Source organism: Lyngbya sp. CCAP 1446/10, from assembly GCF_026130175.1.
Taxonomy (GTDB): domain Bacteria; phylum Cyanobacteriota; class Cyanobacteriia; order Cyanobacteriales; family Microcoleaceae; genus Microcoleus.
This window is the reverse complement of sequence record NZ_JAIGNI010000057.1, coordinates 1-57250: the sequence shown is the minus strand read 5'-3', so window position 1 is coordinate 57250 and position 57250 is coordinate 1. Positions and strand designations below refer to the sequence as shown.

Here is a 57250-nt window from a genome sequence, read left to right as displayed (position 1 = left end):
GTACCAAGGTTGTTTTGGACTCCGGCATAGTTGAGCGGTTCTCGATCGGGACTGTAACAGCAGAGGGCTTGAGTGTAAGCGGCGATCGCGCTTTTGAGATAGACGATCGGCTGACCATCTTGAGCTAAATTCCAGTATGCTGTCGCCAAATTATTCTGAGCCGCCGCGTACTGCTGGGGTTCGGCTGCGGGGTCTAGATCTAGTAGCGCTTGTTGGTAAGCTGCAACTGCTTGCTGCAAGTTCTCTGTCTTGTCTTGATAGCGGGCTAAATCTGCCGCAGCGATTCCCAAATTTTTGTTTAATCTCACGCGGGTTTGAGGTTCACTGTCGGCATCTGTGCGGTTCAAACCTTCAAGGTAGAGGGCGATGCTGCGTTCGAGACAGGATACCGGATCTGCGGAGTTGAGCCCATTCGTGCGATCGCGCGACAGCATCCAGTAGAAAGTGCCGAGATCGTTGATTAGATCGGAAATTGGCGGTAGGCTGTTGGACTCGTACTGAGTTAAATTTTGTGTCAATTGGGCAATTAGCCGCGCGCATTCGTCGGTTAGTGGTTGATGTTGCTGCGAGTTGTCGTCGAGTTCCAGGTATGCAATCACTTGCTCGATCGCGCGAATAGCAATTGTCAGGTTTTGCGGGGAAGCGTCTCCGCCCAAAATGCGATCGCGGTAGTAATTTCCCAAACTGTAATAAGCCAAAGCCAATGCTTCGGAACAGCACTGATGTTCTTGCAACAGTTCGATGTATTGCAGGGTTTGCAGCGGCAGTAAATTGTCCTCCGATGCGGGATTATCTGCTGCTTCCAACTCCTCGGAGGCCGATGCTAGCACCAAATCTGCCAGTTCTACGGATTTAGAATCTGTTGTGGTCGAGGGAGAATCGGGAATTGGGGATGGGGAATCGGGAATTGGGGATGGGGAATCGGGAATTGGGGATTCTTGAGACTTTGAATATTTTAAAAGTTTGTCGCCATAGTCTCCGTTGTCCCGCAAGTTTCCGAAGTTTTCCGAGTGCCCGAAGTCTTCCGAGTGCCCGAAGTCTCCCTTAGCTGGAGTTGGTTCGCCTTCAAACTCAAATACTCCGGTGCGCCATTGCCAAAATTCCGGGGCAGATTGCTCGATCGAACTTAGCCAAGGGCGCGAAACCCACAGCAACAGAGTAGACTCGCACATTTGCAGGTTTGCTTCGATGTCTCTCAAATGGCTCAGGAACGACCACTGCACGGCTGGTGAGTGCCTGGTCAGGTGTTCGGCTCCGAGAATTTGAAATCCCGGCAAACGGCCTCCGCTGCCACCGTTTCGGGGCGGTGGGTATTGGGTCAGCCACCGGGCGATCGAGTCCCAAGGATTTGGATCGCTCACGTCGAGTTCCAAACTGACAAATCGGGGATAGTCGATCGAGGAGGGACGAGAAATCGAGTCAGCACTGTCGGTGGCTAATTCTGCCTGCAAGCGGGCTGCCAGACAGTCGCGCAAACACAAGTCGTCACAGGCGGCGATAAAAATTTGACGGCGTAAGTTGAGGTCGATCGCCTGTTTCAAGCGTTGATAGATCTGCTTGTTCGAGCTAGAAACTTTTTGGGAAGGAGTAGACATCACAGTCTGGCGATTTTAGATTTTAGATTTTAGATTTTAGATTTTGGATTGTAGATTATAGAGTTGAGAGTTGAAATCGCCGATAGCTGATCGCAACACCGACCCATTCGGCAGTCAATCGCACCGTTAACCACCACAGGATTGTAGATTTTCAATTAGCAATTTTATATTTTTGACGCTGCCGTCTGATTAATTGCCGCCAAGTCCCTGAACCTCATCGCCCCAAGCAAACCACCAAATTTCTGCTGGTCTTATTTAGTTTTTCAGCTCGCTCGGCACTGTTCAGGATTATCGCAACTACCTGCTTTTCATTGAAACACAAAAACCATGTTGACCTTGGTAGGGAAACATGGTTTGTTGAATGATTATTTAAAATTCTGATTTGAAGCAGGTTGGAATGTCAGCTCAGCTTTTAGACTGAAGCCGCCACATACACCAAACCGGCCACCAACAGGAATGCTGCAACACCTAGGATGATGTAGTTCCGCTGCTGGTTTTTGTCGGGAGGTTCGGCGCCGTAGACTTTCGGCTCTTTGGCAAAGTTGTTCAAGCGTCCGTCTTCTTCGGTAGTATAAGGCATTGGCAACAATCCTCAATATTTTTGATTGCCATCACTTTACCAAAAAACGCTATCAAAGCGCCGCCCTTAAGTTCAGGAATTTATTTTGAGTTGACAGTGCCTGTTTCGGGGGAAGAGGCGATCGCATAATCTTTGACAGGCATTCTTCCTGCTAAGTACGCTAAACGCCCTGCTTCTGCTGCCATTCCCATTGCTTTTGCCATCGCCGGGGAATTTTGGGCATTGGCGATCGCCGAATTAATCAACAGTGCATCAGCGCCCATTTCCATTGCTTGGGCCGCTTCGCTGGGAGTGCCGATTCCCGCATCGACTACCACAGGAATTTTCACCGTGTCAATAATGATTTGAATATTGGCAGCATTATTGATCCCTTGCCCCGAACCGATGGGCGAACCTAAAGGCATGACAGTTGCACAACCGACTTCTTCGAGGCGTTTTGCTAGCAGCGGATCGGCATTGATGTAAGGCAAAACGGCAAAACCTTCTTTGACTAATTGCTCTGCGGCTTCCAAAGTGCCGATCGGATCTGGCAGCAAATATTTAGCATCAGGAATCACTTCTAACTTGACAAAATTATTATCTTCCTGCCCCAAAAGCTTCGCCATTTCCCGGCCCAAACGAGCAACTCTAATCGCTTCATCAGCAGTTTTACAGCCAGCAGTATTGGGCAGCATCCAAATTTTAGTCCAATCAAGAGCCTCTGCCAATCCTTCATGACCGGGAGCATTTGTCTGCACCCGCCGCACAGCCACAGTCACAATTTCGCACCTGCTAGCATTGACACTTTGCTGCATTTCTGCAATGCTGCGATATTTTCCCGTCCCCGTCATCAAGCGAGAATGAAAAGTTTTGCCAGCAATCACCAGAGGTTTATCTAAAGATGGCGTTGCTGTATCTACTGGATAGCCAAAAATGCTGTACTCAAGTGCCTCTTCCCATAGTTGTCTGCCACCCATCATTTCTTCAAGCTGCCAAGCTTCTTCAATAGTTAGATCGTCGTGGGTAACAGCAGATAAAATTTGCCCTAAAGTAATTAATTTAGCATCTCGCGGCATATTGTTCTGCAATCCCCGCCCTACAGTCTCTTTAAATTCGCTGAAATGATCTTCCATTTTTCCACTCTTCCCTTGTAATGATTTGAATCTGTTCGCTGTTAACAACAAAAAATATTTTTTGAATTTGCTTTTCGGTATCCCAAAACAGAGCTTGTTTGATGCCAGCGTTGATTTTCCAGACATCGTAATTTTCTCGGTTGATGTGAAAAATAACGGTTGCTGCACCTTGCTTTTTTGCTCTACTGATGCCTTCTTGCACTCTGTCTCTGATGTTTTGGGTCTGTTCTGTCAACTCCTTAAATTCGCAAATCTGACCGTCTATCTCAGCATCTGGCGTTCTCACACCCTCTGCTGCTTGTTCGCTCAACAATCTAACTCTCTTCCCTATTTTAGCCAAAACTTCAGCAACAAAGATTTCCGAATTATTAAGATTGTGTTGTTGGTGGATGAGGACAAATCCGCCAGCTATTTCATCAAAATAATATCGCTGATATTCGGGTTCGGCATTTTCGTAGATGGCTTTGCTTGTCTGGATATATTCTGAATTCACCGCTATTATACTCTGAATGGACTCCGATCGCCTAAAGTTAAATGTATGAAAGCAACTGTGGAGCAACTGGCCGAAATTGGGATATTTGCCAGCTTAAACCGAACTGAATTGGAGCAATTGCAAGAACATACAGCAATTCGGACTTACCAACAGGGAGAAGTTGTGATGTATGAGGGCGATCGCATCCCCGAAAAATTATACACGCTTTTGAGCGGTTCTCTGCGGGTGGCAAAAACAGCGGCGGCGGGCAAAGAAACAATTCTCCGCACCCTATTTCAGGGAGATATGTTTGCCGCGCCTGCTTTATTGGGTGACGGGATTGCGCCGGCAACGGTGACGGCAGAAACTGATGTACAAGTTCTTACCACAGAACGGGAATTTTTGCTAGCAGCAATTCGAGAAAATCCTGAGATTGCTTTGCGAATATTGGCGGTTTTTAACCAGCGGTTGCAGCAACTACATGAGACTGTACACGGTTTGGTGTCGGAAAGGGCGATCGTGCGGCTGGCCCGATTCATTCATTACTTTGGCATCGAGCAAGGCACGAAGATTGTAAATAATAGTGTATGTTTAGAAAAACGTTTGCCATACTATCAAATTGCTCGCAGTATTGGCATTACCTATGAAGAATGCGTGCGCTTATTTAAGAAACTTAAGCCGTTTGTATCCTACAGTCGAGGCGGTAAAATTACTGTGTTGGATTGGCATAAATTGGAGGATATTGCCTCTGGAGATGAAATAGATTAATCAAGCGAAGAAGTACATTGATTCGGTAGGTTTATCGCTAAGTTTTGATCCCCCTAAATCCCCCTTAAGAAGGGGGACTTTGAAGAAGATTTCGGTTCCCCGAATCCTTGCGGGGACTTTGATGCTCTTGTCCCCCCCTTTTTAAGGGGGGCTAGGGGGGATCGAGAGGTTGATTTTCAAGTAAAATACTAATGCTATTTTCTTGAAATCACTCAGAATTTACAGTATTACTTGGTTTCGGAAAATGTCAAAACAAACGCTAGATTTTCTTCAGCTTTCAAAGCGTGAGGCGCTCGTGCGGGCATGAATACAAATACTCCCGGTTCCAAAACTATATCCTTACCTTCTAGCGTCAAAATTCCTTTTCCTGCAACTACATTAATTGTGGCATTCCGCGCTGAATGGTGTTCTGAAATGTCCGAACCTGCTGCCAAACAAAGTAAAGTATGCTGACAATTATTGTCTTTGACTAAAATTTTAGTCAGCACTCCGGTGGCGGGATATTCGATTGTGTCTCTGAGTTGGATTGATGAAGATTGTAGCGGTAAAATAGTAGCAGTCATAACTTTTTACTCCGTTAAGATTGTTTTTGAGCACAGATGATGATATAGCCTAAATCCTGTTGGTACTTCTGGAAAACTCGACGCATTGCTAAGATACGATCGCGAATTGGCGATCGGCTTAAAACATTCCACACAATCCGCGCAGTACCCACAAACCCTTCATCATCAAGCATTCGCCGCAAGTTGAGAAGTCCCATCGCCCCGGTTTGACACTTTTCTACTTGCAAACCCGCGTTTTGACAAAGAGCAATCCAGCCCGACTCAGACAAAGGTGTTGAATTAACTCGAATCACTTCCGATAAAGCTTTGTGAATTTCTGCTTCTCGGTTTTTGGCTAAAAGTTCGTGAGAGAGAAACTTGCCACCCGGTTTTAGCCGATCGCCAATTCCTGATAAAATCTTTGCTTTCCCCGACGGCGACTGCATCGTCAGAATAGCTTCAGCCAACACCCAATCAAACTCTTGGGTAATCCGATCCAAGTGCAAAATATCTCCTTCGATAATTTCCACGCGATCGCTCAAACCCGCTGCTGCAACGTTAGCACGGGCGCGCGCCACACTGTCGGGATTTTTCTCAACTCCCACTACTTTTACACCAAAACGTTCTGCAAGGGCGATCGAACTATATCCAAAACTCGCCGCCAACTCCAAAACAGTATCCCCAGACTTAAAATCCGCCAATTCTAATAACATTTCTGTAGCAGCTTTTCCCCCCGGCCTCAGCATTGTCTTGCCAGCGGCTGCTAGGACTTCATGGCCCGGCGCAGTCTTAAAATTGAGAGTAGTATTGGTCATAGATTTGACCTCCTATTTAACCTTACTCTCAGTTTGCCAGATTCTCCCAAATCTGTCTATGAGCTAACTCATATTCAAATAAGATAGGACGTACGGTTGAAACCGCGTCTATATAAACGAATATGGCGGTTGAAACCGCGTCTATATAAACGAATACGGCGGTTGAAACCGCGTCTATATAAACGAAGTCGGCGGTTGAAACCGCGTCTATATAAACGAAGTCGGCGGTTGAAACCGCATCTACACAAACGAAGTCGGCGGTTGAAACCGCGTCTACACAAACGAAGTCCGCCTCCGCGGACTGAAGAGAATAACGTAATTTTAATTGCAATATCTTCAACCCGCGCAGGCGGGTTTTGCCTGTCTAGACGCGGTTTCAACCGCCAGTCTTCTTAATTTTAATTGCAATGTCTTCAACCCGCGGAGGCGGGTTTTGCCTGTCTAGACGCGGTTTCAACCGCCAGACTTCTCTCTATCGAATTTGCTCGGATTGCGCGGAACATTCCAAAGCGACAAAGCCCCGCACCAAATGCTAACCGCATTAGTAAAAGAGTCGGTACTTCTCGCAGAGACTTGATGAAACCCGATACACCAAAACGCACTAATCCGGCCGGTCTAACTATACCTTGCCAGATAGAATCTATCCATGAAGGAAGGGTTTCTTTCGTCCAATCTGCGGTAGTCACAACGCCCTCCACCAACCCCGTTGCTTCTAAAAGTTCTGAAAAGCCTTCGATGCTTGAAAAAGCCGGATGTGACCATTGATCCAGCAGTTGCTGCATTACAGGTTTCTCCCAGAAATTGAGCGGGATTTTGCGATCGTCTCTTTGATTCCAATCCGCCACAACTAGCACGCCACCGGGCTTTACGACTCTCATCAACTCTTTCGCAAACACGGATTTATCTGGCATATGGGGCCCAGCTTCGATCGACCAAACCACATCAAAACTCCCATCTGGAAACGACAGCGCCATAGCATCATCCACCCGAAACTGCAAATCAAGTTCTGGGGGAGTTAATTCTTGAGCACGTTGAACTTGCTGCGGGCTGATAGTAATCCCGGTGACAGCAAACTTATAATCCTGCGCCAGAATCCGGCTGCTACCACCAATTCCACAGCCCACATCTAAGACGGTAATACCAGCAGGTAATTGATCCAAGCCGCCCCAGCGCACCATTTCATGCACAAAATCCGATTTAGCTGCGAGGAAATCTTTCCGTTGTGGCGGCGCACCGTAATGCCCCAAGTGGATATGTTCGCCCCAATAAAATTCCAAAATGCCGTCTTCCGTCCATTCATCGTAGGAATTGGCCACAGAATCGGATGATTGATAAGGGCGAGCCGTGATTAAATAGATCGTAAGGGCGATCGCCAGTAGTGCAAACACCACTCCAACTACAACAAATAAATTCATTTTTCACCTTCTCTCAAGAGCAGAATGTATAGAAGTGGACAGTTGACAGTGGACAGTTGACAGTTCCATAGTAGGGGAATCAAACCATTTATGCTTGACGGGTATCGGCTCTATTTTACTCGTTACCAGGATCCTGCCTGGTAACGAATATCTGGAGGCTCTGCCTCCTTAATTGGCTACACTGCTGAATTTAATTTCTGCTTGTTCTTGAAATGATGCAATCGATTGCAGACTATCTGAATCAGCATCCCAAAGAATGAACTTGAAACAATCAGGAATATCGCGAAGTGTCAGTATTTTTGAATTAGTCAACAGGTGAATATTAGCATTGTGACACGCCCGAAGATTGTAGTTAGGTATTCGCTCAGAAAGATGATGAATATTGTGGTAAGCAATATCAGCCGAAAACCAATTAAGAATAGTTGGTAATTTGAGATAACTACTGCCTTCAATTGCGCCAAGAAGATAGTCCCAACCCTCTGTTTTATGAGCGTAGGAACCCTCAAAATTATGCTGAACAAAGAAGATACAGATAAATATCGCCGCTGAACAAGTCATCACAATTGAGTAAACACTCCAGAAAAACCCCACCCCAAGTAAGTTACCCAGATAAATCCAGCTACCAACAACACAAATATTATTGAATAGTAAATCCCAAAATTCAGCCGTGGTATACCAATGTTTGGATTTATAAGACGCAATGATTGCAGATAAACCCATGCCAGAATCTTGATTTAGACAAGTGAAAATATGTTGAATAAAACCAACACTCCCCAAAATCAGCGCGAGTCGGGGCTTGATTATCAGGTAGAAAAAACCACCGGGAAACAGCATCAATGGATGTCTGAGGAACTGATATATCTTTTGATTAAATGGACTTAGCGCCGCAAACTTTTCTGTAGAAATCAACGCCGAAGGGCCTCGGTACATATCCCAATTACCATTATGTTTGTGGTGATAAGCGTGTCCCCTAGACCAGGGATACTGAGGAATCGCATTGATGATACCTAGCAGAAAACCCACGGTGCGATTGACTTTTTTGGAGCTAAACAGAGAATAGTGTCCGCAGTCGTGCATCAACGAGAAACAACGGCCAGAAAAAAGTGTCATTAACACGATTATTGGTGGCAGAAGCCATACAGAAATGGCAGCAGCTTTAAATGCTAAAAACCCTAAAAATGTATAGGGAATCACTGTATTCAGAATTTGGCAAGTAGCTGTGAAATTGTTGCTCTTCATGTAAGGAGATAGCACAAAATCCGACTTTTTGATCGCGCTTTTCATTGAGTATGTTTGTAGTGTGGATAAGTGCTGAGCCGAGAATTAGAATGTTGGTATTTTGCCATTGTGAAAATAAGTTAATGGCAGTTTGCTTTTAACCCATGCTTCATAAACCTGCTGATAATATTGAGTTCATTGTCTTCTCATTTGGCTTGTATCGTAGAGTTGAAATTCACCCCAGCGCTGACGTACTTGGTCATAACAATCAACCGGAGGAATCGCCAACCGTTGCAGTAAATCGATTTCAATTTGACCGTCACCTGTTAGCAGAATAATAATTTCTTGGGTGGGATTGTATGTTGCAATAATTTGAAGCAAATTTGAAATGGCGCATGGCTCTAATTCGAGTCGTCGTAAATAATCTGTTACTGATAATTCAGTGATGAATTGCAAGTAATGCGGAATTGTATCAGTCTGCCAATTTACAGGTGCATTGACAGGTAGATCGACATCACAAACCGTCATACCTCGACCAAGGGTTAAAAATCCATTCCAAGCTGTGTATCCAATTGTCAGCATATTTTGGTGGATGAACTTATTCTGCCAATAGCTAAAGCTACCTTGCCGCTTGTTATTTTCAACTTGCATTGGCTTGATCCCCCAGCACTTTAGCATATTTCACCATATTTTTCAGCGATGGAACAGTCTGAAATAAAGCATCTGTCTCTGATTTCCCACTCGCAAATGCTTCCAGGGCTTTCTTAACTTCTAGGTTTTTACCAATCCGAGGATATCTCAATGTCTCAGCTAGAATCGTCATAACTCAACTTATTTCAATGATTAAATTTGTGAAAATTGACAGCAAAAATATACTGAGGCTGAGTTCAAACAGTTACAAAGTATGATGATTTTACTGTAGAGTAGCGACAGACTACACGGAAATAGTTAGCGATTGGTAGACATCGCCTTTTATTCACATTTACGCAGAAACTATTACCGACTAAAATCTATCAGGAATCAGTGAAGTCCAATCAATATCGTTCTAAGTCAATAGATCGATCGCCAAAACACATAAATTTTGAGAAAGCTGAATTAACCATCATCTATGCCTCGTAGACGAAAAAGAACAGGTTTGCGATATCGGCGGGCCTTCTGACTAAGAGACTGTATCATCTCATCACAGTTGCGGGACAGCGCCGGACTTACACCGGACTTTCCCCGTTTCTTCCAACGGTTGCTTTTCGTTGAAACCGATTTTTGCACATCTATGAGCTTATCACAATTTTGGCTTGTTTGCATAAAAAACTGTGAAATCTGTCACCAGCGCCACAAATCGCTGCACCGGAACGCATTAATACGACTGGTTGGTGGCAAAGGCGATCGGCGTTGGGTGAGGTATGGCACTCTTGTGGCTTGCATCGTCTGTGGCACACTTTACCCTTCCACAAGGGTTCAACTCTGAACTCGATCGCACGTTCAAAACTTGGGCGACTCCCGAAAACTTTTTATTTGCGGGCTATATGGGCGATCGACAAAATTGCAAAAGTCATCAACTATCTTGAAATACATCTGCGTCGATATGTGTTGCATCTGCCCTGAATCAGCAGTCAATTTATCGATCGAAAATTCATGCAAAAGGTCTGATAATCCAGAACTATAAATCATACTATACGGCAAGTCGCAGACACATAAAAATCTTGATAATTTGCTTGATGAGAATGTGACAAGACACAAAATAGGCGATAGTTTTGGGTTAGATCGGGTATTCCTGCATTTGCAAGTTAACGCTCAGTTATACCGCTGCTTAGTCGGTGAAGGCGCAAGCAAAAGGTTATTGGTCAGTGTTGAGTACCAAATCAGATAGAGACTGTTTTACACTTGGCAAATGGTGTTTCGTAGCAGAAAGTTGTGCAACCATCTGTGCGCGAGATGAAACCTCAAGCTTGCGGAACATTCGCTTCAGAGCTTGCTTCACAGAATTCTCAGTAATCCAAAGTTCAGTCCCAATTTCTGCGTTGGTTCGTCCCAAAGCAACCAACTCGGCAATTTGCAATTCACGAGACGTTAAGCGATCGGTTTTGAAAGGTTGGTATTGCGATCGCACTGTTGCAGTCCAAACAGACAAGTGCAAACAGATGGCACTCAAATCAGCTAGATTTTGTGCATCAAAGGCAGGCATTGACTGTTCGCGAGTGCAGCCCAATACACCCACTAATTGACCGCAGCTTACAATCGGCCCCGCCATCACGTGCCAATGATCGGGTCGAGGACAAATCATAGTCCAAACCTTGGGTGATGCTACTAATGCTTCGTGGACGGGAGCATGACGCTCTACTAAATAACGTACAACAGGATTATGTTCGATTGATAGTCCATTTTGCAGTGTTTTCTGAAGATTGCTATTTACCAAGGGCAGTCGATCGAAGAAAAAGACTCCCGATCGCTTAGCTGCAAAATACTCACCGATTTTCGGCACGACTTGCGATCGCAGATCTTGTTCATTCTTGACCTGATTAATTACTTCAAATATATGCTTTAAGGAATTTGTCATGGTCATGCTGGCAAAAAGTGTACCCGATCGGGGTCTATGATTGCTGAGTTACTCAGCTTATATTATCAAAAGTATCAAAAATAACTGCACATGACCATCAATTCCGAAATTGAGCGCCCTCCCATCCGTTCGATGCAGATCGGCTTTTATGCAACTTCAGTCGTCTTTAACCTCTGCTTGATTGCTCAATTGTTAACGGTTGGAGTAGCTTACTTTGTTAATCCTGCATGGTGGGATATTCATGTTTGGCTAGTCCGAGGATATAGTGGGCTGTCATTATTATTGCTGGGATGGTCGCTCATCACTCGATTCTCACCCCAAATACAACGTCTCACCGCAAGTCTACCGGTGATGCTGGGACTACAATTTTTGACCATTCATCTCAAGAGTCCTTTTCACTTAGAGGTACTGCATCCTCTGATTGGATTTACATTACTCTTTGTTTCTTCAAGCCTTGTACATAGCCTAGGGCGGATTTTATCGCCCGCCAATCTTCAGAACGATTTAGTTTGAGAGATATAAATGATGCAAAATGCAATTTTCAGCCCCTTCTTTGCAATGGTGTTTCTGACACTTTTAGTCTGGGTGTATATGTACATCCGCCGTATCACTTTCATCACAAATACAAAGCTCGACCCGAAGGATCTGGCTGTACCTGGTACACTGGCGCAGATATCGCCACCAAACGTATCCAATCCATCAGATAACCTCAAGAACCTGTTCGAGATTCCCGTCCTCTTTTATGCGCTGGTGTTATACCTCTTCATCACGAAACAGGTAGATGCAGTTTATGTGAATGCCGCTTGGATCTTCGTTGTCTTTCGCGCATTGCATAGCATCGTTCATTGTACATTCAATCTGATCATGCTTCGGTTCTACCTGTACCTATTTTCAACTCTCATGGTGTGGTTCATCGCAATTCGTGCAGCCCTTAGCCACTTTGCTACATAGGTAAGCTAATCAGCATTTAAATTGCATGGTAAAATAAATTTTCACTCTTGTGGGGTGGGCATCCTGCCCGCCCTCAACATACAATTTAAATGCACAACAGCTTATGCGCTTCATTTCGTTTTAATAAATGACCGTTCTACAAGGGGCCAAGCTGTAACTCGATCGCACTCTCAAACATTCGGCGACTCCAAAATCTTTTTATCCGCCGGGAGGGTGATACGGGCGATCGACTTTCCAGCCAGTATCACACCGCCTGCGTAGGTGACAAACCGCCCCGGAAAGCCAAAATTGAGACAACATCCACCAGAGAGGATTTTGCCTCAACTCCTGGAAACGGGAACACAAAGAGCGATCGCAAGTGCGATCGTTCTTTGTGTTCGGAGCTCTAACTTGCTACAATTTAATCGCACACGCAACTAAAAGAGATTATGAGCGAACTATTAGATGAGACGCTTTCTATTGAAATCGCCACTCGCATTAAAAGCAACCGGAAAAACTGCTTTGATAACGCTTCCAAAGCAGCATTAACCACCGAAGGCGCAATCTACATCCAAGGATTTTTAGCTGCACCCGGAGCACCGTACAAACCCATCGAGTATAGCTGGATTGAACTCAACGAGCGGATTGTTGACCCAACTTTCCCACATCTCGGCTTCAGCGCTCAAGACATTCATTACTTTCCCGCCCAGCGATTGAGCATCAAGAAACTCAAAGCAATTCTAGATGAGTCAAAAGAAGATTATCCAGAAGATGACCCGCTACCGGTTTACGGCAATCAACCTTATGAATATTACGGCGATGTGATGTTAGGCGGCAAAGATTACCAAAATGCTTACGATTTGGCTTCCGCTAAATGCAGGGAATTGAACCAACCCAAAAAACAGGAATCTGACGAATCATGATTTACTGAAAAATGATTTTACGCGCTACATAAACGCGGTAAGGTGCGCACTGCGCACCTACAAATAGAGCTTTAAGTAAGTTTTGAAGATGCAAACCTCGCATAATTAAAACCAGCCAATAACGGATCTATTTTTTGATTCCAAATCGAATCAGCCAACAATTTAGCCGTCACCGGAGCCAACAAAATGCCATTGCGATAATGCCCCGTCGCCAGCGTCAAATTCTCCCAAGCACTTGCACCCAAAATCGGCAACTCATCGGTCGTTGCTGGGCGAAATCCCCACCAAAACTCTAGAATCGGATAATTTTGTAATTCGGGATATAACTGCATAGCTCCTGCTAGCAAGCTGTGGATTCCCGCCGCAGTATTTCCCGGAGTGAAATCTACATTTTCGCTAGTTGCACCAATAATAATTCTCCCATCTTGACGCGGCACAATATAAATACCGGTGCCGAATAAAACTGTTTGTAGCGGCTGAGTTATTCCACAATTTTCTGGGACGAATACTGACATCATTTGCCCCTTTCTGGGAAAAATAGGAACATTCAATAACTGCTCAGACCAAGCTCCAGTCGCCAAAACATAATGGTCAGCTTGCAATTTTCCTACCGTTGTTTCAACACCCAAAACTCGGTTTTGCTGCCGAATAATTTCCGCTGCACTGCCTTGAATAATCTCAATTTGCAATTCTTTAGTTGCTGTCTGAAGTGTCCGAAATAAAGCGCGGTTGTCAACTTGAGCGTCGTCAGGATACCACCAACCACCGATTACTTCTTCACCCAATCCAAACTGGTGCTGGCGAATCGCATCTCTGTCCAACCAATGAGAATTAAGGTTTAACAAATGTGGCTGTTCTTGAGGCTGATTTTGACAGACTGGTGCGAGAATGCCCGATCGCCAATACCCCGTTTTCAACCCCGTAATCTCTTCCAGCCGTTCCACCCAGGCAGCATACAGGGAGCGACTTTGCAAGCACAAATCCAGCATCGGACTAGGAGGAATTCGTTCAGCTTGGGGGGCAAGCATTCCGGCTGCCGCCCGCGCCGTCGGTTGTTTAGAATCAGCGGTGAGAACGGCGACAGAAGCCCCTCGCAACTTCAGTTCAACTGCTAGGGAAAGGCCGATAATTCCGCCGCCAATAATCAGAATATCTTGAGATGAATTCATTGACTTTTCTATGGACTTTCTGGCTTTTTTTACCTCTGGGCATTCTTGAGAGTAAGGTGCTGGTGTTCGCACCTTACAGTTAGAATTTTTGCACAATTTTTACATACTCTCGGTGGGGCGATGCTCCTAGCCCGCCCGAAATATGCAATCTAAATGCAGTACAGCTTATCAGCCTTCATCCGCAAAAAATCTATGCTTGCGGTTTCCACACAGTCTCCGAGCCCTGGCCCCAAAAACCGTCATATTTTGTCACCTTAATATCGCCTAAAACCTTAGTTTGGCAGGACAAACGGCGGTTCGATGCCGAAGAATGGGGAGGAAGGGAAAGTCTGGCTTTTTCGCGCCACTCCGGCTCGGAAACTTCACCCTCGATGCTGACGGCGCAGGTGCCGCAAGTGCCTAGCCCGTGACAGTTGATGACTTTGGCGTTACCGTTGTAGAGATCGATGCCGTTTTTGAGTAAAACTTCACGGAGATTCGATTCGCGATCGCACTCAAATGTTTTTCCTTGCGCTTGTACCTTAACCACAGCAATTCACCCCAATTAGATTTATGTTAATTTTCCTATATATTATCGCATTTATTTCCAATAAATTCATCTAATATAATAAGTCATATATTACCAATTTTTCTCTCCCAACTCCCCATGACAAATCGGCTCTGGATCTACGATACCACGCTGCGAGACGGCGCTCAGTGCGAAGGACTGTCTCTATCTCTCGAAGACAAACTGCGAATTGCCCGTCAGTTAGACAGTTTAGGAATTCCCTTTATAGAAGGCGGCTGGCCGGGAGCTAATCCTAAAGACGTACAGTTTTTTTGGCGGCTCAAAGAACAGCCACTAACTCAAGCAGAAGTTGTAGCTTTTTGTTCCACTAGGCGGCCGGGAAAAACCGCAGCCAATGATGAAATGTTGCAGCCTATTTTGTCGGCCGGTACTCGTTGGGTAACACTGTTTGGTAAGTCGTGGGATTTGCACGTTATTGAAGGTTTGAAAACGACCCTAGATGAAAATTTGGCGATGATTCAAGATACCATTGAATATTTGCGGAGCCAGGGAAGGCGCGTTATTTACGATGCTGAACACTGGTTTGATGGCTACAAATACAATCCCGATTATGCTCTTCAAACTTTAGCAGCGGCGGCGGAGGCCGGTGCAGAATGGCTGGTGCTTTGCGATACTAACGGCGGCACTTTACCCCACGAAGTAACTCAAGTAGTTCGCGATGTTTTAGCATTTTTAGCAACAAAAAGTACAACATTTTTACACTTAGGAATTCACACTCATAACGACTCTGGAGTTGCGGTTGCTAATGCTTTGGCTGCTGTGCAAGAAGGCGTGAAAATGGTACAGGGAACTATTAACGGTTACGGCGAACGCTGCGGCAATGCTAATTTGTGTTCATTGATTCCTAATTTTCAGCTAAAGTTAGGTTATGATTGTATTCAAAATGAACAGTTAGCAAAATTAACTCAAGTCAGTCGATCTGTCAGCGAAATTGTCAATCTCGCTCCCGATGATCATGCTCCTTTTGTTGGTCTTTCGGCCTTTGCTCACAAGGGCGGAATTCACGTATCGGCGGTTGAAAAAAATCCCTTAACTTACGAACATTTGGAACCTGAAAAAATCGGCAATATCCGGCGAATTGTGATTTCGGATCAAGCTGGTTTGAGTAATGTTTTGGCGAAGGCTAAGACTTTTGGGATTGAGCTCGATCGCAAAAACCCTGCTTGCCGCCAAATTCTGGAAAAATTAAAAGCTTTGGAAAGTCAAGGATATCAATTTGAAGGCGCTGAGGCGAGTTTTGAATTGTTGATGCGGGAGGCTTTGGAACAGCGCCAGCGGTGGTTTGAAATTAAGGGATTTCAAGTACACTGCGATAAGGTTGGCGAAGATTGTACGGCTTTAGCAACTGTCAAATTGTCAGTCAACGGTACAAATATTCTGGAATGTGCGGAAGGAAACGGCCCGGTTTCCGCTTTGGATTCGGCTTTGCGGAAAGCTTTGGTGAATTTTTATCCGGCGATTGCACATTTTTATCTAACAGACTACAAAGTGCGAATTCTCGACTCTGGTGCGGGTACTTCTGCTAAAACTCGCGTTTTATTGGAATCGAGCAACCGCCAGCAGCGGTGGACAACTGTAGGGGTTTCTACTAATATTTTGGATGCTTCTTGTCAGGCGGTTGTTGAAGGTTTGGAGTATGGTTTGGTGCTGGACAATCAAGAGGCGATTCCTTTGGTTTGTCGGGTTCATTAATTAAGAATACCGGGCGGTTAGAAACCGCGTCGATACAAACAAAACCCGCCTCCGCGGGTTGAAGATGATAAAAATACCGGGCGGTTAGAAACCGCGTCGATACAAACAAAACCCGCCTCCGCGGGTTGAAGATGAAGAGTATGCGGTTAAAATTACCTTATTCTCTTCAGTCCGCGGAGGCGGACTTTGTTTGTGTAGGCGCGGTTTCAACCGCCGTCTTATCTTATTGAACCGTATTGATTGTCAACTAACTATAACTTGTTTAAGGATGCAAAAACTCTAAATGATCTCCGGGAACGGATCGCAATTTAGCCGCAGATCCTTGCAGTTTCAACCTGCCGCGTTCTAACATGATAATCCAATCGGCGCGATCGATCACTCGCGGCCTGTGACTGATAAAAATCGTGGTTTTCCCGTGCCGGTACATCAGCAAATTTTCCAAAACTTCCGCCTCGCTGGCGGGGTCTAGCCCTGCGGTAGATTCATCTAAAATCAATACTGGCGGGTTGTTGAGAATGGCGCGGGCGATCGCCAATCTCTGTCTTTGTCCCCCAGAAATATTCGCTCCAAACTCCCCTAAAACAGTTTGATACTTATCAGGTAATTGACTGATAAATTCGTCAGCCCCCGCAATTTTACACACTTTCACAATCTGTTCAAAGCTGGCATCAGGACTGCCCAAATGAAAATTATCTAGAATCGATCTGCTCCAGAAATGCGCTTCTTGGGGAACAAGAACCACCTGCTGTCTGAGACAGTCGAGAGACAAATCCTGCAAGTTGTAACCGCCAATTCTCACATTACCAGATTGCAGCGGATACAGACCAGCAATTACCTTAGCTAGCGTACTTTTTCCGCAACCAGAATAACCGATTAAAGCAATTGCTTGACCGCCGGGAAACGTCACAGAGAAATTTTCCAGTAAGTCAAGTCTGCCTGGGTAGTGAAAATTAACACTCTTGCAAACAATCTCGTCGCGGTCTTGAAGCGTTACCACAGGTTTATTAATATCGCTTTTACTTTCCGGCTCAGCGTCTATAACTTCCGAAAGCCGTTGAGTTGCTGTCTGGACGCGAGCCATTTCATCAGTACATTCGACCAAGGAAGTCACCCAAGTAGTAACGTTTTGATTCATGCTAATAAAGGCTAGCAACTGACCAATACTCAATACCTTGTCAATCACCAAACCGCTGCCCAACCACAGCAGGGTAATGCTGCCCGCTGAAGCAATAAAACCAGAAAAAATATTGTTGAGAATGCCAATTTGTGTAGTCCGAAAAGTAAGACTCGCTAAGCGACCGAAGCGGCTTTGAAATTCTTCCCAAAGTTGCTGGGCGCTGCTAGTAGTTTTGACAGTCAGCGCGCCTTTAAAGGTTTCTACTAAAACGCCTTGAGTTTCTGCTTCTAGTACAAATAAATTCCGCGTCTTTTGCTGCAATACGGGCAGAAAAACTACTGTAGAGGCAGTCATGAACACAGCGATAACTGTAGCTGCCAGCGTCAGTTCCTTGCTGTAAAATAACATGAAAACAAAAGAAACTACAGCTATAAAAAATTGACTGGGCAAGCTGATAGCAAATTGAGAAACTAATTTATTGATTTCTTGGATATCTTGTAATCTACTGACAATTTCGCCGCTGCGTCTGGTTTCGTAAAAGCTCAAAGGCAATCGCAGGAATTTACGCCCGAATTCCATCACCAATCCCAACTCTAAACGCTGGGAAAATTGAGCAATCAAGTTTGATTGTACTAATCCCAAACTGCTGCTAAATAGGTTCATAACTATAACTGCGATCGCCACACTTGCCAAAAGTTGCGTGTCGCCCCGTACCAAAATGTCGTCGGTGAGCAGTTGTACGAGAAAAGGCGAAGAAATTGACAGCAAACCCAACACCATATTCAGCAACAGTGCTTCCATTAAAAGCTGGCGGTAAATCCAAACCCGGCGCATCCATTTTTGTACTGAATTGGCGGGCGGTTGACCGTCTGCTTCGGCAAAAAATCGATCGGGATCTGGGTCTACTAGCAAGCACAGCCAATCTGTCCAACCTGCCGCTAATTCTTCTTTGGAAATATAGCGCATACCGACAGCCGGATCGCCGATCGCATATTTGTCGCCCTGCTTTCCGTACAAAACAACCCAATGATAACCGCTCCAGTGAATAATTGCCGGCAAAGGTGCTTCGTCAATTTTGTCTAAAATAGCAGCGGCTGCTCGCACCGATCGAGCATTAAAGCCCACCGCCTCAGCGCCTTGCTTCAAGCCCAGCAGAGTCGTCCCCTTTTGACCAGTGCCGGCACATTCTCGCAAACGACTAATAGTAAAATTCTGTCCGTAAAATTTGGCGATCGAAGCCAAACAAGCCGCCCCGCAGTCTTCTTCACTCTGCTGGATTACAACCTGGTATTTTTTAAATCTGTTTACTTGTCCGAATAATGGCATTTTGCCGATCAAAGGGATGTTCTTTAACATTTTGCAAATTGAATAATGAGTAGAGCATAATGAACACTACTCCTCACCAACTACCCAATCAGCAAAAAGCACCCATAAAGTTATGGGTGCTTCTCGATCGACAGTTAGAGAGCTGAATTCACAGCCCTAAACTTTAGGAGTAGCCGTAGCGGACTACTCTTCTGAAGGAACCGTCGCAATTCCGGCGGTACACTACCCAACTGCGGCGGCGCCCACGGTTACAGTTGTAGCGATTATTGGCATAATAGTAACCGCCGTTGACGCTAGCTGATTCTTCAGGGGTGAGTTCAGCAAACAGTGAATTTTCCTTATTTTCTTGCATGATTTGACTCCTTTCAAGGTTAAAAGTTTTTAACAGAAACTAGAAATTATCTAAAATTTCTACAGCCTTGCTTAAATAAAGCACCATGAAATTATGGGTGCTTTCTCGATCGACAGTTAGAGATCTGAATTCACAGCCCTAAACTTTAGGAGTAGCCGTAGCGGACTACTCTTCTGAAGGAACCGTCGCAATTCCGGCGGTACACGACCCAACTGCGGCGGCGCCCACGGTTACAGTTGTAGCGATTATTGGCATAATAGTAACCGCCGTTGACACTAGCTGATTCTTCAGGGGTGAGTTCAGCAAACAGTGAATTTTCCTTATTTTCTTGCATGATTTGACTCCTTTCAAGGTTAAAAGTTTTTAACAGAAACTAGAAATTATCTAAAATTTCTACAGCCTCGCTTAAATAAAGCACCATGAAATTATGGGTGCTTTCTCGATCAACAGTTAGAGAGCTGAATTCACAGCCCTAAACTTTAGGAGTAGCCGTAGCGGACTACTCTTCTGAAGGAACCGTCGCAATTCCGGCGGTACACTACCCAACTGCGCCGTTGATCGCAGTCGTTGTTGTAGCGATTATTGGCATAATAGTAACCGCCGTTGACGCTAGCTGATTCTTCAGGGGTGAGTTCAGCAAACAGTGAATTTTCCTTAGTTTCTTTCATGATTTGACTCCATTTAATTTGACAAGATGGAACGAGAATTAGAAATTTTATAAATCTCTATAGCCTCGTGTAATTACTAACTAATAGTTCTTGAAGGGGTGTGCGAGTTCCGGAATATTACCGAGATATTTTCTAAATTCATTTCGATCGCGCTACCTGACTCAGCTATCTAGACTATTAGGGTTTTGTAAGGGCGATCGCGAATCGGATCGTAAAGGAAAATCTGGCTGGGCTGTGGCAGGAAAAACAGCGTATTGACGCCATTGCTACTGCTGTTATTGGTGTCGCTGTTGCTGTTAGAACTGCTGAAACCCTTGGTAATGCTGCCACCGCTGACAGTACCCGATTCTCGATCCGTTAGTTCGGTGAAGAGTGAATTGTGTTGATTATCCGACATAAGGAACTCCTATTAATACATATCTACTTACTTACGTACAGATCCCAGAAAAACCGGGTAACAGCGCCAGAAATCATTGCTGAAATTCTCTAATTTCCTGACTTTTGCCCGCTGGCTCCACCATTCTTGATGTTTGGGGAGATTTCCGGGTGGAGACTGCAAAGCTGTGCGGATTTTGACCTTGACCCTATGAATTTTGATTGATATTTCTAAACCTATGCTTGGTGTCCGGAAAGCAGAAAATAAATGTGACGAAAGAAATAGGCGATCGCTCTCTCCCTTTCCCCAACTCAAAAATCAAAACTCAACATTCTTCCCCTCGAACCCTCACCCCCAGTAGCCGCCATGCCTCGCACTCCCGAACCCACACCCGCAGAAACCTTTGATAACGACCAGTTTTTGCCCCCTGTCAGCCGCTGGACAACTTTGGGGGGAATTTTGATGGTGGCCACGTTTGGCGGGGCGATCGCCCTTGCAAGCGTCACCAAATACAGTGCTACAGTCAAAGCAGACGCGATCGTCCGTCCAGCCGGAGAAGTGCGCGTTGTGCAAGCAGCAACCGAAGGAACCATCGAAAGCATTGCTGTCAGCGAGAATCAGACAGTAAAAGCCGGAGATGCGATCGCAGTTGTAGACGCTTCGCGTTTGGACACCCAAAAAAAGCAGTTCCAAGAAATCATTAATCAGTCTCAAACAGCAGCACAGCAAATCAACCAGCAACTGCGGGACTTGGAAAATCAAATTTTAGCCAGCGGCCAATTTCAAAGCATCAAAACTGCAAGTCCAGCCGCCCAGGAAGTAGTCGAGTCCGCTCTAGTGAAAATCGCCACATCGCAGCCGGATGTCGCCGAGAGACTGGGCCGAAGTCGGCGGGTTTTGCTCGTCAAGCGATCGTCCATTCAACAACAATTAATTCAAGCTAAAAAAGAACTCAATCAAATTCAGTCACAACTAGAAAATAGCGTGATCCGCGCGCCCGCTGATGGTACAATTCTGAAATTGGAAGTACAAAACACTGGTCAAACTATACAAGCCGGCAGTGCGATCGCCCAAATCGTCCCCAGCGACGTACCCCTAATAGTCAAAGCCAAAGTCACATCCCAAGACATCGCCCGCATCCAAATCGGCCAACCCGTACAGATCAGGATTTCCGCCTTACCCTTCCCCGATTACGGGACATTGAAAGGAACCGTCAGCGCGATCGCCCCAGACGCGATCGCCCCTCAAAATGCCGGTAACAATTTAGGTACAGCCTATTACGAAGTAGCAATTAAGCCCGAACAAACCTATTTAACCAAACTCCAATCCACCAGCGGTCAATTCTTCGGAACACCCCAGGCAAACGCCCCCCGCCAGTATTCAATTCAATCAGGAATGGAGGGCAGAGCCGATATTATCACCGGCCAAGAAACAGTTCTCACATTTATTTTACGAAAAGCCCGGTTGCTGACAGATTTGTAACTTTTTGCAAGATTAGACGGCGGTTTCAACCGCGTCTACACAAACGATGTCCGGATGGTGCGCGGACTGAAGAAATTAAAGGGATTTTAATGCCCATTCTTCAACCCGCGGAGGCGGGTTTTGTTTGTATAGACGCGGTTTCAACCGCCCGGTCTTCTTCTAGCCCCTTGCTGACAATGGTGCAAAATGTAAATTTCAACCAAAAGTATCTTAAATCAAAATAACGTGTCAAAATAGAAATGTGAAATAAATTCTATTCTTTCCTCATGGGTAAACAGCGCGTTCTTTCAGGAGTTCAGCCAACAGGCAATCTTCACCTCGGCAATTATCTCGGTGCCATTCGCAACTGGGTAGAAAATCAAAGCCAGTACGAAAACTACTTTTGCGTAGTCGATTTGCACGCAATTACCGCACCGCACAATCCAGCAACCCTAGCCTCCGACACTTACGCCATCGCCGCCCTCTATTTAGCTTGCGGCATCGATTTAGAACATTCTACTATTTTCGTGCAATCCCACGTCTCGGCCCATACAGAACTAGCATGGCTGCTAAACTGCATTACCCCGATTAACTGGCTCGAAGATATGATTCAGTTTAAAGAAAAAGCAATTAAACAAGGCGAAAATGTCAACGCAGGCTTGCTAAATTATCCCGTATTGATGGCAGCAGACATCTTGCTTTACGATGCCGATAAAGTGCCAGTGGGAGAAGACCAAAAACAGCATTTGGAACTCACCCGCGATATAGTCATCAGATTAAATCACCAATTCGGCACACCCGAAAAACCCGTATTAAAACTTCCTGAACCGCTAATTAGGGCAGACGGCGCGAGAGTAATGAGTTTGACAGACGGTACGCGCAAAATGTCAAAATCCGACCCTTCCGAACAAAGTCGAATTAACTTATTAGATTCGCCAGAAAACATTACTAAAAAAATCAAGCGCTGCAAAACAGATGCCGTCCGGGGCTTGACTTTCGACGACCCAGAACGCCCCGAAGCTAGAAATTTACTAACACTTTATCTCCTGCTTTCCGGCAAATCGAAGGAAGAAGTTGCAGCGGAATGTGAAAACATGGGTTGGGGAGATTTCAAACCCTTGTTGACAGAGACAACAATTAATGCCCTCAAACCAATTCAGGATAAATACAAGGACATAATGGACGAACCGGGATATTTAGAATCTGTACTGCGTCGCGGAAAAGAACAGGCAGAAACCATTGCCAACCAAACTCTGACTAAAGTTAAAACCGCCTTCGGTTATTCTCTACCTCTTTAATCATTAGTCAGTAGTCATTAGTCAGTAGTCAGTAGTCATTAGTCATTAGTCATTAGTCATTAGTAGTAACTACCAACTGTCAACTGCCAACTGTCAACTTCCAACTGCCAACTGTCAACTGTCAACTGCCAACTGTCAACTGTCAACTGTCAACTGTCAACTATCAACTAACTATGAACCGTTTTCGTACAGCCTGCACCACCCCCGGAGAATTTATAATTACCGCCGAAGTTGCTCCGCCAAAAGGGGGCGACATCACCCATACAATTCAAATGGCAGAACTTCTAAAAAATAGAGTTCACGCTATTAATATCACAGACGGCAGCCGCGCAGTGCTGCGAATGTGCCCGCTAGCAGTTTCCGTGATTCTATTGCAGCACGGCATTGAGCCGATTTGTCAAGTTGCTTGTCGCGATCGCAATCAAATAGGTTTGCAAGCCGATCTCATGGGAGCCCACGCTTTAGGCATCCATAATATCTTGGCACTCACCGGCGATCCAGTCAAAGCCGGCGACCATCCAAAAGCCAAAAGTGTATTCGATTTAGAATCAGTGCGACTGCTGCAAGTAATTCAAAAAATGAACGGCGGCAAAGACTGGAACGACAAAGCTTTAACAGACGGAGTTACCGATTTATTTGTCGGTGCCGCTGTCGATCCGCAATCCCCCAGTTGGTCTGGTTTACAAAGTCGATTTGAGAAAAAAGTAGAAGCCGGATCACAGTTTTTTCAGAGCCAATTAATTACAGATTTTGACGTTTTTGATAAGTTTATGCAGCAAATTGCTGCTGGCTGCAACAAACCAATTTTAGCAGGAATATTTTTGTTTAAATCAGCTAAAAATGCTGAATTTATTAAAAAATACGTGCCGGGAGTTCACATCCCGCAAGAGACGATCGATCGTTTGGCAAAATCCCCAGCACCTTTGCAGGAAGGCATAAAAATTGCGGCAGAACAAGTCAAGCTAGCGCGGCAATTATGTCAAGGAGTTCACATGATGGCAATCAAGCGAGAAGATTTGATTCCTCAAATTTTGGATTTGGCGGGAATCGAGCCGCTGAGTTAACATTGAGTTACTGCTACGATTTTAAATCAACAGGACAGTCATGGTTCAAACTATAGACAATCCCACAATTTCTCCCGCAGCCGAACAGCATTTTATCTTGCACGGCTTAACCTGGCATCAATTCAAAGCAATTCAAGCTAGCTTTGAGGACGTGCGGAATGTCCGTTTATTTTACTGTGAAGGAGTGTTAGAAATTGTGGCTACTGGAAAGTTGCATGAAGAAATTCGGTGTCTGATTGGCTTGCTAATAGGACAGTATTTTATACAAAGAAGAATTGTATTTTTCCCCAGCGGTGCTTACAGTCAGATAGTTGAGGGTAAAGTCGAGTATCAGTCAGATTTATCTTATTGTATAGGGAATAGAAAAGATGTTCCCGATCTGTGTATTGAGGTAGTTGTTACTAGCGGTAGTCCGATTAAACTTCAGAAGTATCGGCTGATGGGTGTAGCGGAAGTCTGGTTTTGGGAAGATGGAATGCTAGAGCTTTACCATTTGCGAGAACAGGGTTATGAGCAAATTACCAACAGCGAATTATTGCCTGAGTTAGACTTGTCTTTGCTCAAACGCTGCATTTTGTTTGCTTCGCCTTTGGATGCGCTTGAGGAGTTTGGTAGAGGAATGGGCGATCGCGAAACTTGACAAATTTTGGATTTGGCGGGAATCGAGCCGCTGAGTTAACATTGAGTTACTGCTACGATTTTAAATCAACAGGACAGTCATGGTTCAAACTATAGACAATCCCACAGTTTCTCCCACAGCCGAGCAGCATTTCACTTGCCGCGGCTTAACATGGCATCAATTCAAAGCAATTCAAGCTAGTTTTGATGATGTGCCTGGAGTGCGGTTATTTTATGGTCAAGGAGTGTTACAAATTGTGGGCATTAGTAAACCTCATGAAGTGGTTAAATCCATGATTGCAGGATTGCTTGGGATCTACTTTGAAGTTAAGGAAATTGAATTTTTTCCGAGCGGTGCTTACAGTCAGATTGTTGAAAATCAAGTCGAGTATCAGGCAGATTTGTCTTATTGTTTTGGGACAGATAAGGATGTTCCTGACTTATGCGTTGAGGTGGTGATTACTAGCGGGAGTCCGATTAAACTTCAGAAATATCGGCTAATGGGTGTGCCGGAAGTTTGGTTTTGGGAAGACGGAACGCTGCAAATTTACCGCTTGCAAGAACAGGGTTACGAGCGAATTACTAGCAGCGAATTGCTGCCTGAGTTAGACTTATCTTTGTTGAAGCGCTGCATTTTGTTTGCTTCGCCTTTGGAAGCATTAAAGGAGTTTCGTAAAGGGATTAGTGGCAATGACTGATTCAAATTTACTCGATCGCGATAATATCAAAATAGTAGAGTCGCAAATTTCCGAAGTTACCGCGTACACCGATCGCGCCCTGATCACCCGCCGCGGCACAGTAGCCCTGACGGGAAACGAGCGCGAATTGACGATCGCCTCCCTCCCCACAACCCTCGAAACAGAGTCAGTCAGGGCCACCGGCGCGGGTACAGTCGCCGTGCGATTGCTGGGAGTGCGTAGCGAAACAGTGTTTAGCAGCGAACCTACGGGCGATCGCATCGCCGAATTAACCCACCAAATCCAAGAATTAGAAACCCAAAAACGCGCCATAAAAGACCAAATCGCCGCGCGAATAATTCAACTCAACTTTGTCGAGAATTTGAGCGCAAAAAGCGTCGGTTCCTTTGCCAGTGGCATCGCCAAACAGCAAATTGGTTTGAACGAAACCGGAGAATTGCTCAATTTTTTAGGCAGCAATTATAAAAAGTACGTAAGTGCGATCGGGCAACACGAAAGACAGCAGCGCGAATTAGACAAGCAAATAGAAGCTTTGCGCCAGCAGTTGCGCCAACTACAAACTCCCCATTCCCAGAAAAGTTTTAACATCATTGTGGCGATCGAACCAAGCGGCAGCGGCAATTTTGAACTCGAAATTTCCTATGTAGTAACCCAAGCCCGTTGGACTCCCCTTTACGACTTGCGAATAGATACTACCAACAACCAAATCAATCTCAATTACCTAGCCGAAGTAAATCAAAATACAGGCGAAGATTGGACGGGAGTAGCGCTAACTTTATCAACAGCAAAACCCGGAATGGGAACTTTGCCGCCCAAACTCCAACCCTGGTTTATCGATATTGTTCGCCCAAAATCTGCTCAAAGCCAAGGCTTTCCCAGAGCGCGGATGGAACGAAGTGCGAAACCAGAAACGTCAGCAGTGTATGACAATTTCATGGAATCTGAGATGGAAGACGAGGAGCAATTAGACATGATGGCTGTTGGTGGCAGCGCTCCCGCACCCGAACCCATAGCAGCTCAAACCGCCACAGCAACAGTATCTAAAGCAGGCGGCACAGTCACCTTTCAAGTAGGAGGAAATACCAATATTCCCAGCGACGGCACGCCGCACAAAGTCACTATTTTCAGCGAAAATTATCCCTCCCAACTTCAATACATAGCCGTTCCGCGTTTAGTCAGCTTTGCTTATTTGCAAGCAATTGTCACCAATCCAATGACAGGTGCAACTCTCCTGCCCGGTCAAGCAAATATCTTTCGCGACAACACTTTCGTAGGTACTTTACAGCTAGCAAATATTTCCCCTGGCCAAGAATTCAAGCTGAATTTAGGAATAGATGAAGGACTAAAAATCGAGCGAGAATTAGTGGAAAGACAAGTAGATAAAAAACTGATCGGGAATCAGCGGCGCACGAGTTACGCTTATCGGTTAATTGTGACCAACTTGCAGCAACTGCCTGTAAACTTGACATTGAAAGAGCAACTACCAGTCAGCCGCAATGAACAAGTTAAAGTGCGGTTGACTCAAACTAATCCGAAGATAGTAGCAGGTGAAATGGGAATGTTGGAATGGATAATGTCTCTGCCCCCGCAAGCCAAACAAGAGTTAGATTACCAGTTTGTTGTCGAACATCCTCCCGACTTGACAGTCATTGGTTTAGATATTTAGTTAGGATTTACATTCTTAATGTGTAGCCCTAGCTACAGCTTATTTCTCTTTCAGCCAACCCTATTTCCATCCTGTGAGAAAGGCAGGATCTCCACCCTCTGCGGAAGCGTCAGGGGACGGAAAATATCAAACTTTCATGATCAAAAGTTTGACCATCTGACCATGAAAAAGAACAAACCAGGATTAATTACAACTGGCGAAAAGTCCTGTCTAACGGCATAATTCCCCCTTCCTCAAAAAAACGCCCCGATTTTTCAACAATTTGTACTCCAGCGATCGCGCCCCTGTTGTTTCGCATCGTACAAAGCTTTGTCTGCAAAGGCTACCAGTGTATCTGGTTGAACTTCCAAGGTGGGTATGACTGAGGAAATACCCAAACTAACTGTGACGATTTCCTTCACGTCAGACTCTGCATGAGGAATCGCCAGATTGTGAATTTCTTCTTGAATGTTTTGTGCCACCTTAATCCCTCCTTCTAAATCCGTATTCGGGAGGAGTATCACAAATTCTTCGCCACCGTAACGCGCTGCTAAATCGGTGGGACGACGGACTACTTTTTGTAATGTTTGACCTATTCTAATTAAGCAATCATCGCCAGCCAAATGACCATAGTAGTCGTTGTAGGATTTGAATTTATCAACGTCCAATAAAATTAGAGAAAGTGGCTGATTTTCTCGCGCTAGGCGTTGCCATTCACTTTGAAGGCGATTGTTGAAACAGCGACGGTTAGCCACCTGAGTCAAACCATCGATATTTACCAGTTCTTCTAATTTTTGATTGGCATCTTGGAGAGCCAATTCTATTTGTTTGCGGGCGGTAATATCACGAATAGTAACAGAAAAACCATCTCCTAACTTAACTGCTACGAAGTGAAACCAGCAAGATTTTTCCGATTCATAGTAAAAATTCTGTTCTAAAGATTCCCCCGTCTCAACAATATTAACGAAGCGATTAAATAATTCTAGATCAATATTGTTCAAAAAGTTTTTTAGTACCAATTTGCCAATCATCTCTTCACTACTGCATTTAAAAGCTCTAGCAATCACGGGGTTGACAACTAAACACCGAAAATCTTCAATCTCCCCTGTTTGGGGGTTAAGAACAGCCTGCATTGCCGCAATACCATCAAGGGAACTATTCAAAACACTAGCCAGTAAAGCCCTCGATTGATAAAGTACCTCTTCTGCTTCCCGGCGCTTAATGTTTTCTTGTTCCAGAAGCTGTTGCTGGCGTTGAATCGTTAACTGATTTTCCAGACGCGCCACTACTTCTTCGATTTGAAATGGTTTGGTGATGTAGTCTATAGCCCCTGAATCAAAGGCGGTTACTTTGTCGAAGACATCATCTAAAGCACTAATGAAAATCACTGGAATGTGGCTAAAATCTGCATCGGCTTTGAGAGTTCTACAGACTTGATAACCATCCATTTCTGGCATCTTAACATCTAAAAGTATCACATCTGGTCGCTTTACCTTCACCGTTTTCATTGCCATTCGCCCACTGGTGACGCTGCGAACAGTGTAGCCGAGTTTGAGGAGCGCATCGCTTAGTAATTGTAGATTTTCTAGAAGATCGTCTACAATTAGAATATTACCTTTCTTTTCGATTTCCGAATTAAGATTCATTGCTTATTAGGGGTTCAACTAAATCAAGAATCTGCTCAAACTTAAATTCACTGGCAAGTTTTGTTAGGGATTTTATCAAACGAGTTTCTGTTTGAGGAATTTCTCCTACGACTTGTAACACGAGGTTAGTATTTGCCTCAAGTGCAGCTTCGTATAGTTGACTAATCCATTCTTGATTCATACAGCTTAAATCTTCCGATGTCAATGGGCTTTTTTCTGTATCATCCAAGACAGGAGATATTGTTTCTGCATAGATATATTTGACTCCCAAATGCTTAGCTAGTGCATCAAAAATACTGTGTTCAACGAAGGGTTTGCGAAGGAAGTCATCACAACCGGCTGAAAGCCCGATCGCCTTTTCTTCTTCCAACACACTCGCGGTTAAAGCAATTATAGCTGTAGCATTGCCTTTGGTGATATATTTGACGTATTTTGTGGCTTCGCCGCCATCCATCACAGACATCCTGATGTTCATCCCATCTTTCGGCAGCTAAATAGATCCACTTTAAAAAATGTAAAGTATAGTCCTAGACGCAGAAACTTGGTTTTTCATCGGCAGTCAGCGCCACAGGATTTACGTCGGTTAAGTGCGACCAACTTGCAGTAAGTGCGGGTAAACTTGAGACTAAAAGAGTCATGAATTTAGATATTTAAAATCAATTTCGATTAGATATTGCTACACAATTAAATTTTTTACCAATTATTGAAATTCGCCGATCGGGATCGGGAAAGGGCAATACCGTTTGCTTACAGACGATCGCGTAAAATATATGTGTGGCACTACTTTTCAGAGTTGGTATTAGTTAATGAGCAAGCAGCTAATTTTTTCTCAGTACACAACTGCTGAAAGACTAAATCTGCGATTGATTCATAGGCTGGGGCTGTGGGGTGTACGCCATCCCGAAAATAACTTTCTACCGTGGTTTTCGGCAATTTTGACCAGGCTACGTGAATGTCTATGACTGGAATTTTCAAAGCTTTTAGCCGATCGACAAACTCAGATTTAAACCTTGGCTGATTCGGTATCGGCAGTAAATCCGCTCGATCGCAAGTATACAACACAAACAACGGAATATTCTTAGCTCGCACCAAAGCAACTATTTGCTCAAATCGCTGCATATTTTCCCTAAACCGTTGTGATTCCGACACCGGCACTCCCGCCGCAGGAGAATTCGATACAAAAATACTTGACAATTTGGGGCTAACGTGTCTTTGAAACGCTTCTTGAATTGCCAATAACGGTTTGCGATTCGGCATCAGCGGGTCATTTCCCACCCCCGCGCTGCTGCTTGGAGGTTGTAGCAAATCGTGAGTACCAATTTGCAAAATCACAGCATCGCTTTCAAAAGTGCCAAACTTGCGAATATATCCCAATTGATTGCCAATTCCCCAAGAACCTGCAGAAGCATTCAGCACCTCAACTTGGTTTTTTATGCCCAACAAACGCGCTTCAAACAATTCTGGAATAGTTTCTTGCTGATCGGTGGTATTATTACCGTTGAGAACCGAATCTCCTATCATCAAAATTCTGAGAGTACCTTCAGGCTTTGCTGAATCGATTTGTTCAGAACGCTGAGAAAATTGATTGTACTCAAGTCTATTGCCAAAGCGATATACAAGTTGATTTGGTGCAAATATATAGCCAGCATTCGCATCAGCTTGCAGCAAGGCAGGATTTCCGAATCCGAGCAAGCGCAAGGCAAGTTCTATAGCACTCAAAGATGCGATCGCACAACTGACAATCCAATACTTAGCTTTCACCAATTTACCGGTAATTGTTAAACTGCAAAGCCACGGGATAATCTTCTTGCTTCAATCGTTGAATCACCAACTGCAAATCATCCTTATCTTTAGCAGAAACCCGCACTGAATCGCCTTGAATCGAACCTTGAATTTTTTTGAACTCATCGCGGATTAACTTAGTAATCTGTTTGGCGATTTCTTGAGTTAGTCCTTTTTTTAGTTTAATTTCTTGACGGACGCGGCTGCCGCTAGCAGGATCAATTTTGCCGTAATCAAAAATTTTCAAAGATAAATTCCGCTTGGCGGCTTTAGTTTGCAAAACAGTGTGAACCGCATCGAGAGTAAATTCGCTGTCGGTATTAACAGTGATTGATTCTTCGCCCAATTCTACGGTTGTTTTGGTATCTTTTAAATCGTAGCGGCTTTGAATTTCTCGCACTGTTTGGTCAACAGCGTTAACTAATTCTTGTCGATCGAACTCGCTGACAATATCGAATGAATAATTAGCAGCCATAAATTAGTAATTGGGAATTGGGAATTGGGAATTGGGAATTGGGAATTGGGAATTGGGAATTGGGAATTGGGAATTGGGAATTGGGAATTGGGAATTGGGAATTGGGAATTGGGAATTTAAAATATTCTTCCTTCTTCCCTCTTCCCTCTTCCTTCTTCCTTCTTCCTTCTTCCTTCTTCTTTCTGACAACTGACAATTAGCCATTCACAGCCATCAAACTGATATAGAATAAAGAAACAGCGCAAGAAGAACTAATCGCAAACATGAGCGATCGCCCCAGAGGCACATTCAGAATATAGAAAACCGAAAACAACAACCGGGCTAGAGGAAAAGCGATCGCAGCCCAGCCCGCCGCCTCCGAATCTACTCCTGTCACAAAAGCCATCAAAGCCGCCGCTGAAAACAGCATAAACGTCTCAAACGAATTTTGGTGAGCCCAAGTTGCCCGCTGAGCGTAAGCAGGCAAGCTCTCAAACATAGCGCGAGGTGCTGCTTGATCGTAACCTAGCTGCAAGCGAGCGAGGGCAACCACCAAAAACGGTGCATAAACCAGCGCAGCAGCAGCAGCAATACAATCAAGCAGAATAACCGACACAGGCAATCCCAACAGCATCATCCGCCTCGCATTTCAATCAAAATAGAACAGAGTCACCACTTTGCGCTGTTCCTCCGCATCCTGGCAAGTTTTCAGCAAAGTGTGGCTTTCGTGAAAAGCAAAACAGATCAGTTGCTGACAGCGAGAAATAATCTCCTGGTTGCACATGGCGCTGGATTCCGGGAGAGACAAGCTGTCATTTTTGGGATTTTCTACCAAATGTATGACTTGTTCGAGCTGCTCGCGGGACTCCCGCGGCTGGCGGCTCATACTTTGTGGCAAAATCACTGTCAGCAGATTAGGATCTGCTCGCATTGCGCCCCGAATTGCGGCTGAATTGGTGCCTGTAGCCCCCGATGTGATGAGCTGGTTGCCTCCCAGAACTATGGCGTAGCTCAGCATCTCAATTAGCTGCTGGTGGGTAATAGGAACGTGGCGAGAACCCAAAAGAGCAATCCGCTTGGAGCTGGTTTGCTGGATTGCCGCAAGTTCTTGTAAAAAATCATCAACTCTGGGTAGCTCAATTGATTGACTCAAAGAATTTATTAAATTAAATAAAACTACGTTGTGGATTCTAGCAGACTCACTAGCCATTGCCGCCAAAAAGAAGTTAAGAATTCCTGATTTACGATATCTGACCAGAAATGGGGAGATTTGAGGAAGCCAGAAGGCAGAATGTCTGAAGGTAGAATTCAAGAAAAATTGAGAATTTAAGAACTTTTTATTTTATTTTTCCAATAAAAAACTCTCTTGGCCTTCTTCGCTCTGCCGAATAGCTTCTTCGCTCAGTTCGGGCTGCGTGCTTAATGGACTTGATCGCCCAAACCCAAGGATGCCATCATGCTCTTGAGGTCAAAGTGTTCTGCCATTAGCTGACTAACGCATTCCACCTTGATCGGTTCGTGCAGGCGCACGCTGCCAAAGGTGCTGTCGATAATTTCCACCGTGGTTAAGGTATCCAAATCAACAGACAAAACTGGAATTTCCATTTCTTCTGCCCTGCCAATCACGAGGGGAGAAGGAGGCAAGTGGCCGGTGAGAATTAAGCACTGAGTCGAGCTTTCCAAAGCTGCTAGCTGAATGTCGGTGCGATCGCCCCCGGTGACTACCGCCATATTTCTTGCTTTGCGGAAATACTTCATAGCTGAGCTAACATTCATCGCACCAATTGTCAAGGTTTCCACCATCAAGTCCAAACGGTCTCGACGGCAGAGGACATCAGCTTTCAATTGGTGCACCAATTCTTTGACGCTGACACTGCGCAGCAAAGCGCTTCTCGGTAGCATTCCCAAAACCGGAATGCCGCGACGCTCCAGAAAAGGCCGCACAGTCGCCGTGATGGATTCGAGTTTGTCCGAGGGAACGTCGTTGAGTACAACACCAGCCAAGCGGGAACCCAAACGCCGTTTAGCCGACAGCAAATCGTCTACATAAAGATCGATCGGGCGGACTACCAGAAGCACAGAGGCATCAACTACCTCAGCAATTTGAGCCAAAGACAAGTCAAACAGACTGCCTTCCTCCAAATTAGCCGGGCCTTCCAACAGCACCAAGTCTCCGCTGGGATCTTGCAAATATTGCGCCAGAGACTGGCGGTAATCTATCTTGTCTTCTCCGCGCAAACGCTTGTGAACCGTCTCTTCGTCCAAAGACAGCAGAGTTGACGGTATCTGACTTTCTGAGAGCTTCAGCGTCTCTACCGCAAACCGCACGTCTTCCTCCTCGGCTCCAGCTCCCTCCGAGCTGAAACAGGTTCCCAGAGGTTTGCCGTAGGCGATCGCCAGTCCTTGTTCCCGAAGTGCGAGGGCCATCCCCAGGGCGATCGCAGACTTGCCGCTGTAAGCTTTTGTCGAACCGATCAGCAAATATTTAGTCAATTTTGGTACGCCTTCTCTCCTCAATTTGCACCTGTCTATTTAAATAAATTTAGTTTATTCAACAGTATTTCAGCACGGCGAGTCAATTTCGCTATCCGATTATACTCGATTTTGTCGCGTTTGCGTAGATTGATTTTTTTGTGGAAACTTTTATTCACTTGTTCGCCACCCTTTTGTTCGCATTTTTTTTACATTTTTTTTCATATTTTTTTTGAGCATCGGTTTTCAATAACTATTTAAAATTGAACGAAATGCGAAGGTGCGATCGCACTTTAAAGCATCGCCCAAGGGATGCTTGATAACAATAAAATAACTCAGTTAGTCTTCCGGCTTTTGAAATACAAGGCTTACGCATGGGAGGCGAAAGACCAGGCTTATTCGTATATTTCTCATTACTAAACGCTAAATCTCGTAGAAACCAGGTTTCATCAGTCAGCGCGCGTAAATCCTAAAATAGAAATAGCGCACCAATAATATAATCTCGCCGTCCCGATGGCATTACATTATTAGTGCGCATTTTATGTAGCAATTAATTACAAACTTTGGAAAGCGCGGGTGCGGTGAAAATCACTCATCCATGCGCATGAGCTTCCGGTAAAACGTTTTAGAAAAATCGACGGTACGAGTCCGCTGAAAAGTCAAAAGTACCTCAATTAAGCAACTGACAAACTCCGAGCTTTGCAGAGTCACTTCGTAGCTGAGTTCAGCATTGCCGTCAAACAACACCCGACAGCGGGTCAAATCCATCGGCAGCGACGAGATATTCCAACTAGCTACAAAGGGTACATCTTCGCCGCCGTCAATTTTTCTTGCCCCCTCCAAGCTTTTGAGCTTGTAGAGGCCAATAGCGTGCGGCAAGAACTTGCGCTTGGGCTCTTGATAGAAAGGCGCGTAGACTTTCACTTCTTTGTCGTCGGCTGGTTTCAGTTGAGGAAGAGACATATTTCCGCATCCTGACAGTGGGTTGAGATCATCTGAAAAAACTAGCAGATATTCCTAGTCGATCGCAAGCAAAACTCAGTCGATTTGAGATTTTAGATTTTAGATCCTAGATTTACTTGCAGCGTAGTAAATCTGCGGGCTTGAATTTGGCTATAAAATTTGGATCGGATCACGATAATTATCGGGGGCTTGTATCCGTTTTTGGATGGGTAATCCCAAAGACTCTATAGCGGTTCTCAAGCGTGGTGAGGATAGCCCAATGCCCAATCCCTCCGCTTCGCTTCGCCCAATGACCTGTTTGCCCAATCCCTCCGCTTCGCTTCGCCCAATGCCCTGTTTGGCCAATGCCCAATGCCCTGTTTGGCCAATGCCCTGTTTGGCCAATGCCCTGTTTGCCCAATGCGGTTCGCGTACCTAATCTTTCTGAGAAAGACTCTATGCAATGCCAGTTTCCCTGGGCCGTACTCTTGGGCGAGTCCCCACAAACCTGCTCCCATTGGCTTTCGACAAAAGCCCAGAAACTGGTACAGTAGATACTTATCTCTAAAATCAAAAACTATTGGTGGTTAAATCAAGTAACCTATGCAGGAGAGTTCTTGGCCAGAAAACGACGATCGCAGCGAGCTTAACTTGGACATCCCTGATTTAGCGAAAGAAGAGCTCAAGAGTTTGACCTCGAACTCGAAGGTAAGCAAAATATTTGCCCTACCAGACATGGGCGACAGGGTGTTTGACGCAGAAACTTCATCAGAGCTCCCAGTTGCGGTGTCTGTGCCGGGATCTCCATCTTTTCCTCAGAATCTGTACCGGGGACGGCGGGGAAAAGCTGCCGCGGTGCTGACTGCGATTTGGGGAGGGACGATCGCCCTACACTTGATTTCTTGGGGTGCGTGGGTAGTGTGGGGGTTGACGGGACTGCTGTGGATGCAAGCATTGCGAGTTTTGTTTGCCCAGCCCAAGCCCGCACTGCCTCCTCTTGCCGATGAAAGTCGAGAGGATTGGCCATTTGTGTCGCTGCTGGTGGCGGCGAAAAATGAGGAAGCGGTGATTGCCCGATTCGTACAATCAATCTGCAATGTAGATTACCCGATCGACCGTTACGAAGTTTGGGCGATCGACGATCACAGCAGCGACAGCACAGCGCTGGTTTTGGAACAGCTAACCAAACAGTACCCGCAGCTCAAAGTATTTAGCAGAGGAGCAAATGCCAGCGGCGGTAAGTCAGGAGCCCTGAATCAAGTTTTGCCGCTGACTCGCGGTGAATTTGTGGGCATATTTGACGCCGACGCCACGGTAACACCGGATTTGCTGCGCCGGGTGCTGCCGATGTTCAATGCAGAACAGGTAGGCGCGGTGCAAGTCAGAAAAGCCATCGCCAATGCTGCGGTAAATGTGTGGACTCGCGGCCAAGAAGCAGAAATGGCTCTCGATAGTTTTTTCCAGCAGCAACGGATTGCGATCGGCGGCATAGGAGAATTGCGCGGTAACGGCCAATTCATGCGCCGTACAGCCTTAGAACGCTGCGGCGGCTGGAACGAGGAAACGATTACCGACGACCTAGATTTGACCGTGAGGCTGCACCTAGACCAGTGGGACATTGAATTTTTGGCTTCCCCAGCCGTGTCAGAAGAAGGAGTCACCAATGCTCGCGCCCTGTGGCACCAGCGCAATCGGTGGGCAGAAGGCGGCTATCAGCGTTATCTTGACTATTGGCGGCTAATTTTTCGCAACCGGATGGGAACGGGGAAAACTTGGGATTTATTTGGATTTTGGGTATCTCAATATTTCTTGCCCACAGTAGCGCTGCCTGACTTTTTGATGTCAATTGCGCTGCGCCGGATGCCTCTAGCCAGTCCGATAACTGTGATGACTCTTACCTTGTCGCTGGTCGGAATGTTTGTCGGTTTGCGTCGCACTCGCAAAGAGACGAAATTTGACATTAAAAGAGTTTTTGTCACCTTGCTGCAAACGCTGCGGGGTACTGTGTATATGTTGCACTGGCTGCTGGTAGGGATTGTGACGGCTCGGATTTCGGTGCGTCCCAAGCGACTGAAATGGGTTAAAACCGTCCATCAAGGCACTGCTAATTAGAAGGAAGAAGGAAGAAGGAAGAAGGAAGAAGGAAGAAGACATACACGGCAAGCTTGAGCGCGAGCCGTATTTGACGTTTAATTAGGTGGATTTACTTAGCATCAATTGATAATTAGCTGGCAGAAATATCTCGGATCAGTATTGCCCAAAGTACGAAGATATAGCGGTTCTCAAAAAAGTGAGGATAGCCCAATGCCCAATCCCTCCGCTTCGCTTCGCCCAATGCCCTGTTTGGCCAATGCCCAATGCCCAATGCCGTTCGCGTACCTGATCTTTCTGAGAAAGGCTATAAAACAACTACCAACCATCTCCCTACCCTGTCCCCGCGCGAGTCAACAGTAAAATTTTGCAATTAGTCGATCGCAAAACAAAAACTACAAAACAGCTTAATCGATAGGTGATCTTCTAGCAATACCGAATAAGTAATCGGCAACATAAAAATTTAAGATTAAAATTAAAAGCTCAAAGCCCTAACTTTTAAATTTTAACTTGACAAAAAGCTAATTGGTATCTATTAATTATGAATTGCCAAGAACGACGAATTGCTTGTTGCAAAATACCCATCACTCGTTATTAAAAATGGATTTGTTAGAGTACCAAGCTAAATCTTTATTTCGCCAGATGGCAATTCCGATTTTGCCGTCGCAGCGGATTGACAAACCCGCCGACCTCAAAGGGCTGAAAATTCCCTACCCAGTTGTACTTAAGTCGCAAGTGCGGGCTGGGGGACGAGGCCGGGCGGGTGGCATTAAATTTGTGGAAAATACGATCGATGCAGTCGCTGCGGCTCAAACAATTTTTAATTTGCCGATCGAGAATGAATATCCGCAAGTCCTGTTAGCAGAAGCCAAGTACAACGCTGACCAAGAATTGTACTTGGCTGTACTCCTAGACCCCATAGCCCGCCGCCCGGTACTTCTGGGTTCGAGACAAGGAGGTATGGATGTCGAACGGTCGATCGACCAAATGCAGCAAGTTGCCGTAGACCAGGAATTTTCGCCATTCTACGCGAGGCGTCTGATGCTGAAAATGGGATTGCAGGGAGATTTGATTCAATCGGTGAGTACCATTGTCGAGAAAATGTACCGGTTGTTTGTCGAAAAAGATTTAGATTTAGTAGAAATCAATCCTCTCGGCATCAGTCCAACGGGAGAGTTAATGGCTTTAGATGGTAAAGTCAGCGCCAACGACGATGCCTTGGGACGGCATCCAGACTTGGCCGCACTTTCGGGTGAAAGCCAAAGCAGCGGGTTGGTAGGGGACAGGAGAAATCCCTATGTGGGCGATGATCGCCGGAATTCTAACTCAAAGGCGCAGCAGTCGCCGTCGCAGTTTGACTCCAAATCTCAATCCCCAATCTCGAATTCCGAATCCCTGCAATTAATCGAACTAGATGGGAATATCGGGATTTTGTGCAACGGAGTCGGCTTGACAATGGCAACTCTGGATGCTGTAGCCCACCAAGGAGGAAAACCAGCTAATTTTCTGAATATGGGTTCCCTAGACCGCTACGATGCAGTAAATGCTTTGCGCGATCGCACGGATTTGGGTCTGGAGTTAGTCGCTCAGGATAAAAGCGTTAAGGTGATACTTGTAAATATTTTGGGCAGCGCTTCCAAGAGCGAGGAAATCATCGCGGCCGTAGTGGGCTATTTGGAACGGAAAGCTCGCGCCAACCGGCACATTCAAGTTGTGCTTCGCCTGGTAGCGATCGATGCTGATGCAGTGAAAAAGCGTTTGGGACAGTTGCCGGTGCAGCTAGCTAGAACTTTAGATGAAGCTGTGGCTCAAGCTGTATCATCTGCCAAGTAGCGAGAGTCGATCGGCAAAACGAGAACTCTGGACAAATCAAAGCCTTCTACTTTTTAAAGATCGAGTGTTAACTAGGAAAACATGAATTTAACTCCTGAAAGCAAAGTCCTAGTACAGGGCATTACAGAATCTCCCGCCTCAACCCGCGCCGCCCTGATGATGAAAGCATACGGCACTAATGTAGTCGCCGGTGTCAGTCCCGGTCGGGGAGGGCTGGATTTGGAGGGAATTCCGATTTTTGATTTGGTAGAAGAAGCCGTGGCGGCAGTAGGTCATATTGATACTACGGTAATTTTGGTAGACGCTTACTGGGTGCTGGATGCGGCTCTAGAAGCGATCGCGGCGGGAATTCGGCAAATCGCGATCGTCACGGAGGGAGTGCCTCCTCTGGATCTGGTGCACTTAGTCAGAAAAGCAGAGGCCACGGAAACTTTGGTGATCGGGCCCAACAGTCCAGGGATTATTGTCCCCGATCAACTGCTGCTGGGAACTCACCCCAAGGAATTTTACACTCCCGGCTCGATCGGCGTAATCAGCCGCAGCAGCACTTTGACTTACGAAGTTGCCCTAGAACTGACTGAGGCGGGTTTGGGACAGTCGATGGCGGTTTGTATTGGCTGCGACGCGATTGTTGGTTCTTCTTTTATGCAGTGGCTGCAACTTTTGGACGAAGATGACAGTACGGAGGCGATGGTTTTGATCGGGGAAGTTGGGGGTTGGAGTGAACAAGCTGCTGCTTCTTACATCGCTTCGGCGATCGACAAACCTGTGGTTGCTTATCTGGCCGGCCGCTACGCTCCCAAAGGCCCGTCTTTGGGCCACGCAGGCATCCTGATCAGTTCTCGCGCTGCTGCCCAGAAAGCCTTTGGTGTGAAGGCCCAAAACAAAATGGCTGCCTTTGAAGAGGCGGAAATACCGGTGGCTGCTAGGCCTTCGGAGGTTCCTAAGCTGCTCAAAAAGTTGCTCAAGAAAAAATGATTGCTTCGGAAGTTACAGGCGAAGGAATAAGGAAGTTCGGCAACGGATTCGCTCCACGGATGTCACGGATGTCACGGATTTCACGGATTTCAGGAATAAGGAAGAATGCCATAAAAGTAGGCCTAGGCCTAGGGCGGGGGTGGGTTTTGTATCAAAATTGGGAAGCATCTCGTTTTTCTAAAAAGCATTTTTAGGAGTGCGAGCGGGACGATCGCTTGCTCCGTGTAAATGCAAAACTGAGATGCTCCCCAAAATTGTCTGCCGGAGGCCTCAACTACTGGCTCAACCATTCCCTAGGACACATTGTTGACATCCTCCCCGGCGTGAACGCACGGGGATTCCGAAACCTCACGATTTGAATTTCTGCTTCTTCGCAACTGCCTCCACCCTCAAAGAGATTTGGTCTTATGTTCGCTCCACAGACTAACCCCGCAAGCCCTGCGGTTTTTACGTGTCGAATACCAAACGGAATTCTTCTACGTTTTGATTCTAGGGATGTTTACCATTGCCCTATCCTCTTTTCCCGGTCTACCGATTTTGCTTCGCCGTCAGCACAAGGCTGAACTTCGCTCGTATAGGCTGTTTGGTCCATCGTCTCGGGTGGGTCGTTGACCAATTATATTGTAATATAAAGCCATCCTAAAAGGACGGGGTTTCTACCCAATTTTCTGATGAATGCCGATCGCGATCGACGACGGCTCCCAGAAGAGCGGTCATCTCCTGCGTGTCTTTGGGCGGGCCATCAGAAAAGCTCATTCCCATGCAGCCAAGCCCGATCGCCGAAACTTCTAAGTTGCTGTTTCCAAGTTTGCGCGTTTGCATTGTTTTGCTTCTTGATCTGGAATGATATGGAACTGATATTTTTCGCCATCGATCGCTCCCGCCGTTGTCACTCGTCTTCGCTGCGATCGCTGTTCATAGCGGAGTCGCCGGTGTGGGATAGGGTACTCCTGTGACCCCAGCGAGGCCAGAGATAGAAGAGGTTGAGAAAGATGAAGAGCAGCACCGCCAGCCAGGGCGCGACCAGCGCAACTACAGTGGCGATCGCGTAAACGATCGGCCCGATCAGGAACTGCCGTCCGATCTGCCGTGCCTTTTTCGCCGTGAGACGGGGGTCGAGCAGCCTATGCCCGTGAGCCGCGTACCGCCACATAGCGGTGACGAAGATACCAATGACGGTCAAGATCCCACTGTAGAACGCAGCGGCAATTGGCTCGTCCGTTGCCCGGTGAAATGCTTCGGCGAGTACCGCGGTTGGAAACGGCAGAAATGCGATCAGCATCAGATGGAGGACGTTCAGCAGCAACAGCGTCCCATCCACGCGGACGATGTGTTGGAACATAGCGTGGTGGTTGATCCAGATTGCGCCGATCACCAGAAAGCTGACCACGTAGGCGAGATAGGATGGCCAGAGTTGGAGAAGTTCTGCTCCAAGTGCCGTATTGGGTGGCGGCACTTTGATTTCGAGGACCAGGAGGGTGATGGCGATCGCGAATACGCCGTCGCTAAATGCCTCCAAGCGGGTGGTATCCACACTTACCTCCTCTGCGAACACTGGTTACTGTTGTCAAGTTTGCGCTTCTGCATAATTACTCCTTCGAGATGCGATCGCACTCAATCTAACTGCCAACACAATCCTTACCAAGGCTGCGCGGTTGGGCCAATCGTAAATTCGTTCACATTTGTGTCTTCTGGCTGGTCAATCGCAAACGCCACAACATTGGCTACTCGATCTGGTGAGATGCCATATTTCTTATACAAAGCTGTCATTTTTTCAGCCGCATCTTGGTCGGTAATCTGATCTAACAACTCAGTATTAATTGCAGCAGGGTAAATTGTCGCAGTCCGAATGTTAGTCCCCTCTTGAGCAGACTCCATGCGTAGAACTTCCATGAAATCGCGTACAAACCATTTCGTTCCACCATAGATCGCACCACCTGGATAGGCTTTTAATCCAGCAACCGATGAAGTTGCGATAATATGCCCAGACTTTTGGCTAACAAATGTTGGCAACACAGCAGCGATACCATTGAGTACACCCTTGATATTGATATCAACCGTTTGATTCCATTCATCAGTTTTCAATGCAGAAAGTGGAGAAGTTGGCATGATGCCAGCGTTCAAGAAAATAACATCGAGGCTTCCAAATGTTTCCTTGGCAAGGTTGACGATCGCAGCGTTATCAGATGGGTTAACTACATCCATCACTTGATAGACTGCTTGTCCGCCAGCTTTCCGAATTTCATCAACCAGTTGTCTTAGTTTGTCCTCGCGTCGCGCGCCTAGTAAGACTTTAGCGCCTCTGCTTGCAAGCAATTTCGCACTTGCTTCACCAATCCCTGATGATGCGCCGGTAATAATCACAACTTTGTCTTTAATCATCTTAATTCCTCTTTTTGTTGAGTCACTACTGAGTTCCGCCTAACAGACTTGCCAATCAGCCGAGGTTTCACCGCAGTTATTCAGATTTAAGGGATGCCATATCGATACAGAAGCGGTACTTCACATCGGACTTGAGCAGTCGCTCGTAGGCTTCGTTGACCTTCTGGATGGGGATGACTTCGACATCCGCAGTGATGTTGTGCTTGCCACAAAAGTCGAGCATCTCCTGGGTTTCCTCGATGCCGCCGATGTTAGAGCCGGAGAGACTGCGGCGGCCCATAATGAGGCTGAATGCCGAGACATCTAGGGGGTTCTCAGGTGCGCCGACAAGGGTGATGTTGCCGTCGCGGGTGAGCAGGTTGAGATAGGCGTTGATATCGTGGTTGGCGGATACGGTATCGAGGATGAAATCGAAGCTGCCAGCGTGCTTCTGCATTTCGTCGGTGTTGCGGGAGACGACGACTTCATCGGCACCGAGGCGGAGTGCGTCTTCCTTCTTGTTGGGCGAAGTAGTGAAGACGACGACATGGGCTCCGAACGCATGAGCGAACTTCACACCCATGTGGCCCAGCCCGCCGAGACCGACCACGCCCACCTTCTTGCCCTTCGTTACGCCCCAGTGGCGCAGGGGAGAATAGGTTGTAATCCCGGCGCAGAGAAGCGGTGCAACTCCGGCGAGATCGAGGTGGTCGGGGACGCGCAGAACGAAGCTTTCATCGACGACGATGCTGTTGGAATAGCCGCCGTAGGTGACAGGAGCGGTCTTGTGCTTGTCCGGGGAGTTGTAGGTGAGGGTCAGGGAAGGGCAGAACTGCTCAAAGCCAGCTTTACACTGGGGGCAGGTTCCATCCGAATCGACCATACAGCCGACCGCTGCGAGATCGCCGGGTTTATACTTGCTAACTGCCGAGCCGACTTTGGTGACGCGACCGACCATCTCGTGACCAGGGACGATCGGATAGACCGTGGGCATGATGCTGCTCCACTCGTTGCGGACGGAATGGACATCGGAGTGGCAGACGCCGCAGAAGAGGATTTCAATCTGCACGTCGTGTTCGGTTGGATCGCGCCGCGCGATCGTGGTAGAGGACAGCGGTGATGTTGCACTGGCTGCGGAATAAGCTTTTGTGTTGTACATGAATTGATGCTCCTAATTTGTTTACTTCTGGAACTGTACTAAGGCAGGGGAATTTTACAGCACTTGGCGCGTGGGTCGGAACAGAATCTCGTTCACGTCCATCTCCTCCGGCTGGCTCATAGACGATCGCCCCGAACATCACTGCACCGTTTGGCCGCCGTCGATGACCATAGCGTGTCCAATGACGAAGGCAGCTCCATCCGAACACAGCCAGAGAACGGCCGCGGCGATCTCCTCCGGCTTGCCCATCCGTCCGATCGGCTCCTCCGCAATCACCTTCGCGCGCCCTTCGGCAGTGCCGCCGGTGAAGCGACCCATCATCGGGGTGTCTATGTAGCCAGGACAGACGGCGTTGACGCGGATGTTCTGCGCGGCGTAGTCGAGGGCCGCCGCCTTGGTCAGTCCGATCACGCCGTGCTTCGCGGCGGTGTACGCGGGGCTGCCCTTGATGCCGATGATTCCTGCGCCCGATGAGGTGTTGACGATCGCGCCACCTCCCTGCTTGAGGATCAGCGGAATCTCGTGCTTCATGCACAGGAAAACACCCCGGAGGTTGGTGTCTACGATCCGGTTCCACTCCTCCTCCTCGTACTCCGCAGTCGGAGCTGGCTTCCTCGGCTCGATGCCTGCGTTGTTGAAGGCGAAGTCCAGCCGCCCAAAAGCCTCAACGGTCTTGGCTAGGGCCGCCTTCACGTCCTCGGCCTGCGTCACGTCGCACCTAACGGCGATCGCCTGCCCGCCGAGTTCCTCAATCATGTGGGCCGTTTCTTGATTGCCTGGTTCTGCAATGTCAGCGACCACTACATGAGCGCCTTCACGAGCAAACGCCAGCGCCGTAGCTCGACCGATGCCGTTGGCTCCTCCGGTCACAAACGCAACTTTTCCTGTGTACTTTCCCTTCTCGTTCGTCGTCATTATTTTTCTCCTTCAATTCTGTTCTGAGTTTCATGACCCATCGCAATAAAGAGGGTGATCTGCCGATCGCCCTTTTTATGGCGATTGAACAAGCTCGATTGTCACTTCTACAGAGCTAGGCACATTAAATGCCTCGATGCCACCATCTATTTTTCCGAGGATAACGAGTCCGTTTGCGTATCCAGAATCGCTGTAATACATCGCCAAATTTCCCCAGGGAGCGTAATAAGCAATATCTCCAACAGCAGGATCGCTGCCTGCGGGTGCATCTTCTGTAGATAATCTTTTTGGCAAATCGCTGATTTTTTCGGTTCTCGCGTAATCTTCTAAAGTCAGCGTTAATGGCAGCAGGGAAATAAAATCATGAGTGGTTTTGCTGTCGATCAAAGTGGCTGTAACAACTTTGTCTTTGACCTTGATGTTTAGCTTCATAGGAAAACTCGGTAAGTGGGAAACTCAGCGACTTTAGTCCTGAGAGGGAAGCGGCTCGGCGATTTCAATCGCATTGAATCTAGCTTAATTTGAGTAAGCATAACCATCCTTTTTATGAATTGCTGAACAATATTTGTGACTAATACCTTGGACTAATGTTGACGCAGAAATATTGAAACTGCCAGTAGAGCGAACAGCGACTCGCCCGACATAGGTTCCGATTTTCTTTCCACTGGTTACAATCGCTTTCACGATGTCGCCAGTTTGGAAGCCTTTGACAAATTTGAACCGGCAGACATATCGGGACGGGAAACCAAATTTATCAGTTCTGCACAGTTGCCTGGAGCCATGACCAGTTGCCTTGATGAGCAAAGGTTTTTTGGTTAGGACTTTTAATGTTTCTACTTCGCCGACACAAGCAGCGTCTAGCCAATGAGTCTTAGGAAGATTGAGGCGAGTTCGATTGAATTTGGTTCTACCTCCTGAACCAGTAGTAACGGTCAGCCCAGTAGTTTTAAGAGCATTGAACAATGCCCAACGAGTAGAATTGACCGCTGCTGCGTCTTTTAATGAACGCTTTGCTTGGGCAAGTACCTTTTTCAAAACATCAGGTTTCTTAGCTAAGAAAACATTGATATCTTGAGCACCTTTCTTGAGGTTGCAATGTTCACAGGCTAGGCATAGATTGGAGATACGATTAGAGCCACCTTTTGATTGAGGATGAATATGTTCTATCTGCAAGGAAATATTTTCCACCGGGCAGTAAGCGCACTTCCTGTCCCATTTCTCAAGTAAATACTCACGCACTTCGTAGCCAGAAAGAGTGCCTTGCTGGTACTCAATGCCTGATATTTCAGGATTCTCTATTTGCTGCAAGTCAAATCTCACAAGCTCCTGAGAAATCGAACTGACTGGAGCTAGCCGAATAAACTTATTTACCCAAGTCAGTGTCGTCAGTACCCGATGTGTTAGTGATGGAGCCAACCAACCCTTTGGTTTAGTCCGATTTAGGAACCTAGCCCTGCGGTAGCGAGTATGGCGATTTCTTCTGCCTCGACGCAACGCTCTACGAGACTCAAGACTTGCTTTAATAGCTTGACCACGATGAGTTAGTTCAGCACCAAAGATAACTTTGTTCCCTTGAACTAAGGCTATCCCAGTTGTTTTAGAGCCTGGGTCTATTTTGATTTCAATGGGTTGGGGTGTGGTGATTATCTCCTTTTTTAGAATGATCGTAAATGGATACCTGCGGAATACCGCAGCAAGACCCGACGCTAGTAATTTCCTTGCTACCGAGGGATGGCATGGACTTAACGGCTGTTTGCTTGAATCAATGACGAATGTGTAATTTGACATTTCTGCCTTCTCTAATTGCTTAGGTTATGTGAGCTTCGCCAATGTTTTAAGAGCTTTTTAGACCTGCAACACTGTTTCAGTGACTTTAAAACTGTTTAATTGCAGATGACAGAGCAAGGAACTAGCTTCGCATTCCGGGGTGTCGTGACTCGAAAAACGTAGTCAGTGAAGACTTAGGCTGGTCAGCATAGCTTGCTGGATTACTCTTGCAAGCTCAGTGTCTTTAGACCTGAGTTACTGACACTGTATGCCTGCTTGATTGATATTTCAGTCGGCATCTTCGACGAGGCACTGCTCGGCACACTTTTGTCGGCACGGCAGGCTGAGTAACTCAGGGACATCGCTAGGGCGAAAACCAAAATCAGCATTCTCTTCTGACAGTTTTTCCCCTTGATAGGAAACCATCTCAAAAGCCTCAAGATTTTCCTTGATACTGCTCGTCGCTGACCTGTTCCATCCAGTCCACAGGCTTGCCGTCGAGCCATTCCTGAATAGCAATGTGCGTCATAGCTGTGGTTGCTGTGGCACCGTGCCAATGTTTCTCACCGGGCAAAATCTGGACAACATCACCGGGTCTGATGTCCTGAATTGGCTCACCCCAGAGCTGTACGAAACCGCAGCCAGCCGTCACAATTAGCGTCTGGCCCAACGGGTGGGTGTGCCATGCTGTTCGAGCGCCGGGTTCGAAGGTGACACTGGCGCCAGACGTGCGTGCCGGATCGTGTGCCTCGAATAGGGGGTCAATGCGGACAGTGCCGGTAAAATAATCGGCCGGCCCTTTGGCAGAAGGCTGTGAGCCACTTCTTTGGATGTTCATTTGGTTAATTCCTTCAATTGATGCCATTTTGGTTGCAGCCCAATCTTAGAGATTGAGCACTTAACACCTGCTCTATCGGTAGGGATGGATTTTTTAAGCAGCAGGGTTAGCCTTGATGTCCTTTTGGTTGTCAGTAGGCGAATCTCTGGCCCAATCAAGACTGAGTTTTCTCTTGTATAAAAGTCCAGACGCTTGCAAGAAGCCGGAATCGTTTTTTATTGCTTTAGCTTCATTCTAGGAACTCTCAGGGGCAAGCCATAGAACGATCGTCTAAGATTGTTGTACAATCCTGCAAACTTAGAAATGAACCCTGCTAAAATACTTGAAACGTCCGATCGGGATTTAAGGAACGACCCGCAGGCAAAGCGTGAGGCAGACAGAGCGCAAGCCAATAGAGACGAACTGACTGAGCGGATTGCACAAGCAATTCGTCAGGATGGGACGATTGAGCCGCTGAAAGGATTGCACTTCAATCGCTCCTCTTCGCCTTCGGAGTGCATTTATAGTGTCTCTATTCCTGCCTTTTGTGCGATCGCTCAGGGCAGCAAAGAAGTGCTTCTGGGTAACGATCGCTATCAGTACGACCCGATGCACTATCTGCTGGCGACGGTTGAACTGCCGATTGTGAGTCAAATTCTTGAAGCGTCCAAGGCGCAACCGTACCTTAGCCTTCGCCTCGATCTCGACCCTACCTTTGTCGGTTCAGTCATGGTCGAGGCAGGGCATCCCTCAGCACAAAGAGGTGCCAATGTCAAAGCGATCGATGTCAGTCCGTTGGATGCAAATCTGTTGGACTCTGTAGTGCGGCTCGTCAGGCTTCTCGATTCCCCTGCTGAAGCTCATGTTCTCGCACCATTGATTAAGCGGGAAATCATTTATCGACTGCTGATGGGAGAGCAAGGTGGTCGGCTTCGTCAGATTGCAGTTCTGGGAGGCTCAACCCATCACATCGCTCTTGCAGTCGATCGACTTCGTAAAGATTTTAAGGAGCCGCTTCGGATTGAAAGCATCGCACGAGAGCTTGGAATGAGTGTCTCGGGCTTTCACCATCACTTCAAGTCTGTCACTGCAATGAGTCCCTTGCAGTTCCAGAAACAACTGCGGCTCCAGGAGGCTCGCCGTCTGATGCTGGGGGAAAACCTCGATGCTAGCAGTGCTGCCTACCGTGTGGGTTATGACGATGCCTCCCACTTCAACCGGGAGTACAAGCGGCTCTTTGGTGCACCGCCGATGCGCGATGTGGAGAGGCTGCGAGAAGCTGTTAGGGAGACGGTTAGTTTAATATAATCTCCTTACCAGAGTCCTCTGACAGGGCTCGCAGGCTGCGGTGCTGGTGCTGGTAGGGGTGCGGGTGCGGGGCGACGCGCTGGAGGGGGGGTTGTTGGCGCAACGCTGCGGCGAGGTGCGATCGGACTTTCGGTGCGATTAGTTTCAGTTGTCCTCGTTGTCTCGCGCATCGAATCTTGAAGCAGGCTGCTCAGATTGCCGGCTAAACCCTGAATTTTTCCAACCGTGGCGGCAATGCTGGCAACATCTACGTAAACCTCCGGCAGAGGATACTTTTTCAGGATTTCTAGCAGCGACAGTTTACCGTCGTCGCCGGATGCCAGAATCACCGCAGCCCGCAGGGCTTTGCCGCTTTCTGTGCGGCGGTGAGTCCGAATTGCTTGACCGATTTCGTCTGTAATTTTTTCGCCTGGGGTGCTGTAAATTACCCGGGCCAGAATAGCTGGCTTTAAACCGATTTCTAGACTCATCAATCCCTGCAGCACTTGTGGGTCCATTTTGGAGAACCCGATAATTTGTTTGATGGTTGGTGTCGTCGTGCCGTTTTTTGCAAAGTCTTCTAAGTCGCTGATATTGATGGTTTGTGCGATCGGGCCAAATGTCAGGACAACTTTTTCTGCCCCGAATGCTCTACTGCTGCTGCTAGATAATATGCTCGCGCTTGCTCCTACAACTAGGGCAATGCCGATCGATACCAATTTTGTTAACTTCATATTCACTTTCAGCGATCGATTAAAATTATTTTTTCGAGATTTGTACATTATAGATGCAGCAGTTATATTCTACAAGGTCGCGAGTATAAGTTATGCCCGCCTCGCACCCACAATCTTGACCCAGATTTTTTCGAGTTCTGGACTTGAAGAATAAGTAACCACATCTACCGCAATATTTTTTCTTCTATTCATTCTACATTCTACCTCCTACATCAGATAGTCTGGTACACAAAAGTGCCTTCAGCCTTCTACATAAGTGCCTTCTAGAAGTTATGTTGAAAAACAAGCGCAAATCCAAGAAATCCCAACAAAAGCTCAGCGAAAAAACAACATCGCTCAGCAAAAAAGAAGTAACCGCACAAAAACGTAAAACTTCACAAAAGTGCAATGAATTAGCGCAGGCGATCGTCATAAGCTGCTTAATCAGTGCTATTGTCAGCATCCCCCTATTGTTCGTTACCCGCCCTAAGATTGCTATTGCTGGAGGCGCAGCCGTAGCCATTTTGCTGCTTTCCTACAAATACCCCCGTCAAGCTTTGTGGGCTTTTCTAATTTACCTGCCTTTCAGCGGTACAATTACTTACGCAATTGGCGGCGGGAATGCTGCATTTCAAGTAGCCAAAGATGCTTTCTACATACCAGCTCTCATCGCCCTAATTCAAAGCTGCAAAAAGAAACAGTTGCCCCTGTTCATTCCCAAACAAATGCTTTCTACCTTCAGCATCCTGTTGATGATGGCAATGCTGACTTTAATTTTTGTCAACGGGGAGATGCAGCTCCACCCTATGAAAGGCGACAAACCCATTCTGCAAGGAATTCTCGGCTTAAAAGTATTGATAGGTTACATACCGCTGATTGCTTGTACCTATTATCTGATCCGCACTAAGAAGGATTTGGTGTTTTTTGGTCGAATGCACGTAGTTTTGGCGATCGTTTGCTGCGTTCTTGGTTTGATTCAGTACCTGTTGTTGCAAAGTGGAAAATGCGCGGGAACCCGAGGCATGAGCGGAGAAGAATTATATAAAGCAACGCTGCAAGCTAGATGTTTTGTCGGCGGTTCTCTGGTATTCAGTCCAGAAGTCAAATTTATCCGCTTGCCAGGAACATTTGTGGCGCCTTGGCAGTGGGCGTGGTTTTTAATTGCTAATGCTTTTTTGACCTTTGCCTCTGCATTTTGTGACCCTTCATTCTGGTGGCGAGTTATTGGTTTATTTGGCATGGCATTAGTATTTGCCAATGCAGTTATTTCCGGTCAAAGAGCTGCTTTAGTTTTAGTTCCAGTTGCCACTGGCATCCTGCTAATTCTCACAGGTCAATTAGTTAATTTCAAACGATTTATTCCCATCGGTGCAGGACTGGCAATTCTGCTGTTTGTCGGTGCAGCAATTAACCCAGGAATTATCGAGCAGCGGTGGGAGAGTTTTGTTAACCGCTGGAATGCTGCACCACCCCAGCAGTTTTTCTTAAATCAGTTGGAGCAGAGCAACAATTTTATCATTGACAGACCTCTCGGTAGAGGTGTGGGACGAGCGACTAATTCCACGCGAATCTTTGGTTTCACGCAGCTAATTGAAACTTTCCATCCTAAGTTGATCTACGAACTCGGTTATCCGGGAATGATTGCTTTTCAAATCATGCTTTTACACTTAGCTTTTCTAACTTTTCGAGCTTACCGCACTGTGAAGGACAAAAATTTGCGGAGTTACGGAGCTAGTTTTTGGGTGTTTGTGGGATTTATTACGATCAATCCTCAATACTATCCGCTGGATGTAGATCCAGTATCGGTGTATTACTGGGTTTTGGCTGGGGCGATTTTAAAGTTGCCCAAAATTGACAAACAGGTGCAGGATGAAAAACACTTAGAACTTGAGGGACATGAATTGGAAGTTCACCAGCAATTTAAGGAGAAAAAGATTATTGCATCTGCTCCAATTTGAGTAAAGTTCTATCGAAAACGCTCTAATATCATCTCCAGTCGAACAAATACAATAATTAAGCCAGGTTGGTAGTGCGGGCTGTAGCCCGCAGCATAAAAGCGGACACCAAGACGCACTACGAGCCGTTTTTATTGTGTATGCGATTCCAGATCCCAGCTAGAAATGCAAATTAAAACCCATTTTTTCGATTCAGATACTAATTTTTAAAGCGTTTGTCGATCGATATGTCGCGACAGCATCAAACTCTGCTTAATTCTACCAATAATTAGCTCAAACATTTTTTTGCGGGACGGATTCTTGCTGCTCGGAGGCATCCCTAACTCGCAACACATCAAATTCAAGTCAGTTGCACTCATAGCCGACAATTTTTGCCTCACCTCTAGTTCATGACCCTTCTTAGCTTGCAAACGCAGTTCTTCATAAACTTCTAAAACATTTTCTGCCGATAAATTAGCAGGCTTATTCACATCAGCAACCGTAGATAATTGCGAATTTTTAGACCCAGCAGAAAGCACTCCCCGCTTAACTTGAGCCTCAATCCTGGTTAATTTTTTAGAAACCTCGCGCAAGATTTCCTTAAGTTCGCCAATTTCATCAACTAACCCCCCACTTTCTGAATCGCCAGCAGGCAAAATATCTTTTTTAATCATTTCAGATACTCCTCACACTCGCGCCACAGTTGCTCAAACTCTCTAACTAATTCTCGTGGCAGTTCTCCCTCATTAATCGCCCGCTTCAACCCAACACTTTCCCGAATCGTCGATTCTAAAAATCTCACTTCTATGTTATTGTCTTTTGAGATTTCAGCGCAAAGTCTCTTGACTTCTCTCATATAAAACTGAACTTCATTTGTCAGCAATCCTCCATAAATTTTAGCTTTATTCATAAACACGGCAATCTTGGGAAACGGGTAAGGCTCAATCCGTTTCTGGAGCGAGTTTAAAACTAAACTCAATCCCCTAGAACCAAAATAATCTGGATTGACGGGAATTAATATTAAGTCGCAACAAGAGAGTACGCTGTAGGTGAGGAGACTGAAGGAAGGCGAACAGTCAAAAAGCATCAAGTCGTATTTGGGGAGATTGGGAGAGTTGGCGATTTTGCCACTGAACTGGCGGATAAAGTCTTTAACACTTTTCCCCTCAAATCCATCCAAATCTAACCAATACAATTCTTCAACTGAAGGGATAAAATGCAACTGTTCGTCAATCTGATAAATCGTGTCGAAACCCACGGGAAATTTAAAGTTTTGTCCGGCTTTTTTAAAGACTTCGAGGGCGTCGTAAATTGTGAGTCTGTGCTTCAGAGATTTTTCGTACCACTTACCAAATTTATCCTCTAAATGACCTGTATTTTCGTTAAGCCCGATCGCTTCTGTGAGGGACATTTGCGGGTCTAGGTCTAACATCAAGACTTCTAAGTCTGTTCCTTGGGATATAATATTTCCCAGACTCCAAGTTACGGTGGTCTTTCCGACTCCGCCTTTGAAGTTGATTACGGCTATGGATTTAGGACTCATGGCTGGGCTTGCTTTAATTTTGCTCAAATATAAATTAAAACATATTGTGGCTGTTAGTCGATCGCGCGATCGAGATCCTAAATTTGCTAAACTACAGTACAAGCATATTGAATTTAAGATCAATAACGTTCATGAATTGATTTACATTCCCAAAAAAATCTAGGCCCAACCGTCAAAACTTGTTCTGTTGGCATGAACAATTCCCAATAGGGAAGTCCAGAATCATCTTGGAAATCTGGCTGTAAAATTAGTTGGTAATCACCCTCAAAAACTAGAGTGATACTAATATTATGAGTATCAATCACAAAATCAATCAATTCTTTATTTTCCAATTGCTGCAAAACTTTTTTGACAGCATCTATTTCTACCTCATCTATTTCTGCATCTATATCTACTGGCAAGGAAGAAGTTAAGATTCGATCGCCTTGCTTGAAAACCCAAGGTGTTGCCCTTGCGCCAAATTGCCAACTACCTTTGCATAGATGTGCTAGTTTTGGGTGAGTATAGGCAGACATCTCACCGAAATCTAGCCGTAATTCATCCCCATAACTAAATATAACCTGATGACAAATTTCTCCGATAATTGGTTTAGTAATGACTGAAATAATTTGCTCGATATTTGGCTTCTGATTAGCAATAGATGTTTGAATAGCCATTTAAATATCCTCTAAAAATTCTTTTGCTTTCTGGCGGAGTTCGACCTAAGTAAAATCGCCTCTACGGTTTAAAGTTCCACCATAACCATTTTTCTTTTCTTCCTCAATGAATAAACCAAAAGCAATCCTTAATTCACCTCCCATCTTAAACTCCCTAGCGATCGCATCAATCTGTTTAATATCGCGTTTTCTACCCATCATTATTATCTGCTAAAAGCTCTTGTAAAATTTCTGGCGTTAAGCCTCGCTGCGTTGCCCTGTCAGAAATTTCTGCCCTAACCTGGGTTAAAGTTTTGTTGTGTAAATTTTGTATAAAAAACAATTGAATAATCGAACTTAACTCTTGCTAAGTCTTAAGACTAGCTTCTTCAAATGCTGTCTTAATATTGTCATCAACTTGAATCGTAATTATTGGTATAGACCTTAAAAATAGTTGATAGTTGACAGTTGATAGTTGACGGTGAGATTTTTAGGATGGGGATTTATACCCCACCCTAAAAATCTTTTTTTTAGCGTTTGACCAACTTCTTGGACAACTTCCGCAAGCGAATTGATTTCGGTGTTACTTCCACCAATTCATCCTGACCGATGTATTCCAAAGCGCGCTCCAAACTCATATCGACTGGTGCTTGCAATTGCGCCAATTCTTCACCGCCAGAGGCGCGGTGGTTTGTTAACTGCTTCGACTTGCAGATATTGAGTTCCATGTCTTCATCTCGGTTGTTTTCTCCGATAATCATCCCTCGGTAAACCTTGGTTCCAGGGGTAATGAAAAATACGCCACGGTCTTCAGCATTTTTCAGTGAATAAGTAGTTGCAGTTCCTTCTTCAAAGGAAATTAATACTCCGTTGCGACGGGCGATAATTTCTCCACCGAGGGGGCGATAGTCGAGGAAGCTGTGGTTCATAATTCCTGCGCCGCGAGTCAAGCGCATAAACTCGCCTCGGAATCCAATCAAACCGCGAGCGGGGACTGAAAATTCGATTTGGGTGCGACCGGTGCTGCTGACGTGCATATCTTGCATTTCTGCTTTCCGCTGACCGAGGCGTTCGATGCAGCCGCCGACTGCTTCTTCGGGTACGTCTAATACCAAACATTCAAAGGGTTCGCAGGGACGACCGCCGACTTCGCGGAAGATTACTTGCGGTTGAGATACTTGGAATTCGTATCCTTCGCGACGCATATTTTCGATCAAAATGCCGAGGTGGAGTTCGCCACGGCCGGATACGAGGAATTTGTCGGGAGATTCGGTTTCTTCGACGCGCAGGGCGACGTTGGTTTGGAGTTCTCGCATTAGTCGATCGCGAATTTGACGCGATGTGACCAAACTACCTTCTTGACCGCAGAACGGCGAATCGTTCACCGAGAAAGTCATCTGCAAAGTCGGTTCGTCTACCTTGATTAAAGGTAGCGCTTGTGGGTCGTTGGGACAGGTAATTGTCTCGCCAATATACGCATCAGCAAAACCGGCAACGGCGACAAGATTACCAGCAGAAGATTCTGGGATATCAATCCGCTTCAGGCCTTCAAAGCCCATCAATTTGGTAATTTTTGACTTGACAATGGCGCCGCTTTCGGTGATTAAGACTGCTTGTTGACCGATTCTAATCGTGCCGTTGTGGATGCGGCCGATGACGATGCGACCGACGTATTCTGAGTAATCTAAGGTGGTTACTTGCAGTTGTAGTGGCTTGTTGGGGTCGCCGATCGGGGGCGGTACGTGGTCTAGGATTTCTTCAAACAGCGGTTTCATGTCCACTGCTTCGTCTTCCAATGTTTTTTTGGCAGTGCCGTTGAGCCCGGAACCGAACAGATAGGGGAAGTCGCACTGATCGTCGTCAGCGCCGAGTTCTAGGAACAGATCCAAAACTTTATCGACTGCTTTGTGGGGATCGGCTCGATCGCGATCGATCTTGTTGACAAAGACGATCGGGCGCAGTCCCTTTTCGAGGGCTTTTTTGAGTACGAACCGGGTTTGCGGCATCGGGCCTTCGTTGGCGTCTACGATCAGCAAACAACCGTCAACCATGCCGAGCACTCGCTCGACTTCGCCGCCGAAGTCCGCGTGTCCGGGGGTATCGACGATGTTGATCAGGGTTTCTTTGTATCGGACAGCGGTGTTTTTGGAAAGGATGGTGATGCCACGTTCGCGCTCGATGTCGTTGGAGTCCATGACGCAATCTGGGACTTCTTCCCCTTCGCGGAAGACCCCGGACTGTCTGAGGAGAGCGTCCACAAGGGTGGTTTTGCCGTGATCGACGTGAGCAATGATGGCGACGTTGCGAATGGGAAGACTCATAATGCGTCCGAGACGTTAAACGGATTTAACTAAAGATTTCTTAATAATTGTAGCGCATGGAGTCAAGGGGCGATCGGGCTCTGCCGAATTGACATTTTGCCTGAGCTACATACGCCAGCATTATTACCGAGCTTAGCTACCATAAACACCACTGTTCGCGATCGCCCATTTGATCGAGCATTTAGGAATTTGCCTAGAAATAAAATCCCAGCCGTGCAGTGTCCGAGGAGTGTGGCTTTGACAGGCTTAATCCAGCGTCTGCACGCCACCGCCATTGACGAATAGCACCTGTCCGCTGACCCACTGAGATACGGGAGCAGCAAAGTAGAGAACCGCTCCGGCGATGTCTTCAGGCTCGCCCAAGCGTTGGAGCGGAGTATGGGCCAGCATTCGCTCTTCGACCTCTGGAGTCAGAACCGAAGCCAAGGCCGCCGTTCTGACAGCTCCCGGCCCCACGGCATTGACCCGAATTTCCGGGCCGTAGTCGAAGGCCAGGTTTGCCGTCATGTGATTGATGGCGGCCTTGGAAGCAGCGTAGGCGCTGATGGCGGGGCTTTTGTTGATGGAACTCATCGAGGACATATTGACGATCGAACCGTAGCCCGCCGCCTTCATGTGCGGCGCGCAGAGTTGCGACAGTCGCCACGCGCTGAAAACATTGATTTGAAAGGGGCGCTCGAATTGCTGCTGCGAAATCTCGAACGGACTTTCTTTGCCGGCGCCGCCGCCGCCAGCGTTATTGACCAGAACGTGAATTGCTCCACACTCAGCGATGGTGCGTTCCACCAGACTAATTAAATCTTCATCACGGAGCACGTTGCACTCCATAGCCAAAGCTTTGCCGCCGCTGGCACCAATCTCATCGGCAACCTTTTGGGCGTCCGCTACTTTCAAATCGGCAATAACAACGGTGGCGCCGAAATCAGCCAGCATCCGGCAACAGGCTGCACCGATGCCGTTACCGCCGCCGGTCACGATGGCGACTTTGCCCCTCAAATCGAAAAGAGTTGTAGGCTGCATAAACTTATTTTCCTTTTATCAAATACTGGGCGACAGCTTCGTAAGCTGGTAATGAAGTCGCATCGTTAGCGCTGTTTCCAGCGATGGGATGGGAGGCGAAACGCACGATGACCATTTCGGCTGCGGGGTCAATATAGATCGTTTGTCCGTGCACACCACGCGCCGCAAAAGCGCCGTGGGCGTTTCCGGTATTCCACCACATATCCCGATAAGACCAGCCTGGTAATTCGGGATGGCCCGATTTGGCGAAAGCCGCTTTGCTGCCGCCGCCGGCGATATCTTCGATCGCGCGGGCGGGCAAAACCTGCGTACCTTTCCAGCGGCCCTGGTTGCGAATCAACTCGCCAAAGCGTGCCATGTCGCGCAAACCGGCGTTGTAGCCGCCGCCTGCGAAGGGAGTACCCAGTTCGTCCACCGAATAGTAGCCATCCTGTTCCATGCCGATTTTGCTCCACACGCGATCGGCCAGAAGTTTGTCTACAGACTTGCCGCTGGCGCGGGCCACCAGCCAGCCCGCCACGTCAGCGTTAGGGGTTTTATAGCCGAAGGATTCGCCGTGGGTGCCGGCCTTTTTCACCGTTTTTAGCGCGGCGTAGTAGCCCACTGGCCCGCTGTAATCTTTGGGTTTGGGCAAGGGGTTGCCGGCGCCGGAATACTCCCAGATTTCGGCTTTGGGGTTAGCGTATTCTTCGCTGAATTGCAGCGCAGTTGTCATGTCCAGCACTTGGCGCACGGTAGCGTCGCCAAAGGCGGAATCTTTGAGTTCGGGAAGGTATTCGGCTACCCGCTTGTTTTCGTCCAGTTTGCCTTCGGCGACCAAAATTGCGCCCAGGGTGCCGGTGAGAGATTTTGTCACCGACATCGCGGCGTGTTTGTTGTCGGCTGCAAGCGCACCAAAGTATTTTTCATACACGATCGAGCCCTGGTGCAGAACCAGAATGCCGTCTGTGTAGTTTTGCCACAGCGATTCTTCCCATGTCATGTCTTGAGTGGCATTCAGGGGGCGGAATGCGATCGAGTCAATTTGTGGATCGAGACGGTAAGGCAGCGGATCGGGGGCGCCTAGTCCGCGTGAAACGTTGACGGCTGGCATAAACTCGTTCATGTGCGCCACGCTCCAGCGCAGGGCGGGAAACTCGAAAAACGAGCCGTCGGCGAATTTCAACTGCTTATTTTTTGGCGGCGGGAAACCTTGCATCCAGCCCATTGCGATCGGATCGCTTTCCCGCGCGGAGAGAAATTTGCTTTCGGTTTGAGCCGAACTCGCGACAGAAAAGACACTCATGCCTAAAAAAACAAATAAACAAACAAATGCAGAAAGAGTAATTCCGTAATAAAAAAGCTTATTTTTACTTCGCATCAGTGAAACCATAAAAAATAATGAGTCGAAGCGAGGCGCATCCTGCTTTCGTCGAAAGAAACGCTACGCCTGCAACAAAGCCGCGCGCGGCAAAGCAACTTTCTATTATAACTCACATTCTGCAATTTTTAACAAACTTAAAATCTACAGTCCCCGCCCTACGGTGTCACACACCCGAATTAAGCTGTTCAGCATCTAAAACGCATATTGTATAGTATACTATGATGATATTTATAAAAAGTCA

At 46.6% G+C, this 57250-nt stretch carries 60 protein-coding genes and 1 riboswitch (1 of these 61 cut by a window edge); of the genes, 17 read left to right on the top strand and 43 right to left on the bottom strand.

Features of this window, described 5'->3' with window-relative positions:
- The 4 genes from K4039_RS21205 to K4039_RS21190 form a co-directional block, all read right to left on the bottom strand.
- Positions 1 to 1595 carry the 5' portion of a tetratricopeptide repeat protein gene (locus K4039_RS21205; protein WP_265238236.1) on the bottom strand. The gene continues 628 nt to the left of window position 1, outside the view, so only the first 1595 of its 2223 coding nucleotides appear in the window; the start codon lies at positions 1593 to 1595; its stop codon lies off the left edge, out of view.
- Positions 1596 to 2007: 412 nt separating this feature from the next.
- Positions 2008 to 2175, bottom strand: a complete 168-nt coding sequence (gene psb34 / locus K4039_RS21200; RefSeq protein WP_265238234.1) for a photosystem II assembly protein Psb34 — start codon at positions 2173 to 2175, stop codon at positions 2008 to 2010.
- An 80-nt stretch (positions 2176 to 2255) separates the two neighbouring features.
- Positions 2256 to 3287, bottom strand: coding sequence for a thiazole synthase (locus K4039_RS21195; RefSeq protein ID WP_321161637.1), 1032 nt, complete (start codon positions 3285 to 3287; stop codon positions 2256 to 2258).
- Positions 3262 to 3780: a hypothetical protein gene (locus tag K4039_RS21190; protein WP_265238232.1), complete on the bottom strand. Its 519-nt coding sequence runs from the start codon at positions 3778 to 3780 to the stop codon at positions 3262 to 3264. Before K4039_RS21190 ends, K4039_RS21195 begins: the two co-directional genes overlap by 26 nt.
- Positions 3781 to 3825: 45 nt before the next feature.
- Between K4039_RS21190 and K4039_RS21185 the strand changes: the two genes are divergently transcribed.
- On the top strand, positions 3826 to 4527 hold the full coding sequence (locus tag K4039_RS21185) for a Crp/Fnr family transcriptional regulator (RefSeq protein WP_265238229.1): 702 nt from the start codon (positions 3826 to 3828) through the stop codon (positions 4525 to 4527).
- 227 nt (positions 4528 to 4754) lie between these two features.
- Here the strand turns inward: K4039_RS21185 and K4039_RS21180 are convergent, their stop codons facing one another.
- The 6 genes from K4039_RS21180 to K4039_RS21155 all read right to left on the bottom strand — a co-directional run bounded on the left by K4039_RS21180 (position 4755) and on the right by K4039_RS21155 (position 9340).
- On the bottom strand, positions 4755 to 5090 hold the full coding sequence (locus K4039_RS21180; RefSeq protein WP_265238227.1) for a cupin domain-containing protein: 336 nt from the start codon (positions 5088 to 5090) through the stop codon (positions 4755 to 4757).
- A 14-nt stretch (positions 5091 to 5104) separates the two neighbouring features.
- Entirely contained in the window at positions 5105 to 5884 is a 780-nt protein-coding gene (locus tag K4039_RS21175; protein WP_265238225.1) for a cyclopropane-fatty-acyl-phospholipid synthase family protein, read from the bottom strand.
- Between the two features lie 413 nt (positions 5885 to 6297).
- Positions 6298 to 7299, bottom strand: coding sequence for a methyltransferase domain-containing protein (locus K4039_RS21170; protein ID WP_265238223.1), 1002 nt, complete (start codon positions 7297 to 7299; stop codon positions 6298 to 6300).
- 168 nt (positions 7300 to 7467) lie between these two features.
- The gene (locus K4039_RS21165) at positions 7468 to 8583 is read right to left on the bottom strand and encodes a fatty acid desaturase (protein WP_265238221.1); all 1116 of its coding nucleotides are present in this window, start codon (positions 8581 to 8583) and stop codon (positions 7468 to 7470) included.
- Positions 8584 to 8712: 129 nt separating this feature from the next.
- Complete coding sequence (locus K4039_RS21160) at positions 8713 to 9168, bottom strand: hypothetical protein (RefSeq protein WP_265238219.1); 456 nt, start codon at positions 9166 to 9168, stop codon at positions 8713 to 8715.
- Positions 9158 to 9340 (bottom strand): hypothetical protein, encoded by a 183-nt coding sequence (locus K4039_RS21155; protein ID WP_265238217.1) that lies wholly within the window; start codon positions 9338 to 9340, stop codon positions 9158 to 9160. Before K4039_RS21155 ends, K4039_RS21160 begins: the two co-directional genes overlap by 11 nt.
- A 304-nt stretch (positions 9341 to 9644) precedes the next feature.
- Positions 9645 to 9790, bottom strand: a riboswitch (cobalamin riboswitch).
- A 127-nt stretch (positions 9791 to 9917) separates the two neighbouring features.
- On the opposite strand from K4039_RS21155, the gene K4039_RS21150 reads away from it, so the two are divergent.
- Positions 9918 to 10082: a hypothetical protein gene (locus tag K4039_RS21150; protein WP_265238215.1), complete on the top strand. Its 165-nt coding sequence runs from the start codon at positions 9918 to 9920 to the stop codon at positions 10080 to 10082.
- 269 nt (positions 10083 to 10351) lie between these two features.
- On the opposite strand, the gene K4039_RS21145 is transcribed toward K4039_RS21150, so the two are convergent.
- Positions 10352 to 11071, bottom strand: a complete 720-nt coding sequence (locus K4039_RS21145; RefSeq protein WP_265238212.1) for a LuxR C-terminal-related transcriptional regulator — start codon at positions 11069 to 11071, stop codon at positions 10352 to 10354.
- Positions 11072 to 11161: 90 nt separating this feature from the next.
- Between K4039_RS21145 and K4039_RS21140 the strand changes: the two genes are divergently transcribed.
- From K4039_RS21140 to K4039_RS21130, 3 genes are all read left to right on the top strand, one after another.
- On the top strand, positions 11162 to 11584 hold the full coding sequence (locus K4039_RS21140) for a DUF6220 domain-containing protein (RefSeq protein ID WP_265238210.1): 423 nt from the start codon (positions 11162 to 11164) through the stop codon (positions 11582 to 11584).
- A 9-nt stretch (positions 11585 to 11593) separates the two neighbouring features.
- Complete coding sequence (locus K4039_RS21135; protein ID WP_265238208.1) at positions 11594 to 12022, top strand: MAPEG family protein; 429 nt, start codon at positions 11594 to 11596, stop codon at positions 12020 to 12022.
- Positions 12023 to 12450: 428 nt separating this feature from the next.
- The gene (locus K4039_RS21130; protein WP_265238206.1) at positions 12451 to 12924 is read left to right on the top strand and encodes a hypothetical protein; all 474 of its coding nucleotides are present in this window, start codon (positions 12451 to 12453) and stop codon (positions 12922 to 12924) included.
- Between the two features lie 71 nt (positions 12925 to 12995).
- On the opposite strand, the gene thiO is transcribed toward K4039_RS21130, so the two are convergent.
- Together thiO and K4039_RS21120 are read right to left on the bottom strand one after the other, a co-directional pair.
- Positions 12996 to 14093 (bottom strand): glycine oxidase ThiO, encoded by a 1098-nt coding sequence (gene thiO, locus K4039_RS21125; RefSeq protein ID WP_265238203.1) that lies wholly within the window; start codon positions 14091 to 14093, stop codon positions 12996 to 12998.
- Between the two features lie 190 nt (positions 14094 to 14283).
- The gene (locus K4039_RS21120; protein WP_194013118.1) at positions 14284 to 14622 is read right to left on the bottom strand and encodes a 2Fe-2S iron-sulfur cluster-binding protein; all 339 of its coding nucleotides are present in this window, start codon (positions 14620 to 14622) and stop codon (positions 14284 to 14286) included.
- Between the two features lie 117 nt (positions 14623 to 14739).
- Between K4039_RS21120 and cimA the strand changes: the two genes are divergently transcribed.
- Positions 14740 to 16353, top strand: coding sequence for a citramalate synthase (gene cimA, locus K4039_RS21115; RefSeq protein ID WP_265238200.1), 1614 nt, complete (start codon positions 14740 to 14742; stop codon positions 16351 to 16353).
- A gap of 262 nt (positions 16354 to 16615) precedes the next feature.
- Here cimA and K4039_RS21110 read toward each other — a convergent pair whose 3' ends face one another.
- The 5 genes from K4039_RS21110 to K4039_RS21090 all read right to left on the bottom strand — a co-directional run bounded on the left by K4039_RS21110 (position 16616) and on the right by K4039_RS21090 (position 20213).
- Entirely contained in the window at positions 16616 to 18826 is a 2211-nt protein-coding gene (locus K4039_RS21110) for a peptidase domain-containing ABC transporter (protein WP_265238198.1), read from the bottom strand.
- Positions 18827 to 18959: 133 nt separating this feature from the next.
- Complete coding sequence (locus K4039_RS21105; protein WP_265238196.1) at positions 18960 to 19148, bottom strand: hypothetical protein; 189 nt, start codon at positions 19146 to 19148, stop codon at positions 18960 to 18962.
- A 145-nt stretch (positions 19149 to 19293) separates the two neighbouring features.
- The gene (locus K4039_RS21100; protein ID WP_265238196.1) at positions 19294 to 19482 is read right to left on the bottom strand and encodes a hypothetical protein; all 189 of its coding nucleotides are present in this window, start codon (positions 19480 to 19482) and stop codon (positions 19294 to 19296) included.
- 145 nt (positions 19483 to 19627) lie between these two features.
- The gene (locus K4039_RS21095; protein ID WP_265238194.1) at positions 19628 to 19816 is read right to left on the bottom strand and encodes a hypothetical protein; all 189 of its coding nucleotides are present in this window, start codon (positions 19814 to 19816) and stop codon (positions 19628 to 19630) included.
- Positions 19817 to 19985: 169 nt separating this feature from the next.
- Complete coding sequence (locus K4039_RS21090) at positions 19986 to 20213, bottom strand: secretion protein HlyD (protein ID WP_265238192.1); 228 nt, start codon at positions 20211 to 20213, stop codon at positions 19986 to 19988.
- Positions 20214 to 20558: 345 nt separating this feature from the next.
- On the opposite strand from K4039_RS21090, the gene K4039_RS21085 reads away from it, so the two are divergent.
- The 6 genes from K4039_RS21085 to K4039_RS21060 all read left to right on the top strand — a co-directional run bounded on the left by K4039_RS21085 (position 20559) and on the right by K4039_RS21060 (position 26997).
- Positions 20559 to 21674, top strand: a complete 1116-nt coding sequence (locus K4039_RS21085) for an HlyD family secretion protein (RefSeq protein WP_265238190.1) — start codon at positions 20559 to 20561, stop codon at positions 21672 to 21674.
- Positions 21675 to 21940: 266 nt separating this feature from the next.
- Positions 21941 to 22951 carry a tryptophan--tRNA ligase gene (gene trpS, locus K4039_RS21080; RefSeq protein ID WP_265238189.1) on the top strand — a complete coding sequence of 337 codons (1011 nt, stop codon included), beginning with the start codon at positions 21941 to 21943 and terminating at the stop codon, positions 22949 to 22951.
- Between the two features lie 173 nt (positions 22952 to 23124).
- Entirely contained in the window at positions 23125 to 24015 is an 891-nt protein-coding gene (locus K4039_RS21075) for a methylenetetrahydrofolate reductase (RefSeq protein WP_265238187.1), read from the top strand.
- Positions 24016 to 24055: 40 nt separating this feature from the next.
- Complete coding sequence (locus tag K4039_RS21070; protein WP_265238186.1) at positions 24056 to 24655, top strand: Uma2 family endonuclease; 600 nt, start codon at positions 24056 to 24058, stop codon at positions 24653 to 24655.
- Positions 24656 to 24734: 79 nt separating this feature from the next.
- Positions 24735 to 25331, top strand: coding sequence for a Uma2 family endonuclease (locus K4039_RS21065; RefSeq protein ID WP_265238185.1), 597 nt, complete (start codon positions 24735 to 24737; stop codon positions 25329 to 25331).
- Positions 25324 to 26997 carry a mucoidy inhibitor MuiA family protein gene (locus K4039_RS21060; protein WP_265238183.1) on the top strand — a complete coding sequence of 558 codons (1674 nt, stop codon included), beginning with the start codon at positions 25324 to 25326 and terminating at the stop codon, positions 26995 to 26997. The genes K4039_RS21065 and K4039_RS21060 overlap by 8 nt, the downstream gene beginning before the upstream one ends.
- Positions 26998 to 27251: 254 nt before the next feature.
- Here the strand turns inward: K4039_RS21060 and K4039_RS21055 are convergent, their stop codons facing one another.
- From K4039_RS21055 to ebsA, 9 genes are all read right to left on the bottom strand, one after another.
- Positions 27252 to 28622, bottom strand: a complete 1371-nt coding sequence (locus K4039_RS21055; RefSeq protein WP_265238181.1) for a diguanylate cyclase domain-containing protein — start codon at positions 28620 to 28622, stop codon at positions 27252 to 27254.
- Positions 28612 to 29097, bottom strand: coding sequence for a hypothetical protein (locus K4039_RS21050; RefSeq protein WP_265238179.1), 486 nt, complete (start codon positions 29095 to 29097; stop codon positions 28612 to 28614). Before K4039_RS21050 ends, K4039_RS21055 begins: the two co-directional genes overlap by 11 nt.
- Positions 29098 to 29402: 305 nt before the next feature.
- On the bottom strand, positions 29403 to 30383 hold the full coding sequence (locus tag K4039_RS21045) for an SGNH/GDSL hydrolase family protein (protein WP_265238177.1): 981 nt from the start codon (positions 30381 to 30383) through the stop codon (positions 29403 to 29405).
- Between the two features lie 4 nt (positions 30384 to 30387).
- Positions 30388 to 30879 (bottom strand): YajQ family cyclic di-GMP-binding protein, encoded by a 492-nt coding sequence (locus tag K4039_RS21040; RefSeq protein ID WP_265238175.1) that lies wholly within the window; start codon positions 30877 to 30879, stop codon positions 30388 to 30390.
- Positions 30880 to 30882: 3 nt separating this feature from the next.
- A complete protein-coding gene (locus K4039_RS21035; protein ID WP_265238173.1) occupies positions 30883 to 31083 on the bottom strand; it encodes a hypothetical protein in 201 nt (66 codons plus the stop codon).
- Positions 31076 to 31492, bottom strand: a complete 417-nt coding sequence (locus K4039_RS21030) for an MAPEG family protein (RefSeq protein ID WP_265238253.1) — start codon at positions 31490 to 31492, stop codon at positions 31076 to 31078. Before K4039_RS21030 ends, K4039_RS21035 begins: the two co-directional genes overlap by 8 nt.
- Before the next feature lie 15 nt (positions 31493 to 31507).
- Entirely contained in the window at positions 31508 to 32011 is a 504-nt protein-coding gene (locus K4039_RS21025; protein WP_265238172.1) for a DNA recombination-mediator protein A, read from the bottom strand.
- 266 nt (positions 32012 to 32277) lie between these two features.
- Positions 32278 to 33375 carry a phosphotransacetylase family protein gene (locus K4039_RS21020; RefSeq protein ID WP_265238170.1) on the bottom strand — a complete coding sequence of 366 codons (1098 nt, stop codon included), beginning with the start codon at positions 33373 to 33375 and terminating at the stop codon, positions 32278 to 32280.
- Between the two features lie 543 nt (positions 33376 to 33918).
- A complete protein-coding gene (gene ebsA, locus K4039_RS21015; protein ID WP_265238168.1) occupies positions 33919 to 34293 on the bottom strand; it encodes a type IV pilus biogenesis protein EbsA in 375 nt (124 codons plus the stop codon).
- A 582-nt stretch (positions 34294 to 34875) separates the two neighbouring features.
- Between ebsA and K4039_RS21010 the strand changes: the two genes are divergently transcribed.
- The 3 genes from K4039_RS21010 to K4039_RS21000 all read left to right on the top strand — a co-directional run bounded on the left by K4039_RS21010 (position 34876) and on the right by K4039_RS21000 (position 39174).
- Positions 34876 to 36384 (top strand): glycosyltransferase family 2 protein, encoded by a 1509-nt coding sequence (locus tag K4039_RS21010; protein ID WP_265238166.1) that lies wholly within the window; start codon positions 34876 to 34878, stop codon positions 36382 to 36384.
- A gap of 579 nt (positions 36385 to 36963) precedes the next feature.
- On the top strand, positions 36964 to 38196 hold the full coding sequence (locus K4039_RS21005) for a succinate--CoA ligase subunit beta (protein ID WP_265238164.1): 1233 nt from the start codon (positions 36964 to 36966) through the stop codon (positions 38194 to 38196).
- Positions 38197 to 38277: 81 nt separating this feature from the next.
- On the top strand, positions 38278 to 39174 hold the full coding sequence (locus K4039_RS21000; protein WP_265238162.1) for a CoA-binding protein: 897 nt from the start codon (positions 38278 to 38280) through the stop codon (positions 39172 to 39174).
- A 639-nt stretch (positions 39175 to 39813) separates the two neighbouring features.
- Here the strand turns inward: K4039_RS21000 and K4039_RS20995 are convergent.
- From K4039_RS20995 to K4039_RS20960, 8 genes are all read right to left on the bottom strand, one after another.
- Entirely contained in the window at positions 39814 to 39996 is a 183-nt protein-coding gene (locus K4039_RS20995) for a hypothetical protein (RefSeq protein ID WP_265238159.1), read from the bottom strand.
- Positions 39997 to 40063: 67 nt separating this feature from the next.
- Positions 40064 to 40708 carry a TMEM175 family protein gene (locus K4039_RS20990; protein ID WP_265238157.1) on the bottom strand — a complete coding sequence of 215 codons (645 nt, stop codon included), beginning with the start codon at positions 40706 to 40708 and terminating at the stop codon, positions 40064 to 40066.
- A 104-nt stretch (positions 40709 to 40812) separates the two neighbouring features.
- Positions 40813 to 41556, bottom strand: a complete 744-nt coding sequence (locus tag K4039_RS20985) for an SDR family oxidoreductase (protein WP_265238156.1) — start codon at positions 41554 to 41556, stop codon at positions 40813 to 40815.
- Between the two features lie 76 nt (positions 41557 to 41632).
- Positions 41633 to 42694, bottom strand: a complete 1062-nt coding sequence (locus K4039_RS20980) for an NAD(P)-dependent alcohol dehydrogenase (RefSeq protein WP_265238154.1) — start codon at positions 42692 to 42694, stop codon at positions 41633 to 41635.
- A gap of 138 nt (positions 42695 to 42832) precedes the next feature.
- Positions 42833 to 43609, bottom strand: coding sequence for an SDR family oxidoreductase (locus K4039_RS20975; protein WP_265238152.1), 777 nt, complete (start codon positions 43607 to 43609; stop codon positions 42833 to 42835).
- A gap of 75 nt (positions 43610 to 43684) precedes the next feature.
- On the bottom strand, positions 43685 to 44041 hold the full coding sequence (locus K4039_RS20970) for a cyclophilin-like fold protein (protein ID WP_265238150.1): 357 nt from the start codon (positions 44039 to 44041) through the stop codon (positions 43685 to 43687).
- Positions 44042 to 44125: 84 nt separating this feature from the next.
- Positions 44126 to 45397, bottom strand: coding sequence for an RNA-guided endonuclease IscB (gene iscB, locus K4039_RS20965; protein WP_265238148.1), 1272 nt, complete (start codon positions 45395 to 45397; stop codon positions 44126 to 44128).
- Positions 45398 to 45812: 415 nt separating this feature from the next.
- Positions 45813 to 46241 carry a cupin domain-containing protein gene (locus K4039_RS20960; RefSeq protein ID WP_265238146.1) on the bottom strand — a complete coding sequence of 143 codons (429 nt, stop codon included), beginning with the start codon at positions 46239 to 46241 and terminating at the stop codon, positions 45813 to 45815.
- Between the two features lie 276 nt (positions 46242 to 46517).
- Between K4039_RS20960 and K4039_RS20955 the strand changes: the two genes are divergently transcribed.
- Positions 46518 to 47501: an AraC family transcriptional regulator gene (locus K4039_RS20955; RefSeq protein WP_265238145.1), complete on the top strand. Its 984-nt coding sequence runs from the start codon at positions 46518 to 46520 to the stop codon at positions 47499 to 47501.
- A gap of 5 nt (positions 47502 to 47506) precedes the next feature.
- Here K4039_RS20955 and K4039_RS20950 read toward each other — a convergent pair whose 3' ends face one another.
- Entirely contained in the window at positions 47507 to 48214 is a 708-nt protein-coding gene (locus K4039_RS20950) for an alpha/beta hydrolase (RefSeq protein ID WP_265238143.1), read from the bottom strand.
- Positions 48215 to 48486: 272 nt separating this feature from the next.
- Here K4039_RS20950 and hpsL point away from each other — a divergent pair, with 272 nt between their 5' ends.
- Positions 48487 to 50151, top strand: coding sequence for a hormogonium polysaccharide biosynthesis protein HpsL (gene hpsL, locus K4039_RS20945; protein ID WP_265238141.1), 1665 nt, complete (start codon positions 48487 to 48489; stop codon positions 50149 to 50151).
- Between the two features lie 203 nt (positions 50152 to 50354).
- On the opposite strand, the gene K4039_RS20940 is transcribed toward hpsL, so the two are convergent.
- The 7 genes from K4039_RS20940 to K4039_RS20910 all read right to left on the bottom strand — a co-directional run bounded on the left by K4039_RS20940 (position 50355) and on the right by K4039_RS20910 (position 57018).
- Entirely contained in the window at positions 50355 to 50801 is a 447-nt protein-coding gene (locus K4039_RS20940; RefSeq protein ID WP_265238139.1) for a hypothetical protein, read from the bottom strand.
- Positions 50798 to 51670: a ParA family protein gene (locus K4039_RS20935; RefSeq protein WP_265238137.1), complete on the bottom strand. Its 873-nt coding sequence runs from the start codon at positions 51668 to 51670 to the stop codon at positions 50798 to 50800. The genes K4039_RS20940 and K4039_RS20935 overlap by 4 nt, the downstream gene beginning before the upstream one ends.
- 119 nt (positions 51671 to 51789) lie before the next feature.
- The gene (locus K4039_RS20930; protein ID WP_265238136.1) at positions 51790 to 52326 is read right to left on the bottom strand and encodes a hypothetical protein; all 537 of its coding nucleotides are present in this window, start codon (positions 52324 to 52326) and stop codon (positions 51790 to 51792) included.
- Between the two features lie 45 nt (positions 52327 to 52371).
- Complete coding sequence (locus K4039_RS20925) at positions 52372 to 52527, bottom strand: hypothetical protein (protein WP_265238134.1); 156 nt, start codon at positions 52525 to 52527, stop codon at positions 52372 to 52374.
- 308 nt (positions 52528 to 52835) lie between these two features.
- Positions 52836 to 54626 (bottom strand): translational GTPase TypA, encoded by a 1791-nt coding sequence (gene typA / locus K4039_RS20920; protein WP_265238132.1) that lies wholly within the window; start codon positions 54624 to 54626, stop codon positions 52836 to 52838.
- A gap of 246 nt (positions 54627 to 54872) precedes the next feature.
- Positions 54873 to 55646: a glucose 1-dehydrogenase gene (locus tag K4039_RS20915; RefSeq protein ID WP_265238130.1), complete on the bottom strand. Its 774-nt coding sequence runs from the start codon at positions 55644 to 55646 to the stop codon at positions 54873 to 54875.
- Positions 55647 to 55650: 4 nt separating this feature from the next.
- A complete protein-coding gene (locus tag K4039_RS20910) occupies positions 55651 to 57018 on the bottom strand; it encodes a serine hydrolase (protein WP_265238128.1) in 1368 nt (455 codons plus the stop codon).
- Positions 57019 to 57250: the final 232 nt, after the last annotated feature.

Coding starts and splice junctions, on each gene's coding strand:
- psb34 (WP_265238234.1), bottom strand. CDS start 2,175: ATGCCTTATACTACCGAAGAAGACGGACGCTTGAACAACTTTGCCAAA.
- K4039_RS21195 (WP_321161637.1), bottom strand. CDS start 3,287: ATGGAAGATCATTTCAGCGAATTTAAAGAGACTGTAGGGCGGGGATTG.
- K4039_RS21185 (WP_265238229.1), top strand. CDS start 3,826: ATGAAAGCAACTGTGGAGCAACTGGCCGAAATTGGGATATTTGCCAGC.
- K4039_RS21180 (WP_265238227.1), bottom strand. CDS start 5,090: ATGACTGCTACTATTTTACCGCTACAATCTTCATCAATCCAACTCAGA.
- K4039_RS21175 (WP_265238225.1), bottom strand. CDS start 5,884: ATGACCAATACTACTCTCAATTTTAAGACTGCGCCGGGCCATGAAGTC.
- K4039_RS21170 (WP_265238223.1), bottom strand. CDS start 7,299: ATGAATTTATTTGTTGTAGTTGGAGTGGTGTTTGCACTACTGGCGATC.
- K4039_RS21165 (WP_265238221.1), bottom strand. CDS start 8,583: ATGAAAAGCGCGATCAAAAAGTCGGATTTTGTGCTATCTCCTTACATG.
- K4039_RS21160 (WP_265238219.1), bottom strand. CDS start 9,168: ATGCAAGTTGAAAATAACAAGCGGCAAGGTAGCTTTAGCTATTGGCAG.
- K4039_RS21155 (WP_265238217.1), bottom strand. CDS start 9,340: ATGACGATTCTAGCTGAGACATTGAGATATCCTCGGATTGGTAAAAAC.
- K4039_RS21150 (WP_265238215.1), top strand. CDS start 9,918: ATGGCACTCTTGTGGCTTGCATCGTCTGTGGCACACTTTACCCTTCCA.
- K4039_RS21145 (WP_265238212.1), bottom strand. CDS start 11,071: ATGACAAATTCCTTAAAGCATATATTTGAAGTAATTAATCAGGTCAAG.
- K4039_RS21140 (WP_265238210.1), top strand. CDS start 11,162: ATGACCATCAATTCCGAAATTGAGCGCCCTCCCATCCGTTCGATGCAG.
- K4039_RS21135 (WP_265238208.1), top strand. CDS start 11,594: ATGATGCAAAATGCAATTTTCAGCCCCTTCTTTGCAATGGTGTTTCTG.
- K4039_RS21130 (WP_265238206.1), top strand. CDS start 12,451: ATGAGCGAACTATTAGATGAGACGCTTTCTATTGAAATCGCCACTCGC.
- thiO (WP_265238203.1), bottom strand. CDS start 14,093: ATGAATTCATCTCAAGATATTCTGATTATTGGCGGCGGAATTATCGGC.
- cimA (WP_265238200.1), top strand. CDS start 14,740: ATGACAAATCGGCTCTGGATCTACGATACCACGCTGCGAGACGGCGCT.
- K4039_RS21110 (WP_265238198.1), bottom strand. CDS start 18,826: ATGTTAAAGAACATCCCTTTGATCGGCAAAATGCCATTATTCGGACAA.
- K4039_RS21105 (WP_265238196.1), bottom strand. CDS start 19,148: ATGCAAGAAAATAAGGAAAATTCACTGTTTGCTGAACTCACCCCTGAA.
- K4039_RS21100 (WP_265238196.1), bottom strand. CDS start 19,482: ATGCAAGAAAATAAGGAAAATTCACTGTTTGCTGAACTCACCCCTGAA.
- K4039_RS21095 (WP_265238194.1), bottom strand. CDS start 19,816: ATGAAAGAAACTAAGGAAAATTCACTGTTTGCTGAACTCACCCCTGAA.
- K4039_RS21090 (WP_265238192.1), bottom strand. CDS start 20,213: ATGTCGGATAATCAACACAATTCACTCTTCACCGAACTAACGGATCGA.
- K4039_RS21085 (WP_265238190.1), top strand. CDS start 20,559: ATGCCTCGCACTCCCGAACCCACACCCGCAGAAACCTTTGATAACGAC.
- trpS (WP_265238189.1), top strand. CDS start 21,941: ATGGGTAAACAGCGCGTTCTTTCAGGAGTTCAGCCAACAGGCAATCTT.
- K4039_RS21075 (WP_265238187.1), top strand. CDS start 23,125: ATGAACCGTTTTCGTACAGCCTGCACCACCCCCGGAGAATTTATAATT.
- K4039_RS21070 (WP_265238186.1), top strand. CDS start 24,056: ATGGTTCAAACTATAGACAATCCCACAATTTCTCCCGCAGCCGAACAG.
- K4039_RS21065 (WP_265238185.1), top strand. CDS start 24,735: ATGGTTCAAACTATAGACAATCCCACAGTTTCTCCCACAGCCGAGCAG.
- K4039_RS21060 (WP_265238183.1), top strand. CDS start 25,324: ATGACTGATTCAAATTTACTCGATCGCGATAATATCAAAATAGTAGAG.
- K4039_RS21055 (WP_265238181.1), bottom strand. CDS start 28,622: ATGAATCTTAATTCGGAAATCGAAAAGAAAGGTAATATTCTAATTGTA.
- K4039_RS21050 (WP_265238179.1), bottom strand. CDS start 29,097: ATGAACATCAGGATGTCTGTGATGGATGGCGGCGAAGCCACAAAATAC.
- K4039_RS21040 (WP_265238175.1), bottom strand. CDS start 30,879: ATGGCTGCTAATTATTCATTCGATATTGTCAGCGAGTTCGATCGACAA.
- K4039_RS21035 (WP_265238173.1), bottom strand. CDS start 31,083: ATGGCTAATTGTCAGTTGTCAGAAAGAAGAAGGAAGAAGGAAGAAGGA.
- K4039_RS21030 (WP_265238253.1), bottom strand. CDS start 31,492: ATGCTGTTGGGATTGCCTGTGTCGGTTATTCTGCTTGATTGTATTGCT.
- ebsA (WP_265238168.1), bottom strand. CDS start 34,293: ATGTCTCTTCCTCAACTGAAACCAGCCGACGACAAAGAAGTGAAAGTC.
- K4039_RS21010 (WP_265238166.1), top strand. CDS start 34,876: ATGCAGGAGAGTTCTTGGCCAGAAAACGACGATCGCAGCGAGCTTAAC.
- K4039_RS21005 (WP_265238164.1), top strand. CDS start 36,964: ATGGATTTGTTAGAGTACCAAGCTAAATCTTTATTTCGCCAGATGGCA.
- K4039_RS21000 (WP_265238162.1), top strand. CDS start 38,278: ATGAATTTAACTCCTGAAAGCAAAGTCCTAGTACAGGGCATTACAGAA.
- K4039_RS20995 (WP_265238159.1), bottom strand. CDS start 39,996: ATGCAAACGCGCAAACTTGGAAACAGCAACTTAGAAGTTTCGGCGATC.
- K4039_RS20985 (WP_265238156.1), bottom strand. CDS start 41,556: ATGATTAAAGACAAAGTTGTGATTATTACCGGCGCATCATCAGGGATT.
- K4039_RS20980 (WP_265238154.1), bottom strand. CDS start 42,694: ATGTACAACACAAAAGCTTATTCCGCAGCCAGTGCAACATCACCGCTG.
- K4039_RS20975 (WP_265238152.1), bottom strand. CDS start 43,609: ATGACGACGAACGAGAAGGGAAAGTACACAGGAAAAGTTGCGTTTGTG.
- K4039_RS20970 (WP_265238150.1), bottom strand. CDS start 44,041: ATGAAGCTAAACATCAAGGTCAAAGACAAAGTTGTTACAGCCACTTTG.
- iscB (WP_265238148.1), bottom strand. CDS start 45,397: ATGTCAAATTACACATTCGTCATTGATTCAAGCAAACAGCCGTTAAGT.
- K4039_RS20960 (WP_265238146.1), bottom strand. CDS start 46,241: ATGGCATCAATTGAAGGAATTAACCAAATGAACATCCAAAGAAGTGGC.
- K4039_RS20955 (WP_265238145.1), top strand. CDS start 46,518: ATGAACCCTGCTAAAATACTTGAAACGTCCGATCGGGATTTAAGGAAC.
- K4039_RS20950 (WP_265238143.1), bottom strand. CDS start 48,214: ATGAAGTTAACAAAATTGGTATCGATCGGCATTGCCCTAGTTGTAGGA.
- hpsL (WP_265238141.1), top strand. CDS start 48,487: ATGTTGAAAAACAAGCGCAAATCCAAGAAATCCCAACAAAAGCTCAGC.
- K4039_RS20940 (WP_265238139.1), bottom strand. CDS start 50,801: ATGATTAAAAAAGATATTTTGCCTGCTGGCGATTCAGAAAGTGGGGGG.
- K4039_RS20935 (WP_265238137.1), bottom strand. CDS start 51,670: ATGAGTCCTAAATCCATAGCCGTAATCAACTTCAAAGGCGGAGTCGGA.
- K4039_RS20930 (WP_265238136.1), bottom strand. CDS start 52,326: ATGGCTATTCAAACATCTATTGCTAATCAGAAGCCAAATATCGAGCAA.
- K4039_RS20925 (WP_265238134.1), bottom strand. CDS start 52,527: ATGATGGGTAGAAAACGCGATATTAAACAGATTGATGCGATCGCTAGG.
- typA (WP_265238132.1), bottom strand. CDS start 54,626: ATGAGTCTTCCCATTCGCAACGTCGCCATCATTGCTCACGTCGATCAC.
- K4039_RS20915 (WP_265238130.1), bottom strand. CDS start 55,646: ATGCAGCCTACAACTCTTTTCGATTTGAGGGGCAAAGTCGCCATCGTG.
- K4039_RS20910 (WP_265238128.1), bottom strand. CDS start 57,018: ATGGTTTCACTGATGCGAAGTAAAAATAAGCTTTTTTATTACGGAATT.